The organism is Pseudomonas sp. Fl5BN2, assembly GCF_009908205.1.
Lineage (GTDB): Bacteria > Pseudomonadota > Gammaproteobacteria > Pseudomonadales > Pseudomonadaceae > Aquipseudomonas.
The window spans coordinates 222,680-277,241 of sequence record NZ_JAAARL010000009.1 but is presented as its reverse complement, the minus strand read 5'-3'; the positions used below and the strand labels follow the sequence as shown (position 1 = coordinate 277,241).

The following is a 54,562-nucleotide window of genomic DNA, read 5'->3' as shown; positions in this document are numbered from 1 at the left end:
GACCGTAAGGTAAACGAGCTGGCTACCGAATTTCTTGACGACCATAGAGCGTTGGAACCACCTGATCCCATCCCGAACTCAGTAGTGAAACGATGCATCGCCGATGGTAGTGTGGGGTTTCCCCATGCGAGAGTAGGTCATCGTCAAGATTAAATTCCGAAACCCCAATTGCGAAAGCAGTTGGGGTTTTGTTTTGCCCGAAAGAAAAGCTGCTCTTATCCGAAAACAAATTTGCACAGTTATTTTCAGATTGGAACACTAGAATAGCCGCTACTTTTTCACTTCCAGAGCCTTCTATGCCTGATCCGGTTGAGGCCTTCGGGTTGTCAGAATTACCACTGGACGACCTGGTTGCCTGCCATGAGTGCGATTTTCTGATGCGCAAGCCAACGCTTGCCCATGGCGAAAAAGCCCAGTGCTCGCGCTGTGGTTATGAGCTGTACGCACATCGGCACAATGTCGTCGAGCGCAGCCTGGCTCTCGTAATTGCCGCTTTGCTGCTCTATGTGCCAGCGAACTTTCTACCCATCATGCAGCTCAATTTATTGGGGCAGTCTTCCGAGGATACCGTCTGGAGCGGCGTGCAAAGTCTGTTCGATACCGGCATGGAAAGCGTGGCGCTGGTGGTGTTCCTGTGCAGTATGGGGATTCCACTGCTCAAGTTGATTTGTCAGTTATTGGTGCTGTTGAGCATTCGTTGGGACATTGGCCGTAGCTACGGCCTGCTGCTCTATCGCATTTATCACCATCTACGCGACTGGGGCATGCTCGAGGTCTATTTGATGGGCGTGCTGGTGGCCATCGTCAAGCTGGCCGACATGGCGTCCATTACCGTGGGCCTTGGCCTGGTATGTTTTATCAGTCTGCTGTTGGTGCAGGTCTGGCTGGAAGTGGTGATGTCGCCTCACCAGATCTGGCAGGCATTATCTGGAGAGGACATGCATGCGGGCGATTGATGCAGGTATTCTGATTTGTACTGAATGCCACGAGTTGAACCGGCGGGAAGCCGACAGCGACGAGCAGATCTGCACTCGTTGTGGCGCTCTAGTACACCCACGTCGTCCCAACAGTATCCTGCGCACCTGGGCGCTGCTGCTCACCGCTGCGATTCTCTATATCCCTGCCAATGTGCTGCCGATCATGACCGTCAATTCCCTGGGCCAGGGTGACCCCAGCACCATCATGTCGGGCGTCATCCAGTTGGTGCAGCACGGCATGTTCCCGATCGCCGCGGTGGTGTTTGTCGCCAGTATCCTGGTACCGACCTTCAAACTGGTGGGTATTGCCTTGTTGCTGTTCTCCGTGCAGCGCCACCAGCCGTTGTCCGCAAGACAACGCATCATCATGTACCGCTTTATCGAGTTCATCGGCCGCTGGTCGATGCTGGATATCTTCGTCATTGCCATCCTGGTGGCGGTGGTCAACTTTGGACGACTGGCCAGTATCGAGGCCAATCTCGGTGCGGTCGCCTTTGCCAGCGTGGTGATCCTGACCATGCTCGCTGCAGTAACTTTCGATCCCCGACTGATCTGGGATAACACGGAGTCGGACGACGACCATGAGTGATTTGCCTACTGCCAAAACCCGCCCAGCCTCCAACTGGTCGGCCATCTGGGTACTGCCCCTGATCGCCTTGATCATCGGTGGCTGGCTGGGCTGGCGTGCCTACAGCCAGACCGGTATCGAGATCCAGTTGCGTTTTGAGAGTGGTGAAGGGATTTCTGCCAACAAGACCGAAGTGGTCTACAAAGGCATGTCTGTGGGCAAGGTCAAGGCCCTGGCTCTGGACGACGAAGGCAACTCCAGGGGGGTGATCGCCACGGTCGAGATGAACAAGGACGTCGAACAGTACTTGAGGACCAAAACGCGCTTCTGGCTGGTCAAGCCGAGTGTCAGCCTGGCTGGGATCACCGGCCTGGAAACCTTGGTTTCAGGCAACTACATCGCCGTCAATCCAGGAGAAGGGGAGCCCTCGCGCAAGTTCAAGGCCCTGGCTGAAGAGCCACCCTTGTCGGACGCCAAGCCCGGCCTGCACCTGACCATCAAGGCTGAGCGCCTGGGTTCGTTGAACCGTGGCAGCCCGGTGTTCTACAAGCAGATCCAGGTCGGGCAGATCAAAAGCTACCTGCTCTCGGAAGATCAGAACACTGTCGAGCTCAAGGTCTATATCGAGCCGACCTATGCCAGCCTGGTGCGCAAGCACACGCGTTTCTGGAACGCCAGCGGCATCAGCATCGACGCCAACCTGTCCGGGGTAAAAGTGCGCAGCGAGTCATTGTCCAGCATCGTTGCCGGCGGTATCGCCTTCGCCACTCCGGAGAATCGCAAGGACAGCCCGCCTACCGATCCCAGCTTGCCGTTCCGTCTCTACGAAGACTTCGATGCGGCCCAGGCTGGTATCCGGGTAAAGGTCAAACTTAGCGACTTCGAAGGCCTGCAGGCCGGGCGCACCCCGGTGATGTACAAGGGGATCCAGGTGGGTAGCCTAAAAGCCCTGAAGGTTGATCCTGACCTGTCCAGTGCCACCGCCGAACTGACTCTGGACCCACTGGCCGAAGACTACCTGGTCCAGGGTACTCAGTTCTGGACGGTCAAACCCTCGATCTCCCTGGCCGGCATTACTGGCCTGGAGGCACTGGTCAAAGGTAATTACATCGCCATTCGTCCTGGCGACAAGGGCGCTGCGCCACAGCGTGAGTTCGAGGCGCGAGCCAAGGCGCCACCGTTGGACCTGCGTGCGCCGGGCCTGCACATGGTGCTGTTCACCGACAACCTAGGCTCCCTGGATGTTGGCAGTCCGATTCTCTACAAGCAGGTCAAGGTCGGCTCAGTGCAGAGCTACCAGTTCTCCCACACCCGCAAGCAATTGGTGATCGGCGTTCACATCGAGAAAGAATACGAAGGGTTGGTCAACGGTTCGACGCGTTTCTGGAATGTCAGTGGCATTACCCTGACTGGCGGCCTGACCGGTGGCATCCAGATCAAGAGTGAGTCGCTGCAAAGCCTGATGGCTGGCGGCATCGCTTTTGAGACACTGCAGCCTAATGTGCCGTTGAAAAAACGCATTCCACGCTTCCGTCTGTTCGCCAATCAAGAAGAGGCGGCGCAGCGCGGCACTCTGGTGAATATCAAGGTCGAACGTGCCGATGGCTTGCGTGCCGGTACCCCGGTGCGCTTCAAAGGTCTGGACGTGGGCAAGCTGGAAGAGGTGACCCTGAGCGCCGACATGCAATCGGTGATGCTCAAGGCGCGGATCACTGAAGTACCTGAGCGCATCGCCCGGGTCGGCAGTCAGTTCTGGGTGGTCAAGCCGGAACTGGGGCTGATGAAGACCGCGAACCTGGAAACCCTGGTTACCGGTCAGTACATCGAAGTCCAGCCAGCAGTGAAGAGCCAGGGCGTGCAAACCAGCTTTGTGGCGTTGCCTCAGGCGCCGGAAGCCAACGTTCCAGAGGCGGGCTTGAGCCTGGTGCTGAGCGCTGCCCGCCGTGGTTCGCTGAAGGTCGGTGTACCAGTGACCTACCGCGAAGTGAGCGTGGGCAAGGTCACCGGCTATGAGCTGGGACGAACTGCCGACCGCGTGTTGATCCACATCCTTATCGAGCCCAAGTACGCTCCGCTGATTCGTGGCGGCACGCGCTTCTGGAACAGCAGCGGCTTTGGCGTGGACTTCGGCCTGTTCAAGGGCGCCACGGTGCGCACCGAATCCCTGGAGACCCTGATCCAGGGCGGTATTGCATTCGCCACTCCAGAGGGTGAGCGCATGGGTAATCCCGCACTGCCTGAGCAGACCTTCCCACTGTTCGACAAATTCGAGGATGAATGGCTGACCTGGGCACCGAAGATTTCCCTCGGCAAATAACCCTGTAGAAGCCGGCTGCCGGTGAACTCGGCGCCGGATGTTCGCTAACGCTTTCGCTGGCAAACCGGCGCCTACAAAAAAGGCCGCGCTCTTTCGAGTGCGGCCTTTTTGCTATCGGCGCTGTGGAATCAGACTTCGTCCAGTTCCGCTTCGGCCTCGGCTTCCGGCTCCACGTTCAGGGTAGCTTTGACCTGATCGTGGCGGCGGATGAACTTCCAGTCCGCCTCGTCGATATAGATACCGTTCGGCCCGCTGCCACCCTCCAGGTCGATGGCCACCTGAGCCGAAACCTGCGGCTTCACGCTCGCCAGGATCGGCACAAAGCCCAACTGCAGGCTGGTTTCCAGCAACGCCGCCTGGTTGCGTTCGTCGATGTCTGCCGCCTCGTCGAGGTAGTAAGGCAGGCGAATGCGACCGGCCTGGTCGCGGTCCATCAAGTGCAGCAACAAGTACATGTTGGTCAGCGCCTTGATGGTCATGGTGGTGCCGTTGGACGCCGCGCCATCGATGTCGGTGTGGATCACCGGCTGGCCGTTGACCTTGGTGATCTCGAACGCCAGCTCGAACAGGTCCTTCAAGCCCAACTGGTTGTGGTTGGCCGCCACCAGCCGCGCCAGGTACTCCTTGGCCTCTTCGTTCTTGTTGTCCTGATCGGCACTCTGGCTCAGGTCGAACACCGACAGGGTCTCGCCTTCCTCGTACTGGCCGGCGCTGTGGATGATCTGGTCGATGTGCTTGAGAGCTTCCTTGTTCGGCGCGAGGACGATGCGGAAGCTCTGCAGGTTGGACACCTGGCGCTTGTTGATCTCGCGGTTGAACAGCGCTAGCTGGTGTTCCAGGCTGTCGTAGTCGCTGCGGATATTGCGTAGCGTCCGGGCGATGTCGGTGACCGCTGCGCGGCGAGCCTTGCCCAAGGTCAGGGCTTCATCGGTGCGGTGAGCATAAGCGTTGATCAACAGTTGCAGGCGCCGCTCGACGTCATCCTCGCTGTCGAACTTGGCCACGCCCTTGAGGCGCACTTGTGCGTACAGCGCCTCGATCTGCCCGTCGACCCGCTGCAAGCCCTGCCAGCTGTCCTGATAGTCATTGAGCAGCGGCAGCAGGTTATCCATGGAGTCGTCCACCGGATCCATGCACGGGGTACCGAACGGCAGATCTGCCGGTAGCAACTGACGGCGCCGCAGGGCATCGTCGAGGGTGCGCTGCTTGGCTTCCATGTCGCCAATCTGCCGGCCGACCAGCTGCAGCTTGGCCGACAGCTGCTGGACGCGCTCGGTAAAGGCATCGCTGGAGCGCTTGAGTTCGTCCTGGGCGGCTTCCATCTGGGCCAGCTGTTCCAGTTTCTCGCCTTCCTCGGCGCTCAGGGTCTGGGCGCGGCGGAAATCTTCCAGGGCTTTCTGTGCATCCAGCACCTGCTGGTACAGGGCTTCGGTCTGGGTCTTGCTCGCGGCACGGTCGGCGGCCACGGCGGCTTGAGTCTTGAGCTGCTTGAGTTCTTTTTCCAGGCGCTCTTTCTGATCGCGCAGGGCCGCACGGTCAGCCAGGGCCTGCAAGGCCGGCGGCTCGATGTGCGAGATGTCGATGGACAGCCCTGGCACTTCGAAGCGCTCGCCCTTGAAGCCGTCGAGGATCAGCTCCACGGATTTCACCCAGTCGCCGTTCTCGTCGAGGGCGATGCCGTGTTCGCCCAGGGGCAGGCTGAACAGCGCGCTGTTGAACAGGCGCATCAGGCGCTCCACATCCTGCTGGGAGAACTCTTCTCGCAGGCGTGCGTAGCTGTTGTTGTCTGCATGATCCAGCTGCAGTTTCACCGACTTCAGGCGCTTTTCCAGGTCCCGCAGGCGTTCTTCCAAGTCTTCGGCAGAGAACTGTCGCGACTGGGCCAGGGCACCGGCCAGCTCATCGTGGGCATCCTTGGCCGCCAGCAATTGCTGCTCCAGCACCTTGACGTCGTCCACCAGGGCGAAGCGATGCTTGAGCACCGAGAGTTCGCCGAGCCAGCGCTGGGTGCCGGATATTTCCCGTTCCAGGCGCATCATTTCCTGGGTGCTGCTGCGCTGGTCGTTCTGCAGCGCGTCTTGCTCGTTGCGGTAGTGCTCGGCCTGGATGGTCAGCTCTTCCTTACGCGCTCCGGCGTAGTCCGACCAGGTGCCCAGCAGCGAGTCCAGCAGCGGTGACAGACGATGCAGCTTGCCGCGCAGGCTGTCGCGCTGTTTCACGCCATTGGCCAGGGCTTCCACCAGGGGGCCGGCGGACACCAGCGAGTTGTAGTCCTGTTCCATGCGCCGCACATCGCGGAAGGCTTCGTCGCAGGCGGCGATGTAGTCGACGCTGCCCGAACGCAGGCTGTGCTCGAAGGCATCGAGGAACAGCTGCTTGAGCTTGGCCGCAGTGATCTCGCGCATGTGCAGCAGGTTGATGAACAAGGCGCGGAAGGTCTTCAGGCTCTGCTCGCTGGTGGAACGCAGCGGGATCAGGGTCAGATCGAGGGGGATCGAGGTGTGTCCGCCCACTAGCAGGCGGCGCAGTTCGTCCGGCTTGAGCTCATAGGCTTTCAGGCCCTGGCGCTCAAGGTTGGTGAACAGCTCTTTCTGCCGCAGGCAGGTGTCGTCTTTCTGGTAATGAGCCAGGTCCAGTTGTCCGGCATAGGCGAAGAACTGGTGACCGAAGCCACCGCCGGGGCCACGCCCGACCACACCGATCACGTGCGGACCGTGGGGCAGCGAGACTTCCACCAGGATGTAGCTGGTGTCGGAGGCGAAGTAGAAGCGCCGGGACTGTTCCAGGCTGTACTTGCCGAAGCTCATGTCCGACATGCGCGCCAGAATCGGGAATTGCAGGGCGTTGATCGACGCCGACTTACCCAGGTTGTTGGCCCCGTAGACCGACAGCGGCTCTTCCAGCGGAAACAGCCCGAGGCTATAACCAGCGGTATTCAAGAGGGCAAAGCGGCGGATGCCGTAGCGTTCCTTGCTCATGCGTCGAGCTCCTGTTCTTCGGCAATGGCGCGAGCCATGGCGTCTTCTTCACTTTCTTCGGACTCGTCGAATACGCTCAGGTCCAGCGGGTCATCGGTCTGCAGCAGCTTTTCGTCGCTGTCTTCGTCGATCAGTACCGGGGTCGGCAGCGGCAGCACACTGTGCAGGCTGGCAGCCAGGTCGCGGTCCTGCTGTACCGACAGGCAGACATCGAGGAAGCGGTGCATTGGTGGCAGGAAGCGGTAGATGCCCGGCTCCTCGACGGCGAAGCCCAGTTGGGTCATGCGGCGCATGATTTTTTCTTCCAGCTCTTCCTGGGTCTGCACTTCGGCCTGGATGAACAGGTCGCGGTATTTTTCCAGCAAGGACGGCAGCTCGTCACGGCCCAGGCTACCGCCATCAAGCACGGCAATCGGGTCGCGGCCCTGGTCGGCCAGGTGTTCCACCAGGATGAAGGTGAACAGCGCCAGGCGCTGGGCGGTCTTGTTCACCTGGGCCGCGGCGTTGTCCGGTACGAAGTAGTAGAAACCCCGGGTATCGCAGATCAGCTCGAAGCCCAGGGCCTTGAACAGGGTGCGGTACTGGTCCTGGAAGTTCGACAGTTGCGCGTACAGTTCCGGGTCGCGGCGGCTGACGTGATAGCCCTTGAATAGCTCGCGGAAGATCGGCGCCAGCTGGGACAGTTCGGAAAGATCAAGATGCATTGGCAGTACTCGCAGGATGCTCGGGCTGGTCATCGCGGGCCGAGAGCAGGGCGAAGGAGCGCAGGCTGACCTGGTGCTCCTGGGTGTGGTAGTCGCGGCGTTCGAGGCGCTCGCGCTTGAAGCGCTTTTCCCGCGACAGGCGGGAGAACCAGTACAGCAACTCGTCGGTGGCACCGTCCGGTTCCTGGTTCAGCAGCCAGTTCATCAGGTCCGGCAGCGGCAGGGCGTCTTCGCAGCGCTCGAGCATTTCCCGAACCGTGCGCGGCGCCTTGGGCGCCAGGCCCTTGTGGGTCTTGTGGGCCTTGGGGAAGCGCGCCGGCTTGGGCTCGAAGCGGGCCAGGGCGTAGACATAGGCTTCCACCTGGCCAGAGCTGCCGAGGAAGGTGCTCTGCGGGCGAGTGAACATCGGCATCGCCGCTTGCGGCACGGCGTCGATGCCCTTGCGCCGGATCGCCGCCAGGGCCAGGGCCGCGCCGCGGGTCACGGCGTTGTGCCGGCGGGCTTCTTCACGCAGTGGCAGCAACAGTTCCCGGGCGTGACGCAGGGTCAGCTGGGCGTTGGTCTGCATTTCCAGGATCCGCGCGTGGGTGCGCAGCAGCATATCGTCGTCCACCAGGTGACCCAGGCGCTGCTGCTCGGTGAGCAGGCGCAGCAGCACCAGCTCGACCTTGCGCACGCCTTGCTCGAAGGCGCCGTCGGCGTTCACCAATTGGATCATCGGCTCGACGTATTCATCCCAGGTCGCCAGTACCTCGGCGTAACGCTGGCGCAGGGGAATCTGCCGGTCGCTGGTCTTGGCCCGTTCGGCCACTGCCACCAGGGCTTGTTCGTCGTTGGCGAGCTTCTTCAGTACGTCGCGCACGCGCATGTCCAACAGTCGCAGCTGGCGCGCCAGGTCGTTGCCGTCGCGCACGTCGAAGGCGTCCTGGATGTAACCCGCCAGGCGTTCCAGGTGACGCAGGTAGGCTTCGATCTCCAGGCACAGGCCCAGGCGGTGCTCGCGGCGCAGGTAGGCGAGGAAGTCGTGGATCTGCGCATTCAGCTCGAAACGGTTCGGGCTTTTCGCCACCGGGACCAGGATGTCCAGGCGTATCCATACGTCCAGCAGGCTGGTGATGTCCTGGGGCGTGCTGTCCAACTGTTGGGCGGCCAGCTGTGAACGCAGTTCGGCAAGACTCAGGGTGCCTTGGTCGAAGTGCTCGCACAGTGGCTCCAGAAGTGCCCAGTGTTCGGCGAGGGCGCGCAAGACGCGCTTGGGTTCGATCATCGGAATGGCCGGCTGGTTGGCAATGAAAAGCGGCGATTGTACTGCATCAGGGGGCCGACGATTCACCCCCAGGCTCAGCTATGAGACGGACTGTCACTTTTGCGCGCAATCAACAGCGGGCGATCTTCGGCGAAGGACGGTAGAATCCCCCACCTCAGTTATCCACAAGTGGCCGACCTTTGCTTATCGAGTCCCGTCGTCGCGCTTATCTATCCGCCATGCAGGTGGTCAGTTGGTTGCCGCGCAGCGAATTGCCCTTTGCCGCACCCTCGCGCCCCGAGTTGCTGGCCCTGCCCGAGCCGGTGCTGGAGGCGCTTCCTGCGCCTGTGGCCGAAGTAAAAGCCCCGGCGGCGCCTGCGGCCAGGTCGACCGAACGGCCGAAAATCGAAGTGCCGCGCCCGTCTGCCGCGTCCTCGCGCCTCGCCAGTAAACCCGTGGCCGATGCCGAAGAAGCCCCGGCGCCGGTGGTCAAGGCCCCGGTAGTGCCTCCGCCGCGTTTTTCCCTGCAACTATTGCGGGCCGGTCGTTGCCTGCTGCTGGTGGAGTTACCCACAGGCGAAGCCTTCCAGAGCCGCGACCCGGCCTACCTGCTGCTCAAGGACATGCTGCGCGCCGCCGGCCTGCCAGACAGCCCGCAGATCCTCGCCGAGCCGGTGCGCTGGCCGATGCTGACCCGGGGCAACCTGGACCAGGGCCCCGAAGCGGCCCGGGACTTCGTCCAGGCGTTTGTCGGTGTGCGGATCGAGGACGAGCCTTGTGTCTGCCTGTGGCTGATCGGCCTGCCGGCGGTACGTTTCGCTGGTGAGGCCGATGCTGAATCCTACAACCGTGAACTCCAGGTCGAAGGCCTGGGTTCGGCCTGGGCATTGCCGGGGCTGGAACTATTAATGGAAGAGCCACAGCGTAAGGCTGATGTCTGGCAAGCCATGCGTCGGCTGATGGCGCGCTGGAAAAGCACTGATGAGTAAAAGTACCAATGAGTGACACCTTGACCTTCCGCCTGGCCACCGAGGCGGACCTGGATGCCATCCTTAAAGTCGAATACGCGGCGTTCAGCCATCCCTGGACCCGAGGCATTTTCATCGATGCCTTCAAGTCCTACGAAGTCTGGCTGATGTTCGAGGGCAGCCAGCAAGTCGGCCATGGAGTGATCCAGGTGATCATCGACGAGGCTCATTTGCTGAACATCACCGTCAAGCCGGAAAGCCAGGGCCGAGGCCTGGGCCTGCGGTTGCTGGAAGAGCTGATGAAGCGTGCCTACCAGAAGGATGCACGCGAGTGCTTCCTGGAAGTGCGCTCCAGCAACCAGAGTGCTTATCGGCTGTATGAGCGTTACGGTTTCAACGAAGTCGGGCGCCGCCGCGACTATTATCCAGCGGTGGGCGGTCGTGAAGACGCCCTGGTCATGGCCTGCACCCTGGTTGATTGAACCTTGTAATCGATACTGGCGCTGGCTGCAGGCGCTGGCTTGCCAGCGAAGGTAGCTGCGCAATACCGGCTGGCATGTGCCATCTGGTTCGCCGGCAGACCGGCTCTTGCAGGGTCAGGGTTTGCCGTCCAGCGGATCGCTGCGGGCCAGTTCGGCTTCATCCAGACCAGCGCCGCCACCAATATCCGCGCCATCGACAATACTCAGATCCCAGTCGGCCGGTTTATCGGCTCCGGTTTCACGGGCTGAGCGGGCGCCGTCTTCGCGGATCAGGGTTTCCGGGTCCAGGTCGTCATCACTGAAATCGTCATCGTTCAGTGTGGCGTCGCTCCCGGCGCCGGGTTCATCGTCATCGAAGTGCAGCTCCTCGATGGAGCCCATGCGGTCCTGATCGTCGTCGATGGGTTTGGGTTGGGGAGCTGCGTAGGGACGTCGTGATTCGGTCATGGCGAATGCTCATACTTCAGGGGCTTGAACGGTGGACCCATGGCCGCCCGGAAGATTCCCCGCAAGGGATGGCCGGTATCTGCAGCAACACGCGTGACCCCAACCGACGGTCGTCTGTCAAAGCAGCGCATCATTCTTGAGGCTTCACAGCATGAACGAACTACAAGATCTGATTGATAACAACGAGCGTTGGGCCGAAGCGATCAAGCAGGAAGACCCGGACTTCTTCTCCAAGCTGGCTCGCCAGCAGACGCCGGAATACCTGTGGATCGGCTGCTCGGACGCCCGGGTGCCGGCCAACGAGATCGTCGGCATGTTGCCGGGCGACCTGTTCGTACACCGCAACGTGGCCAACGTGGTGTTGCACACCGACCTCAATTGCCTGTCGGTGATCCAGTACGCCGTGGATGTGCTCAAGGTCAAACACATCCTGGTGACCGGCCACTACGGCTGTGGCGGCGTGCGCGCTTCGATGCAGGATCGCCAGCTGGGCCTGATCGACGGCTGGCTGCGCTCGATCCGCGACCTGTACTACGAGCACCGTGAAGCGCTGGGGCAACTGCCCAGCGAAGAAGAGCGGGTCGACCGTCTCTGCGAGTTGAACGTGATCCAGCAAGTGGCCAACGTCGGCCATACCAGCATCGTGCAGAACGCCTGGCATCGTGGGCAGAGCCTGTCGATCCATGGCTGCATCTACGGGATCAAGGACGGTCGCTGGAAAAGCTTGAACGCCACCATCAGTGGCTTTGAGCAACTGCCGCCGCAGTATCGCCTGCGCCCGGTTGGCGCTGTCTGAAGCGCCGCTGAAACACTGTAGCCACGTTGCGCAGGAGACCCGCTCCTGAGCGCCCGGGAAGGCTCTTCGAGCCTTCGCCCGAATGCGGCCCAAGCCTGCGGTAGCGGCTACAGGTGTTTCAGCGGAGCACTTAGAGGTGTGGCACCTCGGTGCTTGGCGCCGGTGCTGGAGCCTTGAGCTGGTTGAGCTGAGTCTTGACCGGCGTGCTGGTGCATTGGGCCGCGGCCTGTTGCTCGGTCAGCTTGCGCACCGAGGTGTAGAACAGCTCGCAGGTCTGCACTTTTTGCGTTACCTGCCAGGTCTGGGTGCAACTGCTGAGCAGCGTGCTCGGATCGCTTTGCGGCTTGCTGCCCATCCCCGCCTGCCAGCAGGCAGCACTTAAATCCTGGCCCATGACTTTCAGGCCTGCGGCATCGGCCTTGGCTTGATCATTGTCATAGTTTGCCGGGTCAGCCGCGTACCAGATGTAGCTTGGGTGGTTGGAACCCAGTACCGGCACGTTCACTCCTTCGCTCGGGCTGATCTGTGCCAGGCCCAGTACATTCACCGTGACCCCATATTGCTGCTTGAGCCAGCTGCGCACTGGCGCGCCAAAGGCCACCATGGGCAGGGGCGCGCCACTGGCGTTCTGGCTGACTTGTTTGACCATGGTGGTCTGGTAGCTGTTGAAGTAGCTGTAGACACCTTCCAGGTCCTTGCCAGCATTGGATGGCGCGGCAATCGGTGCGATGTCGACAATGGTCTGGTAGGCCGGGGTTTGATCGACGGCGATGCCATTGGCGGTGAGCAAGGTGGCCCAGCGGTCGGTGGTGGCCGATTCCAGGTAATCCTGGGCCTGGGTCAGCGAGTAGTCCGGCGGAAAGTGCAGCAGCTCGATGCTCTTGCGGTTTTCCAGGGCCATGCCCAGGGGCAGGAACAGGTACCAGTTGTAGGCCCATTTGCCATCGGTATTGAGCTGGCTGGCGCCGCTGTAGGCCAGGTCGCCGGCATCCAGCAGTGCGCTCAAGGGCTTGTCGTAGCCATCGGGTACGCCACTGATGGAGGCCACGACCTGGTCACCCGCGGTCTTGACGCTGACCTTGGCGGCACTGTAGCCGTCGCGCTGTACGCTCTGGGTCAGGTAGTGCTCCACGGTCTGTTCCAGGGTCCAGTTGCGAAAGCAGATGACGTTGCAGTTGTTGGGGTAGGCAAACAGCTGGGTGACGCGCTGGGGGCTGCCCAGATTGACCTCGACATCGGCCATGACGGTGGCGCTTAGCGACGCGGCGGCCAGGGCGAGGGTCAGTCCTGCGAATTTGAACATGCTCAGATCCTTTTCAGCGTGAGCCCCGAGGGGCAAGACATTCCGGCTCAGGCCTGCAGTAGGGAACGTGAAAAGGCCCTTGTTGCAGGCGCCAACCGTTCAGGACGGTTTCAGAGTGGTCAGCGGAAAGCCAGGATAGTACAGCTGGCAAAACACCGTGATCGCCAGCATCAGGGGCAGGAAGATGGCCTGCAACGGGCTCCAGTGTGCCCAATGCAGCGCAGTCAGCCATGGATAGCTGGCACTCAACTGCTGGTCTATGCGTCCCAGTCGTTTGTGCTCCAGCAGGTTGAGCAGGACCATCCCCAGGTAGGTCAACATGCCCAGCGCGCCTTGCAGTGCACCGAACATGGCCAGTATCACCAACTGCGGGAGACCGTGGCGCAGGACCAGCCATTTGCCGGTCGGGTCGAGGCGTCGAGGGATCAGGCGTTCACTCAGCCACAGATCCTGGCTGATCACGCGGGTGGCCAGCGGTATCCACTGGCTCATGAGCAGGATTCCAATCCACACCGGAACCCAGCCCAGCAACGACGCGGTGATGATGCTGAAGCCTGGCGAGTAATGATTCTGCTGCAGCAGATTCAGGCCCAATGCCAGTGACGTGCCGGCCCAGAGTCTGACCCAGGATTGCGCGGCGACCGGGCGGCGCAGGTAGCGCAACCAGAAATACAGGTCTCTCTGGGGCAGGCGCTCGATCAGTTGTGGATAGCGCCAGGTCAAGATGTCCGCGAGCTGGTGGCAGGCCTGCCAGTCGCGTTGTCCGGAACCCCGCAGGAGGCTTTGCTGCTGCCGGGCGGTCATAGGCTTGAGCAACAGGTGAGCGGCCAGAATGTCGGGTTCCGAGGTCCGCTTGTCTTCGCTCTTGAGTTGTTGGATCCGATAAAAGTTTTCCTGCTGGCGGCGCTCCATCAGTGCTTCCCAGTCCTGGGTCGGCTCTGGGTGCACGCCGCTTTTGTCGCTCCACTGGAACAGCTGGCATACCTGCTCCAGCAGCAACAGGCTCCATGGGTTGTCCTTGAGCAGTTGCAGCACAATGCGTTGCCACTCCTGGCGGCGGTCGAACTCCTGCAGCCAGGGCTGCTCGGTGCAAGCGCTGAGCTGCTGGATAAACGCCTGTTCCTCTTGTGCCGCCATGAGCTGCTGCAGGGTTTGCTGGTATTGCTGCAGTAGCCTTGCCGCCAGCGCCTCTTGCTGCCAGGGGCTCATCGCCACGTTCTGCCAGGGGGTCAACCACTCCAGGTGTTCCACGGCCCATAGGGTGATGGCCGTGTGTGCCTCCGATCGTTCGAGGCAGTGCAGCAGCAGCCCGGCCTCGAAGCTCTGCGCACAGTCCAGTTGCTGTGCCTGTTGCCAGCGTTGCGGCAGATTGTGCAGGGTCAGGCCAAGCAGCAAGCGGTGCGCCGCAGCGTCGATGTTCGGTCTCGTCGGTTCCTGTGGGTGTATTTCCAGCAACTGCGCCCACTCATGCAGGTTGTCATGCTCGGCGTGCACCAAGGCCGTCACTGAGGTGGGCGTAGCCGACCTGTGGTCGCGGCGTTCTTCAGCGCGGTTATCCAGGCGCTGGCGAGCCAGCTGCAGGGCCTTCTCATAGGCCGCACGGAGCCGCTGGAATCCCTCGGCATCAGCTTCGGGACGGGTGCTTTTCAGCAGTTTTGCGTAGCTGCGCTTGATACTGCGCGCGTCGGCATCCGCAGGCAGCTCCAGCAGGGTCCAGCAATCCATGTTGCGGCTCCTCAGTGCCAGTGGCCATTTTCCAGGCGTTGCAGTTGTTCAGTGAGCTGGCTACGCACCTCGCGGATCTGCCGTTCGTCCTGGGTCTCCAGCACTAGCTGGAATTGCCCGGCCCAATGGCCGACCTGTTCGCGCATCTCCCCCAAGCTCTCCTGATAAAGACGCTCCAGGCGGGCGCTGAGCAGGGTGTTGACCTGCTGGTCCCGAGGGTGAATCTTCAGTTGCTCGAGGGCCTTGAGGCGTTCCTGGATTTCCTCCGGGGTCAGCACCCCGGGGTTGTTCTCGATCACCAGGGAACGGCTTTCGCCAGTCAGGGGAATGTTCACCTGGGCTTCCAGCAGGCCGTTGATGTCGTAGGTGAAGCGTACGTCCAGCGACACTTCGCCGGCCGGGCGCTTGGGTACCTTCATCTCCAGTTGGCCCAGGGCGACGTTGTCGCGCACCAGGCGGCTCTCGCCCTGGAAGATCTTCAGCAGCACCAGTTCCTGATTGTCATGCAGGGTCTGTACGGTCTTGACCCGACTCACCGGCACCACGCTGTTGCGTTCGATGATTGGCAGGTAATGCCCACCTTCAATCTGGTTGCCGTATTGCTGGGAGGTTTCGATTCCCAGGGTGTAGGAGCAGACGTCAGTCAGCACCACTTCTTCCAGAGCCGCGCAGCGTGCCTTGAGGGCGGCCTGGACTGCCGCGCCCTGGGCCACGACCTGGTCGGGGTCGAGGCTGATGGAAGGAAAGCGCCCGAACAGCCCGGCCGCCAGCTTGCGCACCAGGGGCATGCGGGTGGCGCCCCCCACCAGGAGGATTTCATCCAGGTCACTGACGCGGATCCGCGCATCGCGCAGGGCCCGTTCGATGGGAGCCCGCAGGCGCTCCAGCAACGGCGTATAGAGCGTGGCCAGTTGCGCCTGGGTAATGCTCTGGGTCCATTGCCGCCCGTCGACCCGCAGGCTGAATTCGGCGCTGCTGTCCTGGCCCAGGGCGCGCCGCACTCGCTCGGCTTCACGGCGCAGGGCCTGGAGCACGCTGCGGGGTTCGGGAAAGTCCGGGGCCTGGGCCTGCTGTTCAATGAAATACTCCAGCAGCAGGCTGTCGAAATCCTCGCCGCCGAGGAAGTTATCGCCGGCACTGGCGCGAACTTCCATGACCCCGTCGAACAATTCCAGGATCGACACGTCGAAGGTGCCACCGCCCAGGTCGAAGACCAGGAACGAGGTTTCCTTGTCCCGCTGGTGCAGGCCGTAGGCCAGGGCTGCAGCGGTGGGTTCGTTGATCAGCTTTTCCACCTTGAGGCCCGCCAGTTCGCCAGCGATCCGCGTGGCCTTGCGTTGGGCATCGCTGAAGTAGGCCGGCACACTGATGACGGCTTCTTCCACCGGTTCGCCATAGGCGCGTTCAACATCTTCCTTGAGGCTCTTGAGCACCATGGCCGAGAGTTCTTCCGGGCGAAACGAACGGTCCCCCAGGCGCACCTCGGTGGCACTGCCCATGTAGCGCTTGAACAGCGCGGTGGTCAGTTGCGGGTGGGTGTGCAAACGCTCCTTGGCCGCCTGCCCCACCAGGACCCGGCCTTGTTCGTCCAGGCCCACCACGCTGGGAGTGAGGAACTGACCCAGGGCATTGGGCACCAGCTCGCTCGAGGTGTCGCGCCAGACGGCAACCAGGCTGTTGGTGGTCCCCAGGTCGATACCCACGATCATGACAACGAACTCCCTTTCCAATCGGAAAACAGATGAAACAGATAAGTGGGGAGCAGGATATTACCCGGAGGGGGAATGGGTAAAGCGCATGATGTCACATGGCTACTACTGGTGTCGGAGGAGGGCGGCAGGAGGCCGGGGGATGGCCCCCGGCCAGATTGGATCAGGCGTTGAAGTGCAGGGCGTTGGTCAGGTCGCCCATGGGTTTCTGGCCCCGCGCGATCATCGAGGCGTCACGTTCCTTGATGCCGTCCAGGGTCTCCAGTTGGAACACCCGGGTAATCAGCCGCAGGATCGAAGCGGTGTCGTACACGGTGTGATCCACCGTGCCCTTGCGCGCGAACGGCGACACCACCAGCGCTGGAATCCGCGTGCCGGGGCCCCAGCGATCACCCTGGGGCGGCGCCACGTGATCCCACCAGCCGCCGTTCTCGTCGACGGTGACGATCACCACCATGTTTTTCCATTGCGGGCTCTCGCGCAGCACTTTCAGCGCCCGGTCAATGTGCCGGTCACCGGCGGCTATATCGGCGTAGCCGGCGTGCAGGTTGAGGTTGCCCTGGGGTTTGTAGAAGGTCACCGCGGGTAGCTTGCCGGCCTCGGCGTCAGCGAAGAACTTGTTGGTCGCCGCTTCGTCCCCCAGGCCGCCGTCACGCAGGCGCTTGGCACGTTCCGCCGGGTTTTCCGGGCCCTGGCGCACGAAGTAGTTGAACGGTTGGTGGTGGTACTGGAAGTTGGGGATCTTCGGAATGCCACCGGAGTCCTTGAACTGCTCCAGGGTCGCCTGCCAGGCACCGCCGTACCAGGCCCAGTCGACGTTCTTCTTCGACAGCTTGTCGCCGATGTGTTCGTGGGTTTGTGGCACCAGCACGCTGGGCAGGTCGGGCTTGGCGTAGTCCGGGCGCTCCGGGTCGCGGATCCAGGTCGGCCAGTAGGGCGGGGCCATGGTATTGACCGCGTAGCCGTCCGGGGTCAGGGCGCTGGGACCGAACTGCGGTGCCCCGTCCATGGCACTGGCCGGGGATTTTTCCAGAGGCTTGAGGCGCGTGCCCTTGGGGTCGTCGCCTTGCAAGGAGGCGATCTGCGACTTGGCCACCGAGTTGGCGGCATCCGGGTAGAACGGCACCTTGGCGCTGATCAGGTATTGGTGGTTGAGGAACGAGCCACCAAAGGCTCCCTGGAAGAAGTTGTCGCAGAGCACGAACTCCCGGGCCACATCCCACAGGCGCAAGGAATAACGGGTCTGGGCGTAATGGCCCATGGTCAGGGCGCCAGAATCGGCCCAGGCCACGAAACCATCGTTCTTGCCGCCGTTGATCTGCATCTGGTTCTGGTAGAACACGTGCCACAGATCGCGAGTCACCAGGCCCAGAGGCAGGTCTTCGCCGCTGGGGCCCTTGAGGGCGAACGGCGCGTTGGGCAAGTTTTCCTGGAACTGGGTTTCCACCGGGTAGGTGACGCCGTCCAGGGTTTGCGGCCCGACCTGAAGAATACCGCCCCAGATGGGCGGCAGTTTTGGCAGCAGGCTGCCGTCGCGGTCGCGTTGCTGGGACGCTTCGGACGGGAGGGCCGAGAGCGGTTTTTCCACCCCGGGGAAGTTGGCGAAGAGGTTATTGAAGCTGCGGTTCTCGGCGAAAATCACCACAACGTTCTTCACTTGGTCTTGCAGCGCCTTGTCCAGCTCAGTCGGGGACAGCGGACGCTCATCCGGTTTGCCTCCAGGCTCACCGGCCTGGCCACAGGCGCTCAGGGTGGCACCGACCCCCAGAACGGCAACGCCGCCTAGGAAGCGGCGGCGGCTGGTATCGGTGGGCTGGTCGGTGGTGGATTCGGGGGTGTCGCGCAGGTCGGTATCGTCACTCATGGCGGTTCCTTGCTCGTCTCTCTGAGGATTCGTTACAAAGTATTTCGGTCGCACGGTAGCAACCGAATATGACGCAAAGACTACATGAATGCTTCGGGAGTCCACTGCAATGGGCTCGGAAATTTCTGGAAACCTTGTTGGAAATCACTTATCCACAGGCCCGCGCTTGTCTGCTGGAGCGGGCCTGTGGAGCCACCGTCAGGGGATGATCGGGGGCAGGTACGCCAGGGTAGTGCCCAAGGCCCAGAGCAACACCAGCACCAAGGGCGTGTGCACCAGCAACTGGACGAAGGAGAAGCCGATCAGGTCCCGGGCCTTCAAGCCCAGCACCCCTAGCAGCGGCAACATGTAGAAGGGGTTGATCAGGTTCGGCAGGGCCTCGGCAGCGTTGTAGATCTGCACCGCCCAGCCCAGGTGGTATTGCAGGTCATTGGCCACCTGCATCACATAGGGCGCCTCGATGATCCACTTGCCGCCGCCTGATGGAATGAAGAACCCCAGCACCGCCGAGTACAGCCCCATCAGCAGCGCGTAGGTGTCGTGGGAGGCGATCTGCACGAAGAAGGTCGAGATGTGGTGGGCCAGGGTCTGGCCATCCACACCCTTGACCACGGTCATCAGCGCGGCAATCGAGCCATACAGCGGGAACTGGATCAGCACCCCGGTGGTGGTGGGCACCGCCCGGGCCACGGCATCGAGGAAACTGCGCGGGCGCCAGTGCAGCAGGGCACCGGTCATCAGGAACAGGAAGTTGTAGGTGTTGAGCCCGGAGATCGCGGTAATCGCCGGCTTGGTGGCGAACTCGTGATACAGCCAGCCGGCGGCCAGCAGCGCCAGGAGAATGGTCAACAGCGGGCTGTATTCCAACCACTCGCCGGGGCGGGTACGGGGCTGCGGTTTGGGCATGCTGAAACTCGGGTCAACGCCACAGGCTTGTGCATCACGGGCGCTGTTGGGGCCGGGAGCGGTGGCGTAGGCGACGATCAGCGAGACGATGATCAGGGCCAGCAGCAGTACCCCCGATTGCCAGAGAAAGATGGTCTGGGTGAAGGGAATTACCCCGGTGATGGCCAGGATCGACGGCGGCAGGCTGCCGGGGTTGGCTTGCAGCTGTGCGGCAGAAGACGACAGGCCCAACGCCCAGACAGCGCCGAGGCCCAGGTAGGCGGCGGCACCGGCAGCGCGGTAGTCCATGCGCAGCTCGGTGCGCCGTGCCAGGGCTCGAACCAGCAGGCCGCCGAACACCAGCGACAGGCCCCAGTTGAGCAAGGACGCAACCATGGAAATCAGCGCGACCCAGGCCACCGCAGAGCGGCCGTTCTTGGGGATGCGCGCCAGTTTGTCGATCAGCTTCACCGCCGGCGGCGAACTGGCCACCACATACCCGCCGATGACCACGAAGGCCATCTGCATGGTGAAGGGGATCAGGCTCCAGAAACCGTCACCGAAAGCCATCGCGGCCTCGGTGGGCTTGGCGCCCATGGCCAGGGTGGCCAGGGTAACGATGATCACCGCCAGTGCGGCGAACACCCAGGAGTCGGGAAACCAGCGTTCGGCCCAGTTCGAGCAGCGCAGGGCGAAGCGGGCGGAGCGGCTATCTTGAATTTCAGCGGCCACGTAGATACCTCGTCTTTCTTATGTTTATAAGGCGGTCGGCCGCCCCAGGCAGAGGCGGCCGAGAACTGTGCAAGAATGCGGCAATTGCCACGGACTGCAAAGGACTGAACGCACATGTCATTTTCCCCTGATGAACGCGCCGCACTGCTCAAGGTCAAGGGTGTCGGGCCCACGGTGGTGGGGCGCCTGGAACAGCTGGGGATCATTTCCCTGGCGCAACTGGCCGCTGCCGACGCCCTGGACATCGTTACCCAGGCGTCGGCCCTGGTGGGTTCCAGCTGCTGGAAAAACAGCCCCCAGGCCCGCGCCGCGATCCAGGCCGCGATCGCCATGGCCAAGGGCAACTGAAGTCGTGAGCCGCGAGCAGCCCTTTGCCTATCAGGTGGTGTATCGCTACCTGTTGCAGTGGCTCGACAGTGTTGCCAGCGATCAGGAGCAGCGCCTGCCGTCATTGCGTGAGTTGGCGCAGCGCCTGAAGGTTTCCCTGTCCACCACCAAATACGCTTATGCCCTGTTGGAAGATGAGGGGCGCATCTGCTCACGCCCGCGCCAGGGCTATTTCACTCGGGTGAGGGGGCCTGCCCCCTTGACCGAGACCGGCCCTGCGCTGCTCGACAATCTCTATGCCCAGGCCCGCCAACCGGGGCGCCTGGCACTGTGCAGCGACGCGCCGGCGATGCTGCTGTCGCTGGAGCATCCGTTGCTGATGACCGAGCGCGAACTGGCTCGCCAGTACCCGCGCAACCAGGCGCCGCTGTACCAGCCCCTGGGCGAGCAGGAGCTGCGCAGTGAGCTGGCCCGGCGTTACACCCGCTCCACTTGCGACTACTGGCAAGCCGACCAGGTGTACCTGGGGGCCGATCTGCGCAGTGTGCTGGAGGTGTCGCTGCAGGCCCTGGATCTGGCCGGCAACGTGGCGTTGGTGGAGTCCCCCTGTTCCTGGGCGGTCCTGCGCCAGTTGCGGGCGGCGCGCCTGCGGATCATCGAGCTGCCGCTGAATGCCGCTGGACGCTTCGATCTGCAACAGCTGCAGGACCTGCTCAGACAGCAGCCGGTGCGTGTGGCAGTGCTGTCCTCAACGGTGAACATTCCCCACGGCAGCCTGATGCCCGCTGCCGACAAACAACAGCTGTGCCAATGGTTCACCGAGCGTGGGGTCTGGTTGCTGGAGAACGACAGCTATGGCCCATTCAGCTTCGTGCCCGATGCTGCGCGTTATCGGGATTTCGCCGATCCCGAGCGCCTGCTGGTGTTTGCCTGCCTGGACAAGGTCATTGGTGCCGAAGCGCCCTTCAGCTACGTACTGAGCCGCAGCCTGGGACCGCAGCTGCAGCGGCAGTTTCTCGAACGCTCTTTCCGTCTTTCGCCGATCCGCCAGAAAGCCGTGGCCCGCCTGTTCAGTTCCGGACGGATCGACCAGCACCTGCTGAAGCTGCGGGGGATGCTGCAGCAGCGCATGGGCCAGTTGCACCGGCTGCTGGATGAACAGGCGGGGGCACAATTGCATGCCTCGCTCCCGGCGGGTGGCGCAACCTTGTGGGTTGAGGCGCGGCGGCCGGTGGCGATGGCGCGGGTGTATGAGCAACTGCTGGCCCAGGGCATCGTGATTGCCCCGGGAGCGATCTTCAGTCAACAAGGGCTGTGGCAGCACCACCTGCGCCTGAGCTACACCCTGGACTGGAGCAAGGACATTGCTGCCGCCTTGCGCCAGTTGGCCCAGGCAGTGGCTCAGGCGTCCTGAACCACCCCGTAGCAATGCTTCAGCTCTGGGAACACGCCGTCCCGAACCTCCGCCGCAAAGTGCTCGCAGGCCTGGCTGATCAGGGCCCCGGCATCGGCGTACTGTTTGACGAAGCGCGGCACCTGAGGCCCGCCCAGCCCCAGCAGGTCCTCGGTCACCAACACCTGGCCGTCACAAGCTGGGGAGGCACCGATGCCGATGGTGGGCATCGGCGAGAATTCGCTGATCCGGCGCGCGAGGTTTTCCGCGACCCCTTCCAGCACCAGGCTGAAGGCCCCTGCATCGAGGTGGGCGCGGGCATCCTCTTCGATCTTGCGGGCCGCCTCGCCATCGAGTCCCTGGGCCTTGAAACCACCCATCTGGTTGACGTACTGCGGCATCAGGCCGATGTGCGCCATGACCGGAATCCCCCGCTGCACCAGGAATTCCACAGTCGGTGCCAGGGCCTTGCTACCTTCCAGCTTGAGCGCATCACACCCGGTGCGCGCCATGACCTCGGCGCAATTGCGGTAGGCCTGTTGCGGCGATTCCTGGTAACTGCCGAAGGGCATGTCGGCGATCACGCAAGCCAGCCGGCTGCCGGCCACCACGGCACGAGTGTGGGCGATGATTTCGGCAAGGTTCATGTCCAGGGTCGAGGTACGCCCGTAGCCGACCATGGCGGTGGAGTCGCCGATCAGGATGAAGTCGACGAAGGGGTCCATCAGTCGCGCCATATGGCTGGTGTAGGCGGTAAGGGAGACGATTTTCTGCCGGCCCTTCATGGCCACCAGTTGCGGGACGCTCAGGCGGCGGGTGCGGGTATGTATGCTCATGACGACTTTCCTGGTTTTGCAGGGGTTGGAAAGTGCCTGATTATTGGCCTGGCGCCGGGGCATTCAATGCACAGGAAAGCGCAGAAAACCGACCCAGGGCAATGGGTGGGTTGTTCCCCGGAACGTTTGCGTAGACCATGGCGCCTTTGCTTTGTGCCGCCATTGAGTTGCCTTATGACCCCCTCCACTGCAGCGTCGCCGGCGCGGTTTTCCCGCTCCGACTACAAGACCCTGGGCCTGGCCGCCCTGGGCGGAGCCCTGGAAATCTACGACTTCATTATCTTCGTATTTTTCGCCCTGACCCTGAGCCAGCTGTTCTTCCCCCCGGAAATGCCCGAATGGCTGCGCCTGCTGCAAAGCTTCGGGATCTTTGTTACCGGCTACCTGGCCCGGCCTCTGGGCGGGATTCTGATGGCGCACTTCGCCGACCGGCTGGGGCGCAAGAAGGTCTTCAGCCTGAGCATCCTGATGATGGCGCTGCCCTGTCTGCTGATCGGCATCATGCCCACCTACGCCCAGATCGGTTACTTCGCGCCCTTGCTGTTGCTCGTCCTGCGGGTGCTGCAAGGTGCCGCCGTGGGCGGTGAGGTGCCCAGTGCCTGGGTGTTTGTCGCCGAGCATTCGCCACGCGCCCATCGCGGCTACGCCCTAGGCTTTCTCCAGGCCGGGCTGACCTTCGGCTACCTGCTGGGTGCCCTGACCGCGACGTTGCTGGCGCGGGTGTTCAGCCCCGAGGAAATCCTCGATTACGCCTGGCGTTATCCCTTCCTGCTGGGCGGAGTGTTTGGCGTGATCGGGGTCTGGCTGCGCCGCTGGTTGAGCGAAACCCCGGTGTTCGTAGCGCTGCAGAACCAGAGCGATGCGGCGGGCGAGTTGCCCCTGCGCACCGTATTGCGCGAGCACCGGCTGGCGATCCTGCCGGCACTGATCCTCACCTGTGTGCTGACCTCGGCGGTGGTGGTGTTCGTGGTCATCACCCCGACCATGATGCAGAAAAGCTTCGGCATGAGCGCCAGCCACACCTTTGCCCTGAGCAGCCTGGGCATCGTCTTCCTCAACCTCGGCTGCGTGCTGGCGGGTCTGATCGTCGACCGCCTCGGCGCCTGGCGCACAGTGATGCTCTACAGCCTGCTGCTGCCCCTGGGAATCGCCGTGCTCTATGGCTGCCTGATCAGCGGCGGTGACTGGATCGGCCTGGCCTATGCCATTGCCGGCCTGAGTTGCGGCGTGGTGGGGGCGGTGCCTTCAGTGATGGTCAGCCTGTTCCCGGCACGAATTCGAGTCTCCGGGATTTCCTTCACGTACAACATTGCCTATGCCCTCTGGGCCAGTACCACTCCGTTGCTGTTGATTGCCCTGATGCCCTGGAGCCCTTGGATCTGCGTGATCTACTGCGCGGTGATGGGGGCGGTCGGGGTGGCCAGTGCCGCCTACTTTGGCGGGCGCGTGGGCGAGGAGCGGCAAGCCTCGGCGCAAGGAGATTGGTGTCGCTGATTGGCCTGGTGAACTTTTTTCAGCGGCTAGTGATTGAGCCAAACAGCGAGCTAGAGCCTTCGCTACACCACGCCTGAATCCAGGCTGGAATCGGGCTGAAGATTCACCTTCAGCCCCGCGGGTTTTTCCCGCTAATCTCCCGGAATGCGCGGCCTGCGCATGGGTTTCCGGGAGCTGTCTTGATTCGTTCGACGCTGTGTTCCTTGCGAAATTTCTCCACCCTGGCGCCGCTGTTGCAAGTAGCTCTGGTGAGCTTTGTGCTGGGGCTGGCGTTTGCCCTGATCGAGGCCTGGACCTGCAATCTGCAGGACTATGGTCTGGAAGGTGCCAGCCCCGACGGCCTCATGGCCCGTGTGGTGGCAGTGGAGGCGGGGGCGCTGCTGATCGAGGAGATCGACAGTGGTGAACGCCAGCGTTTGCGCCTGAATCGAGATTTCACTCAACTCAAGGTGCCGCTTTCACAGCTCTCCGGACAGGTCCTTGCGCTCAGTCACCTGCGGGGCTATTTGCTCAGTTGCCTGCACGACGACCAGGAGTGGTGTCGTGCCCAGTGTTCCAGAGCCGATCAATGCCAGGAACGCCTGCGCCAGCGCGAGTCCGCCCTGGGCATGTTGTGTTTTGCCTGGTTCACCAGCCTTGCCTGCCTACTGCTCCAGGCCCTGAAGTCGCGCCAGCCGTAGCCGCCCGTGAGTCTTGGCTGGGCGCCGATGATGCCTACGCTGGCAAGCCTGGGCCGGCATGCGCGGTGGGCATGGTTATTGGGCGAGCAGTTGGTCCAGATAGTGGGTGCGCTCATTGCTCAGGCGGGTCACGCAGAGATTGATCAGGGTGACGTGGGCCGGCTTGCCCGGTTCCACTTCAAAGGCCTCCAGCACGCAGGTGCTGTCGCGGTATTTGATCCAGGCGCGTTGGGCGTTCTTCAATTTGCCGAGGTATTCCTGCTCTTGCAGCAGGCTGCTGGGGTAGAGGTTGTGGACCCGCTCCAGCAGCGCCTGATAACGCTGGTTCAGGGCGTCGTCGGCGCGCTCCTTGTCCTGCTGGGCGCAGCGATCAACCTGTTCGCTGACGCTGATCTGGCTGCAGTCCAGCGGTGCCGCCTGGGCCGGCGTCCAGCCTGCGCCGACCCCCAGCAGCAGGGCAACGGCAAGGCCGGATATCCAAGGCTGATGGTGCATGGCGGTCCCTTCGCGCTGAGAATGAAGCGGCATTCTACAGCGCCATCACTCATGCAACAGGGGGGACGCGTTGCGCGCAAGCGTAGTTATTGCAGCCAGTGCCAGAGCAGCAGGGTACCCGCCAGGCCTACCAGCGAGACGATGGTCTGTAGCACCGACCAGACCCACAGCGTCTGCTTGAGCTGCAGGCCGAAATACTCGCGCACCATCCAGAACCCGGCGTCGTTCACATGGCAGAAGAACACCGAGCCGGCACCGATGGCCAGGGCCACCAGGGAGCTTTGGGTGGCCGCCAGTCCAGCCATCATCGGCGCCAGGATGCCCGCGGTCGTGGTGGTGGCAACTGTCGCCGAACCGGTGGCCTGGCGCAGGGCTACGGCGATCAGCCAGGCCAGGAGGATGTACGGCAGGTGCGCACCCTCGGCCACCTTGCTGATGGTCTGGCTGACCCCGGCATCCAGCAGGGTCTGCTTGAGTCCGCCACCAGCGCCGATGGTCAGCAGCAGCACGGCAATCGGCGCCAGGCTTTTACGCAAGGTACTGCCCACCTGGTCCCGGGCCATGCCGTTGGCCCAGCCGAGGCAGATCACCGCGGCAATCACCGCAATGCCCAGGGCAATCAATGGCTCGCCGAGAAACTTCAGGGTCAGGGCCAGGGTGTTTTCCGGGCTCATGGCCACCTTGGCCAAGGTGCTGCCGAGCATCAGCAGCACCGGCAACAGGATGATCAGCAGCGACACGCCGAAGCTCGGCTGGCGCGGGGCCTTGGGCGGGGCGCTGAACAGCGCGCCGAGTTCCGCCGGTTCCTCCACGTGCATGCGTTTGGACAACCAGTTGCCATACAGCGGGCCGGCCAGGATCACCGCCGGCACGGCGATGCAGAAACCCAGCAACATGGTCAGGCCGAGATCGGCGTGCAGGGCACTGACCGCGATCAGCGGGCCCGGGTGTGGCGGCATCAGCGCATGCAGGGTGGTCATCCCGGCCAGGGCCGGAATGGCGATTTTCAGCAGGGGCAAGCCCGAGCGGCGAGCCATCACGAAGATGATCGGCACCATCATTACCAGGCCGACCTCGAAGAACAGCGGCAGGCCGATGACCATCGCCACCAGGGCCATGACCCAAGGCAGGGATTTTCCCTTGCCCAGGCCCAGCAGGGTCGAGGCGATACGGTCGGCGGCGCCGGACTCGGCCATCAGCGCACCGAGCATCGAGCCCAGGGCGATGATGATCCCGGCCTCGCCGAGAATCGCCCCGGCGCCCTTGCTGAAGGCCTTGGCCACGTCCTCCGGCGGCAGGCCGGCGCCGACCCCGGCGATAAAGGTGCCGATCAGGATCGACAGGAACGGCGGCAGTTTGGTGGCGCTGATCAGCACGATGATGGTGGCGATGGCCAGCAGGCAACAGAGAATCAGGCGGGTGTCGTGAATCATCCAGGCGGCAGTCGATACATCCAAGGCGGGACTCCTCAATCGGCTATTTTTGTCTGTAACTTTTTGTTTCACTTTTTCTGGAGGATAGCCGAGATGCCTGCCACAGAGGGGCTTTGCCCGGTTTTGGTGCATTGATTAGCCAGCTAACAATATCGCTGCCATGGATAACCGCCAGATAACCGCACGATGACAATCCGTTCATCCAGCGCAGGTACAACGGGCAATCGAACTATCATCAGGTCGACGCTTGTTGAAGCCACAGGAGGATGTTCCATGGGGGCAGGACACAGTCACGGCCAAGTGCGGGCCGGGCATGAACGCAAGTTGTGGATGGCCCTGGGGCTGACTGGCAGCTTTATGATCGCCGAGGTCATCGGCGCCTTTGTCACCGGCAGCCTGGCGCTGCTGTCAGATGCTGCACACATGATGACCGACACCCTGGCGTTGGCCATTTCCCTGGTGGCGATCCAGATTGCCAAGCGCCCGGCGGATCGCAAGCGCACCTTCGGTTACGCGCGCTTCGAGATCCTCGCTGCCGCGTTCAATGCTCTGCTGCTGTTTGTGGTGGCGTTCTACATCTTGTTCGAGGCTTGGCAACGCTTGCAGGCGCCGGCCGAAATCCAGTCCACGGGCATGCTGGTGATTGCGCTGCTGGGGTTGATCGTCAACCTGATCTCCATGGGCCTGCTGGCTTCAGGCAGCAGCGAAAGCCTCAACGTCAAGGGGGCCTACCTGGAAGTCTGGAGCGACATGCTGGGTTCGGTGGGGGTGATCATCGCCGCGGTGGTGATCATCTATACCGGCTGGGGCTGGGTCGACTCGGTGGCGGCGGCGGCCATTGGTTTCTGGGTGCTGCCACGGACCTGGACCTTGCTCAAGGAGAGCATGAACGTGCTCCTGCAAGGGGTGCCGGACGGAATCGATATCGATCAGGTGGAGCAGGGCATGCGCCAGGTACCTGGGGTCAGCGAGGTGCATGACTTGCATATATGGGCCCTGACCAGCGGCAAGAACGTGCTCAGTGCACACCTGGTGGCCCAGTTGGAGGGACGGGATGAGCAGGCGATCCTGGCGCAGGTCACCGAGTTGCTGCAGGAGCAGTTCGACATCGCCCATGTCACCTTGCAGGTGGAGCAGGCGGGGTTTCATCAACAGCAGCCTGAGCACTGATGATGCTCTGCGGGTTACTTTCTTGATGGGTGCCGGTGCAGGCTCCTGCAACCGCGAATAGGTTGTTGCCGGCTCAGTCGCGCTCTTCGAGTACGTAACCCACGCCGCGCAAGGTGTGGATCAACTTGGTGTCGAAAGGATCGTCGATCTTCGCCCGCAAGCGGCGGATCGAGACTTCCACCACATTGGTGTCGCAGTCGAAATTCATGTCCCAGACAAAGGAGATGATCTGGGTCCGGGACAGCACCACGCCGCTCTGGCGCATCAGCAGGTGCAGCAAGGCGAACTCCTTGGTGGTCAGGTCGATGCGCTGTTTGCCGCGAAAGGCCCGATGCCGGCCCTGGTCCAGCTCCAGGTCGGCAACCCGCAGCACATCCGGTACCGGTGCCTGTTGGCTGCGGCGCATCAAGGTACGGACCCGGGCCAGCAACTCGGGAAACTCGAACGGCTTGACCAGGTAATCATCGGCACCCAGGTCCAGGCCCCTGATCTTGTCCGCCAGCCGCCCCTGGGCGGTGAGCATCATGACCCGGGTGTTGCTGTCCTCGCGGATCTGGCACAACACTCCCCAACCGTCGATGTATGGCAGGTTGACGTCGAGAATCACCAGGTCATACGCGTGCTGGCGGGTCAGGTGCAGGCCGTCCGCACCGGTGTTGGCGCAATCCACCACATAGCCACTTTCAGTCAGTCCCTGATGCAGGTAGTCGGCAGTTTTGAGTTCGTCTTCAATAACCAGGATACGCATGCTGATGAGGTTCTCGGCAGATAAGAGGCAGTGCAAGAAAGTCGCGAATAAGAACTGGATTAATGAGCTGGAAGAACACCTGCCCATGTGCAGTTTCAAATGCTGGAAAGTTAGGCTGCAGCACTTTGAAAGTATCAGCGCGGATATCTTGGAGTGGCCGGATATTAATACAAAACCTTGATCCAGAGCCTTGGCTAACGGATTTGTAATATTTGCGCCACCCTGCTGATAAGGAGTGAAAGTTAAAGTTGGCCGATCTTGAAACGCTCTCTTTCAATGGGCGGAATGTTGCAGTTTCATATCGGCTAAATACTCTTTTGAATACCTGACGATATGTTCCGCTGCCGTTCCGCAGCCACTTTGCCTCTGTAGGGGCCGGAACCTGTCATGTCGAACTTCCCGAGAACACCCGCCCAGGCTGTGCGTTTCTGCTCTGCGGTGCTGCTACTGGCTTTTGCCGCGCAGTCTGTGAGCGCCGCTGAACAACCCGCGTTGAGCCTCGACAGCGCCCTGGCCAAGGCCTTTGCCAACAACCCTGAACTGGCCGCTGCACGCTGGGAGATCGAGATTGCCCAGGGCGCGCGCCAGCAGGCGGGGCTGATACCCAATCCGGTGCTGTCGGTGGATGCCGAAGACACCCGGAGGGATTCGCGCACCACCTCGATCAAGCTCAGCCAGGCGCTGGAGCTGGGGGGCAAGCGCGGGGCCCGGGTGGAGGTGGCCAGTCGCGCTCAGAAATTGGCGGACCTGGAGCTGGAACGTCGACGCAATCAACTGCGTGCCGATGTCCTGGAGGTGTATTACGCCGCCTTGCGGGCCCAGGAGCGCACGCAACTGGCCGGACGTTCCCTGGCCCTGGCCGAGCGTGGCCTCAGCGTGGCCCAGGGCCGGGTCAATGCCGGCAAGGCCTCGCCGGTGGAAGCCACTCGGGCCCAGGTACAACTGGCGGAGATTCGCCTGGAACTCAACCGTGGGCAGATGGAGCAGGACAACGCCTATCGGCAGCTGGCCAGGGTTACAGGCACTGCCACCACGGATTTTGGCGCGGTGCAGGAACAGCCGTTGACGGTGGCCCCGCTGCCAGCTTCGGCGCAGTTGCTGAGTCGTTTGCAGGAGACTGCGGAACTGCGCCTGGCGGAGCAGGAAATCGTCCAGCGCGAGGCGTCCCTGGGCCTGGAAAAAGCCCAGCGCATCCCCGACCTCGACGTCAGCATCGGCAGCCAGTACGACGCCACGGTTCGTGAACGGGTGAACCTGGTGGGGCTGTCGATGCCGTTGCCGCTGTTCAACCGCAACCAGGGCAATGTGCTCTCCGCCGCTCGGCGTGCCGATCAGGCCCGCGACCTGCGTAACGCCACCGAGCTGCGTCTGCGCACTGAAACCCGCCAGGCGCTGGCGCAATGGAGCACGGCAAAGGGCGAAGTGCAGTCCTTCAACCAGACCATTCTGCCCGCCGCCCAGAGCGCGGTGGACAGCGCCACCCGCGGCTTCGAGATGGGCAAGTTCAGTTTCCTCGAAGTCCTGGACGCGCAGCGCACGTTGATCGGTGCTCGCAGCCAGTACCTTGCCGCCGTGGCGCAAACCACCGATGCCTGGGTGCGGATCGAACGCATCTATGGCGACCTCAGCGGTTGGTGAAATCCCGCGGGTTGCGGCTGGCATGCCTCGCCGCGTTGCTGCTCAGCGACTGCAGCGCGATGCCTGCGGCAACCACCGATGAGCTACCCCGGCACTGGTGCATTCACGAATGGCACCGGGCCCTCGGCGAATTTTTCTTTCCATCGACCTCGTAAGGCTGCGCCTGGCGCCGCCGTCCCTCGATTCTTTCAGGAGCACCCATGGACAAAAAACGCAGCCTTGTTGTGGCGATCACGGCGGTGGCCGGCCTGGGGCTGGCAGCCTTGCTGCTGCCGGACCTGTTGGCCAATCCGCAACCTGTCAGCCTCCAGGCCCCTGCTGCGAATGAGCCGGCCGGGCATGCTGAGGAGGAGCCGGAAGGTCACTTGGAACTCAGCGCCGAACAGATCAACAGCGCCGGCATCGAACTGGTCGTGGCCGGTCCGCGCGGGATCAATCGCCTGCTCAGCCTGCCGGGGGAGATTCGTTTCGACGAGGACCGTACTTCCCATATCGTGCCGCGGGCCGCCGGGGTGGTGGAGTCGGTCAAGGCCAACCTCGGCCAGAGCGTGAAGAAGGGGGACTTGCTAGCGGTCATCGCCAGCCAGCAGATCTCTGACCTGCGCAGCGAATTGGCGGGCGCCGGCCGCAGGGTCGAACTGGCCCGTACCACCTTTGCGCGCGAACGCCAGTTGTGGGTCGATCAGATCTCCGCCGAGCAGGATTACCTGCTGGCGCGCCAGACCCTGCAAGAGGCGGAAATCGCCCTCAACAACGCTCGGCAGAAAATGAACGCCCTGAGTGGCAGCGCGCAACTGGTGGGCGGCAATCGCTACGAAATGCGCGCGCCGTTCGACGGCGTGGTGGTGGAAAAACACTTGAGCGTCGGCGAGGTGGTCAGTGAAACCAGCGCGGCCTTCACCCTGTCCGACCTGTCCCAGGTCTGGGTCACGTTCGGGGTATTTCCCAAGGACTTGAACAAGGTCCAGGTCGGCAAGCCCGTCACCGTCCATTCCACAGAGCTGGGCACTCAGGTGCAGGGCCGGGTCGCCTATGTCGGCAGCCTGCTGGGCGAACAGACCCGCACCGCCACGGTGCGGGTCACGGTGCCTAATCCTGACGATGCCTGGCGGCCGGGGTTGTTTGTCTCGGTACAGGTGGCAACCGACAGCTATGAGGCGGGTGTGGTCGTGCCGCAAAGCGCGATTCAGACCGTAGAAGATAAACCCTCGGTATTCGTGCGCAACGCCGAAGGTTTCCAGGCTACGCCGGTGGTGCTGGGCGGCAGCGAAGGCGGCTTCGTCGAAATCAAGCAGGGGCTGGATGCTGGAGTACAGGTGGCCTCCACTGGCAGCTTCATCCTCAAGTCCGAACTGGGCAAAGGCTCGGCTGAACACGGCCATTGATTCGCAGCACCCCCCGAGCGGCTACACATACAGAGTGACTTCCCATGTTTGAACGCATCATTCAATTCGCTATCGAGCAGCGCCTGATCGTGCTGCTGGCAGTGCTGCTGATGGCCGGGGTGGGCATCGCCAGCTACCAGAAACTGCCCATCGACGCGGTACCGGACATCACCAACGTCCAGGTCCAGGTCAACACCTCCATGCCCGGCTACTCGCCTTTGGAAACCGAGCAGCGCATTACCTACCCGGTGGAGGTGGCGATGGCCGGTCTGCCGGGTCTGGAGCAGACGCGGTCGACCTCGCGTTCGGGCCTGTCCCAGGTCACGGTGATCTTCAAGGAGGGCACCGACCTGTACTTCGCCCGCCAGTTGGTCAACGAACGCCTGCAAGTGGCCCGCGAGAAACTGCCCGAGGGTGTGGAGGCGAGCATGGGCCCGATCTCCACCGGCTTGGGCGAGATCTTCTTCTGGACCGTGGAGGCCGAGGAGGGGGCGCTCAAGGAGGATGGCACGCCCTACACGCCGACCGACCTGCGGGTGATCCAGGACTGGGTGATCGCCCCGCAGCTGCGCAACGTGCCGGGTGTGGCCGAGATCAACACCATCGGCGGTTTCGCCAAGGTCTATCAGATCGCCCCGGACCCCAAGCGCCTGGCGGCCTACAACCTGAGCCTGAGCGACCTGATGACCGCGCTGGAGCGCAACAACGCCAACGTCGGTGCCGGCTACATCGAGCGCAACGGCCAGCAGTTGCTGATCCGCGCGCCGGGCCAGGTCAAGTCCATCGAAGACATCGCCAACATCGTGATCAACACTGTGGACGGCACGCCGATTCGCGTCAGCAACGTGGCGACCGTGGACATTGGTCGTGAGTTGCGTACCGGTGCGGCCACCGAAAACGGCCGCGAAGTGGTGCTCGGTACGGTGTTCATGCTGGTGGGTGAAAACAGCCGCACCGTGTCGCAGGTAGTCGGCGCCAAGCTGGCCGAGATCAACCGTTCGCTGCCCAAGGGCGTGACGGCGGTGACCGTGTACGACCGCACCAACCTGGTGGACAAGGCCGTGGCCACGGTGAAGAAAAACCTGCTCGAAGGCGCGTTGCTGGTCATCGCCATTCTGTTCCTGTTCCTGGGTAATATCCGTGCGGCGCTGATCACCGCGATGGTGATCCCGCTAGCGATGCTGTTCACCTTTACCGGGATGTTCACCAACAAGGTCAGTGCCAACCTGATGAGCCTGGGAGCCCTGGACTTCGGGATCATCGTCGATGGCGCGGTGGTGATCGTCGAGAACGCCATTCGCCGCCTGGCCCATGCGCAGAAACATCATGGGCGTTTGCTGACCCGCTCCGAACGCCTGCATGAAGTCTTTGCCGCGGCCAAGGAAGCCCGGCGCGCGCTGATCTACGGACAGCTGATCATCATGGTGGTGTACCTGCCGATCTTTGCCCTGTCCGGGGTGGCCGGGAAGATGTTCCACCCGATGGCCTTCACTGTGGTGATCGCCTTGCTGGGGGCGATGATTCTCTCGGTGACCTTTGTGCCAGCGGCGATTGCGTTGTTTGTCACCGGCAAGGTCAAGGAGGAGGAAAACTTCGTCATGCGCAACGCTCGGCGTGGTTACGAACCGGTGCTCAACTGGGTCATGAACCATCGCTCCCTGGCCTTCGGCCTGGCGTTCCTCACGGTGCTGTTGTCGGGCCTGGTGGCCAGCCGCATGGGCAGCGAGTTTATCCCTAGCCTGAGTGAAGGTGACTTCGCCCAGCAGGCGATGCGCGTGCCGGATGCCAGTCTCACGCAATCGGTGGAAATGCAGAAAGCCCTGGAGAAAGCCCTGGTGGCCCAGGTACCGGAAATCGAGCGCGTGTTCGCCCGTACCGGCACCGCCGAGATCGCTTCCGATGTGATGCCGCCGAACATCTCCGACGCCTACCTGATGCTCAAGCCCAAGGACCAGTGGCCGGACCCGCGCAAGTCGCGCGAGGCAATCATTGCCGATATCGAGCGGGTCAGTAACAGCCAGCCGGGTAACGTCTATGAGCTGTCGCAGCCGATCCAGCTGCGCTTCAACGAGCTGATTTCCGGGGTGCGCAGTGACGTCGCGGTGAAGGTCTTCGGCGACGATATGGACGTATTGAACAAGACCGCCGAGGAAATCTCGCAGACCTTGCAGAAGCTGGAGGGCGCCGCCGAGGTGAAGGTGCAGCAGACCTCCGGTTTGCCGGTGCTGACGGTGAGTGTTGATCGTGACAAGGCCGCGCGTTTTGGCCTCAACGTGGGTGATGTGCAGGACGCAGTGGCGATTGCGGTCGGTGGCCGCAAGGCCGGCATCCTGTATGAAGGCGACCGGCGCTTCGACATGCTGGTGCGCATGTCCGACCCGATGCGCACCGACATCGACGGGCTTTCGCGCTTGCTGATTCCGGTGGCCGCGAGCGCCGGCAGCAGCAATGGCCAACTGGGGTTCATTGCCTTGTCGGAAGTGGCCAATGTCGATCTGGTGCTCGGCCCGGCCCAGGTCAGCCGTGAGAATGGCAAGCGTCTGGTGATTGTCAGCGCCAACGTGCGAGGGCGAGACATGGGGTCGTTTGTCGAGGAGGCCACTGTAGCCATCGGCGACAAGGTGACGATCCCCACAGGTTATTGGATCACCTGGGGGGGGCAGTTCGAGCAGTTGCAGGAGGCCTCCAAGCGCCTGGAAATCGTGGTGCCGGTGGCGCTGCTGTTGGTGTTCGGCTTGCTGTTCATGATGTTCAACAACCTCAAGGATGGGCTGCTGGTGTTCACCGGGATTCCCTTCGCCCTGACGGGCGGGATCATGGCGTTGTGGCTGCGGGATATCCCGCTGTCGATCTCGGCGGGGGTGGGTTTTATCGCCCTGTCCGGGGTGGCCGTGCTCAATGGCCTGGTGATGATCGCTTTCATCCGCAACCTGCGTGAGGAAGGGCGAACGCTTGCGGTGGCGGTCAACGAAGGGGCACTGACCCGGTTGCGGCCGGTGCTGATGACCGCGCTGGTTGCCTCCCTCGGCTTCATCCCCATGGCCCTGGCCACCGGTACCGGTGCCGAAGTGCAGCGGCCGCTGGCCACCGTGGTGATCGGCGGCATTATCTCCTCTACCGCCTTGACCCTGCTGGTCTTGCCTGCGCTGTATTACTGGGCGCATCGCAAGGAGGAGGAGCGGGAGTTGCAGGACATGCTGAGCAACTGACCGCTTGCCTGGCATCACCCAACCCCGCCCCTGTGACCCAGGGGCGGGGTTTTTATTTCCCTGGCGTACTTCCCAATCCTGGGGCCGAACCTGTAGCCGTGTCGCACCTGCATCGTTGCGATCGACCGGTGTAGCCGCTGCCCCAAGGTTGGATGCCGAGGACAAATCGCAGGCAAAAAAAAGCGCCCCAAACGGGACGCTAAAAATTCATCTCTTTCCAAAGGAGCATCAAAAAAAACGCTTCAGAGATGAATGTGCTCTGCAGGCAATTGCCGTCAAATATCTTCTTCGGCCGCCGGCGGCGTTGAAGCATCGGGGGGGCTATTGCCGGTGCCACCGGTGGTGGCAGTTTCCTGGTTGGCTTCGCCGTGAATCTGCTCCTGGCTGGCCAGGAAGGCTTCGCGGACCTGCTGTGGGCGTTCGCTGCCATCAGCAGCCCAGACAGCGGAGCTGGTAGTGGCCAGAAGGCCGATCAACAACAGTTGGGTTGGGTGCATGGACGCTCTCCTGACACGCTGTCCGGCCGTGGGAAAGTACGGCAAGTCCAAGTGTGTCCGGGAGTATATGGAGGCCAACCTAACGAGAAGGTGAGGCTGATATTACAGTTCTGAAAGCCATGAGTCTGTGAAGAAGTTTTAACGCCGGACAGGCCTCAACCTGCCCGGCCAGAGAGGTCAGAGCAGCGCCAGCGGGTACTCGACAATCAGCCGGAACTCTTCCAGGTCGGACTCGAACTGGCTGGAGCGGATGGTTGCCTGGCGGATGCGCAGGGACAGGTCCTTGAGAGTGCCGCCCTGGACCACATACTTGGCCTCGATGTCCCGTTCCCAACGACGTTGGTCGGTCAACGGATCACCTGCCGCATCGCGGCGCATGTACACCGAGTTGGCGTGGCTGTAGTCGGCGCCGCTGCCGCGCGCGTAGCGGGTCATGAAGGACAGTCCGGGAATGCCGAAGGGCTGCATGTCGAGGTCGTAGCGGACCATCCACGAGCGTTCCTTGGGCGAGTTGAAATCGCTGTACTGGATCGAGTTGTCGAGGAAAATCGAGTCCGACTGGCGCAAGTAGTCGAAATCATCGTTGCCGTTGTTGCGCTGGTGCGACAGGGCCAGGGTATGGGCGCCGTAGGTAGCGCCGACTTTGGCGCTCCAGATGTTGTTGTCGAATTCGCCGAGGAGTTTCTTGCCTTCATCCACGGCCTTGTAATAGTTGAAGCCGCTGAACAGCGTCAGGTCGTCGGACACTGGGTAGTTGCCCGTGGCGCCGAAGTAGTACTGATCCCAGGCGTCTTTCAGGCGGCTGCTGTAGAGGCTGAAACCGAGGTTGGGGTTGAGCCGGTAGTCGCCGCCGAAGTAGCCGATCCAGGGCGAGTCCACCTTGCCCGCGTAGAACGTCGCGAAGCCGTCGCGCATGCCGCTGCTGTCGGGTTGGCTCATGGCATGCAGGCGTCCGCCCTGCAGGTCAAGGCCGTCGATGCTGGTGTTCTGCAGGGTCACTCCGCGAAAGCTTTCCGGCAGCAGGCGCGAGTCGCCGTAGTGCACCACCGGGGTCTTGGGGAATACATCGCCGACCTTGACCACGGTATCCAGCGCCCGCAGTTTCACCGCGCCCCCGGCCTTGCCGTAGCCGTCGGCGGGCTCGTTGTCGTGGTTGAGCGCCAGCATGCCGAAGGAACCGCCACCGCCGCTGCGGCCCTTGCCGGAGTCCAGCTTGAGGCCGTACATGGCGAAGGCGTCGATGCCGAAACCGACAGTGCCCTGGGTGAAGCCGGATTCGAACTTGCCGATCAGGCCTTGGGCCCAGGCTTCGGAGTAGCCGTTGCCGGTAGGGCTGGATTGGCCCTTGCGGTCGTCACGGTTGAAGTAGAAGTTGCGCAGCAGCAAGTCGAGGCGGCTGCCTTCGACAAAGCCTTCGGGCCGTTCCTCGGCGGCCACTGCCGCCACAGGACTGAGTCCCAGCACCGCAGCGAGCACGGACAGGGACAAGGGGGGATTGATACGCATTGGGGGTCGCTCCTGAGTGTTGGCAGCTATCAACTTTTGTATCGCCAGAGGCGTTCTTATGGGGTCGACCAACAGGCGTTGAAGCGCCTTGAAAGTCGCTGTCGATAGTTGCAAACAGCAGATAACGGCGGGGTGACCCGGTGATTACAATTGTGCAAGAAAGCCTCGTGCCAAGCCTCGGCCAGAGAGCCTGAAACCTCGATGGGGCGGGCCTCTTGTCGCTGGCTGCCGGGCACCTGGAACCTGCCTTACAGATAAGTAATGTGCCTGCGATCATCCTGACAGGGTTGGCTGTTTATCCTCGCTGGGGTCAACTGGACGAGGAAACTGTCATGAAGTCATTCAACCTGAGTATCGCTGCGCTGTTGCTGTCCCTCTCTTCCCTGGCCTTGGCCGAAGGTGGTGGTGATCGCACCTTTGCCCGGGCCATGGTGGAAAACCAGAAGGCCATGGAGCTCTATGCGGCCAACCAGGGCAAATCGGCCCCAGTGGTGCAGAACTACCGGTATGGCATGAAGCTGGATATCGCCAAGGTGGTCAACGTGACCGCGCCGATCAAGGCCTGCACAGTGGTGCCGTCGCGCATGACCTATGAGGACTCCGCCGGCCAGCTCAAGACCATCGAGTACCAGGTCATGGGCCAGTGCCGTAACAACGGCAGCTGATCCATGGGCTGCCGGAGTGCGGGTGCCGGGCCCGGAGTGGTCGGCCCGGCCAGCACGCTGGCGGTCAGTCGTGCGTCGGTTCGGGGTGCAGGGCGACAATCATGTCGACTTCCACTGAGGCATTTTTCGGCAACTGATAGACCCCTACCGAGGTCCTGGTGTGCACGCCGGCTTCGGCGAAAATCGAATACAGGACTTCCGAGGCACCGTCGGCCACCTCGCTCTGCTGGGTGAAGTCCGCGGCACTCTGGACATAGACGTTAATCCGCAGAATCCGTTTGATCCGCTGCAGGTCGCCAAGCATTTGCTGAAGGATCGCCAAGGCTCGCAACGTACATATCTGCGCCCCGTGGCGGCCCTGCTCCAGGGACGTTTCGGCACCGACCCGGCCCACCACCACCAGCGTATTGTCGATGCGCGGGATCTGTCCGCTGACATACACCTCATCACCGTTGCGCACCGCCGGTACATAGTTGCCGCCAATGCGCATCTCGCCCTCGAAACTGTGCCCGACCCGCGCCGCTGCCTGTTGGAAAAGTGCCTTGCGTGATGCATCCATGGTCCAACTCCGTCGATCAGCGTTGATTTTCCCGAAGCTGACTATACGCGCTCCATGGGGGCGGTAAATCCTCGGCGAAAGCCCCGTATCGAGGGGCTTTGCATGCCGTTGAATTATTTTTGTCAGACAAGTCCTAATGACTATTAAGAAAACTCTTTCAGGGCCGATGTTAGGCCCAAAGCAGACTATTTTTTCAGTCCCCGGTGCATCCCCATGTTCAATAAACGCTTGAAGCAAGAGCTGTCGACTCTTCGTGAAGAACTTTCGAGCCTTCAGCAAGTGAAGGAAAGTCTTGAAAGCGAGATGCTCGTGATCAATTTGAGCGCCGATGGACGGATTCAATCGGTCAATCACAATTTCGCCCAGGAAATGCTCTACAAGAGCGGCGATCTGGTGGGCCGGGCCCTGGAGGATATTGTCCCGGCCCACGTCAAGCACGACGAATTTCATCAGCGCTTCAAGGCGACCCTGACCCGGGGCGAGCACTTTGCCGGAGCGGTGCGACTGCTGCGCGGCAATGGTGAGGAAGCTTGGCTGCGTTCGATCTCCCAGCCGATTCGTGATTCCGAGGGGCAGATCAAGTCCTTCGCGATTTTCTCCAGCGACCTGACGCGTACCATCGAGGCCTCCCGGGAGCACGAGAACCTGATCGGCGCCCTGGTGCGCTCCACGGCGGTGATCGAGTTCGACCTCAATGGCAACGTGCTGAATGCCAATGCGCGGTTCCTGTCGGGCATGGGCTACAGCCTGGCGCAGATCAAGGGCAAGCATCACCGGATGTTCTGTGAGCCGGAGGAGTACAACAGCGCGGGTTACCAGGCGTTCTGGAAACGCCTGAATGCCGGGGAGTTCATTGCTGAACGCTTCAAGCGCATCGATGCCCATGGCCGTGTGGTCTGGCTGGAGGCGTCCTACAACCCGGTGCTGGACGCCAACAACAAGCTCTACAAGGTGGTCAAGTTTGCCACCGTGATCACCGAGCAGGTGAACCAGGAACTGGCGGTGGCCGAAGCGGCGAACATTGCCTACAGCACTTCCTTGCAGACCGACAGCAGTGCCCAGCGCGGCACCACCGTGGTCACCGAGGCGGTGGCAGTGATGCGTGACCTGGCCAAGCACATGCAGGACGCCGGCGACGGCATCGGCGCTCTGAATGAGCAGTCCCAGGTGATCGGCAGCATCGTCAAGACCATCAGCGGGATTGCCGAACAGACCAACTTGCTGGCCCTCAACGCCGCGATCGAGGCGGCCCGGGCCGGTGAGCAGGGCCGGGGGTTTGCGGTGGTGGCCGATGAGGTCCGGCAACTGGCCTCACGCACCAGCAAGGCCACCGAGGAAATCGTCGTGGTGGTGCGGCAGAACCAGGACATGGCCCGCGAAGCCGTGGAATTGATGGCCGAAGGCAAGCAGCAAGCCGAACAAGGCTTGGCCCTGGCGGCGGAAGCCGGCACGGTGATCGTCGAGATCCAGGACGGTGCGCAGAAAGTGGTGAGCGCGGTTGGGCAGTTCGCCAATCAGTTGTCGTCCTGAGTAGCGGGTGCCCCGGCGCTGGGGCACTGCTGATTCTCCAGGGGAGCGTCTGTGGTTCACCGAAGGTAGTTAGGAAGTTTCTGAGCGGGGCATAAGAAATTTCTGAAAGGCTGGGCAAGGCTTGGAGAAAGGTCACCGGGGGCCGATGGCAAGAGGGATCGCTGTATCCACTCTTAGTCTGTCGGTGTATCCATGTTCAACAAACGTTTGAAGCAACAGCTTGCCACCTTGAGCGACGAGCTGAATGCTCTGCAGCAATTCAAGGCCTGTCTGCAAACCCAGGTGCTGAGCATCGAACTGGATGGCGATGGGGCGATCCGCCAGGTCAACCAGAACTTCACTCAAACCCTTGGCCTCGATGCTCAGCAACTCTGTGGGCATTCCCTGGAACACCTCGTCTCGCGTCATCCCCAGGCGCTGGAGCTGTATCGCGCCTTCAAGGCGGCCTTGGGCCGCAACGAAACCTATAGCGGCCAACTGCGCCTGCAGCGCGGCGACGGGCGCGATGCCTGGTTGCACACCTGCGTCCAGCCGATCCGCGATGGCGCCGGGCGGCTCGATCATTACTCGTTGATCTGCACTGACCAGACGGCCTCGGTGGAAAGCGCTTGCGAGCATGAAAACCTGATGGCGGCGTTGTTGCGTTCCACCGCGGTCATCGAGTTCGACCTGCAGGGCCGGGTGCTCACTGCCAACCCGCGGTTCCTGGCCTGCATGGGCTATCGCCTGGATGAGGTCCAGGGCCAGAACCACCGTTTGTTTTGCGAACCCCAGGAGTATGAAAGCCCGTCGTACCAGGAGTTCTGGAGGCGCTTGAACAGCGGCGAATATGTTGCCCACCGCTTCAAGCGTATCGACAGCCAGGGGCGCGTGGTGTGGCTCGATGCCTCTTACAACCCGGTGCTGGACGCCAACGGCCAGCTCTACAAAGTGGTGAAGTTCGCCACGCTGATCACCGATCAGGTGAACCAGGAACGTTCGGTCGCTGAGGCTGCGGACATTGCCTACAGCATTTCCCGGCAGACCGACACCAGCGCCCAGCGTGGCTCCGCCGTGGTCACCGAGACCCTGGACGTGATGCGTGACCTGGCCAAATGCATGGAGGAGGCCGGTGATGGTATCGAAGCCTTGAACGAGCAATCGCTGGTGATCGCCAGCATCGTCAAGACCATCAGCGGGATTGCCGAGCAGACCAACCTGCTGGCGCTCAATGCCGCTATCGAAGCGGCCCGGGCCGGTGAACAGGGGCGGGGTTTCGCCGTGGTGGCCGACGAGGTCCGGCAACTGGCTTCGCGCACCAGCAACGCCACCGACGAGATCGTCGGCGTGGTGCGGCAGAACCAGGACATGGCCCGTTCTGCGGTGGAGTTGATGGCCGAAGGACGGCAGCAGGCCGAACAAGGCCTGGTCCTGGCGGCAGAGGCCGGCACGGTGATTGTCGAGATTCAGGACGGCGCGCAGAAGGTCGTGGGCGCAGTGGGGCAGTTCGCCAGTCAACTGGCGGTCTGACACGCGCGGGTGCAATCAAGCCTCAAGGTGAGGCTTGATCAGCTCGGCGAACCACTCGATGAACACGTTGAGCCGCCGTGAGCGATGGCGGCGGTCAGGGTACAGCGCGCAGATATCCATGGGTGCCACCGGCAGTTCATGGAGCACTTGCAGCAACTCTCCACGCTCCAGCAGGTGCTGTACATCGAAGCGCGGTACCTGGATCAGCCCCAACCCCTGGCGGCAGCAGGCGATGTAGTTCTCGACGTTGTTGACGATCACCCGGCTGGGTAAACCCAGCAGGTGTTCGCGACCTTCCAGCAGGTATTCCCAGGGCTGTTCGCGGCCCGTATCCGGCGAGGCGTAGCCGACCATCCATTGGCCATTCTGCAGGTCCTGGGCGCTGTGGGGTTCGCCGTGTTCGGCGAGGTAGGCCGGGCTGGCACAGTTGATCAGCGCCAGTTGCCCCAGGGGGCGGGCGACCAGGCTGCTGTCCGCCAGGCTGCCGACGCGGATCGCGCAGTCGATGCCTTCCTGGACCAGGTCGATGCTGCGGTCGCTGGCGCCCAGGGCCAGTTGCAAGCCGGGATATTGTCCCAGCCACTGGGGCAGGGCCGGGACGATGAGGCGCCGGGCGATGCGACTGGGCACGTCGATATTCAAGCGTCCGCTGACATCCACCTGGCGATGATGGAACAGCTGGTTGAGCTCCGCTGCGTCGGCCAGCAGGCGCCGCGCACGCTCCAGCAGAATGGCGCCGTCGGCGGTCAACTGCACATGCCGGGTGGTGCGGTGCAACAGCCGGGTGCCGAGGCCGGTTTCCAGTTGCTGCACGGCGGAGGAGACGGTAGCCCTTGGCAGCTCCAGGACATGGGCGGCCTTGATGAAGCTGCCCATGTCGGCTACCTGGATGAACACGCGATACTGTTCAAGCTTATCCATCGTAGGAACGATCCTGGTTTGGGGGACGCCTGACGGCAGTGGATCGCGGCATGGTTCAAGGTGAACCAGACCGCGGCTCGACAGGCCAATTTACCCCTTGGGCTCCAGGATTACTTGGTGGTGTAGCCGCCGTTGATCAGTAAGGTCTGCCCGGTGATCCACCAACCCTCGGTCACCAGATGGCGAATGAAGGGCACCACGTCCTCGATATCAGTGAGCCCGGTCTTGCTGGACGGTGAAAGGGCCGCGGCGCTCTTGTGATAGGCCACGGCATCGGCGCCTTCGGCGGGGTAGAAGAATGGCGTGTCCATGGGCCCTGGACCTACGGCGGTCACCGAGATACCGCGGGCGCCGAACTCCTTGGCGGCGGCCCGGGTGAAGTGTTCCACCGGAGCCTTGGAGCCGCCGTAAGCGGCGTAAAACGGCGTGAAGGCACCCAGCAGCGAAGTCACCAGGGTCACCAGCTTGCCGTTGTCCTCCAGGTGCTTGCCTGCTTCCTTGATGAAGAAGAACGCACTCTTGGCGTTGACCGCGAACATCTGGTCGTACTCGTCTTCGGTAATCTCGATGATGGGTTTTTTCAGCACCTTGCCCACGGTGTTGATGGCAATGTCGATTTTGCCGAAGCGCGCCTTGGCCTCGTTGAACAGACGCTCTACGGCGCCAGCGCGAGTCAGGTCGGCTTGCCAGGCGTGGGCATCGACCCCCAGTGCCTTGAGTGCTGCCACGGTGTTGTCGGCATCGGCTTGGCTGGCGTTGCTGTTGTAGTGCACCGCGACCGCCTTGGCGCCGTGGCTGGCGAGGTCACGGGCAATCAGGCCCCCGAGGTTTTTCACCCCTCCGGCAATCAGCACGACTTTGTTGTTCAGGGAATGATCAGCCATGGCGCAAGTCCTTCAACAGTAGGGGAGGGATGAGTCTAGTGTCTGCTGTGGCCTGGATAAGCCACTGCCGGCTGGACGCTTTATCCAGGAAGTCCGCCTAATCAAGGCGTATTCAGGCGCCTCGGAAGGACTACAATCGGATTTTTTTCAGGAGCCAGCCATGCCCGCATTTCGTCGTCCGGTTCCTCTGGACAAGGCTTACCGTTTGCTCAATCACGGCCCTACGGTGCTGGTCAGCGCCGCCCATGGCGGGCAGCGCAACATCATGGCCGCCGCCTGGGCCATGCCTCTGGATTTCCTGCCGCCGAAAGTCGCCGTGGTGCTCGACAAGTCCACCTGGACCCGGCAACTGCTGGAGGCTTCGGGCACCTTCGTGCTCAACGTGCCCTGCGCCGCCCAGGCCGATATCGTGCAGAGCGTGGGCAACAGTTCCGGGCTGGAGCTGAGCCAGGCCGGCCGCGACAAATTCGCCGCCTACGGTCTTGCCAGCTTTGCCGGCGAGGCGCTTCAAGCACCATTGCTGGAAGGCTGCGTGGCGTGGCTGGAATGCCGGCTGCTGCCCGAGCCGCACAACCACCAGCAGTACGACCTGTTCCTCGGCGAAGTGATTGCCGCCCAGGCCGATACCCGGGTGTTCAGCGAGGGCCGCTGGCACTTCGACGGGCAGGACCCGCTGCGCACCTTGCACCATGTGGCAGGCGGGCATTTCCTGATCATCGGCGGCGCCGTGGACGGTCGCCAGCTACCCCAGGACGGCGCGTCCTGAATCAGGGAATCAGCCGGTAGTCGCGCAGGCGCTGCAACTGCTCGAGGACGCTCTGGTGGCTGTCGATGCAGCCGCTAAAGCCGGCCTGGCGGATCTTGATGGTGCTCTGCACCATGTCGTAGCCGGCGTTGAGCCAGCCGTCGACGAAGGGCCAGGCGGCGATCTGTTCCAAGGGTGTTTGACGCAGGTCGTGAGCGTCGACAATCGCGGCCCACAGCGGCGCCTTGTCCGCCATCTGTACCCCGAGGTTCATCGGCTGTGGCGCGGCGCTGTCCAGGCCGAAGAAACCGGCGATCTGCGGCCACAACTGCTGCCAGCGAAAATGATCGCCGTTGGTGACGTTGAACACCTGTTGCCGGGCATTCGCTGTCGTCAGGGCCCACAACACCGCTTCGGCCAACACCCTGGAATCGGTGGCCTGGTGCAAGGCCGTCCAGGCCTCCAGGCTGCCGGGAAAACGCAGCGGCAGGCGCAGGGCCTGGCTGATGGCGGCGAAGCTGGCGATACCGGTGAGGATGTTCATCGGTGAGTTGAGGCTGGGCCCCATGACTCCGTCCGGGCGCAGCACGGTCCAGGCAAAACCTTCACGCTCGGCTGTGCGCCACAGCAAGTCCTCCTGGTCGTTGTAGAAGATCGGTCCCATGAAGCGCGGGTCGCTTTCCTTGGCCGGGGTCTTATAGGGACCCAGGTGTTCGCCATAGGATTTGCCGCCGCCGATCAGCACCACCTGCTGCAGCTTCGCTCCGGCCTGACCCAGGGCCTTGAGGCTGTGATCGAGCATTGCCAGGTTCGGCGCGACGCTGGCGGCCATGCTTTCACGCTCACTGTAGGCGCAGAACACCAGGTCGGTGACGCTGGCCAGATCGGCAAAGGCCTGTTGGGTGCTGGCGGCATCCAGCAGATCGACGCGGATGTGCGCCGGGGCCGGGCTGCCGTCCAGCAGGCTTGCTGGCGGGCTGCGCCGGGCGGCGGTGGTCAGTTGCCAGCCTGGGGTCTTGGTCATCAGGTCGACCACTGCGGTGCCGACCACGCCATAGCCGCCAATGACCAGCAAGTGACGGGCCGGGGAGAGTGAAACGCTCATGGGAGATACCTCGAATGAAAGGATCGCCAGCATAGAGTCGTGCCCATGAGTGAAATAGACTGCCTGCCGGAACAGCATCTGTGAGTTGAATTCATATGGCGGGCAGCGAGACCAACCGGTTTGCCGAGATGGAAACCTTCGTCAACGTGGTGGAGTGCGGGGGCCTGTCGGCGGCTGCGCGGCTGCGGCGCGTGACCCCTTCCTCGGTCAGCAAGCTGTTGGCCCGCCTCGAAGCGCGCCTGGGCGTGCGCTTGCTCAATCGCTCCACCCGCCAGTTGCAACTGACCCCCGAGGGCCGGGGCTTCTACGAGAACAGCGTGCGCCTGCTGGCCGACTTGCGTGAGGTGGAAGGCGAGGCCAGCAGTGGCCGGGAGCCCATCGGCCGAGTGCGGGTCAACACCAGCGCGTCCTTCGGCCTGCATGTACTGGCGCCCTTGGTGGCGGAGTTCCTTCAACGGTACCCGGCGGTATCTTTGGACATGGTCCACAGCGACGCGCTGGTGGACCTCCTGAGTGAACAGACTGACGTGGCGATTCGTACCGGGCCGCTGTTGGACTCGCAACTGATTGCCCGCAGGCTAGGGGAAACCCGCGGCATCATCGTCGGCTCCCCGGTTTATCTGGCCGCTCGCGGTACGCCGCAGACCCCGGACGATCTGTCCCGGCACACGTTGCTCGGCTTCGACTATGCCCGGGCGTTGCCGGGCTGGCGCTTGGGCGTCGATGGCCAGCACACCCTGGTGCAACCCCTTGGCCGGGTGCAGGCCAGCGACGGCGAAGCGCTGCGCCACCTGGCGCTGCACGGTGTCGGGTTGGCACAACTGGCGGCCTTCACCATCGTCGACGACCTGGCTGCGGGGCGCCTGGTGCCGGTCCTGGAAGCGTTCAACCAGTCCCCGGTGGAAAGCTTCTACGCACTCTATGTGGGGCAGGGCGGTCATGTGCCGTCCCGGGTGCGGGTGTTCATCGATTTTCTGGTGCAGCGGGTGCGGCTGTAGTTTCTCCCGAATGCTGCTGCTCAGTTGCCCGGTTCCGTCTGTTGAGTGTGCCCCAGGCTCTGCAAGCCGAAAGCGCCCAGCCCGCCTGAGGGTTGTTTACCAGCTCATCTGCCCCAGGGCGTCGGCGAAGGCGGTCAGTTTCGGTGAGCACTGGCGCGACGGCGGATAGACCAGCGACAGCTCCCGGCAGCGCCCGTCATGGGCTTGGAGAACCGGGACCAAATGGCCGTCGTCGAGGGCCTCGCGCACCGCGAACTCCATCAACTGGGCGATGCCGAAACCGCCGAGTACGGCGTCCACCAGAGCATCGCCGATGTCGAAGATCAGGCGCCCCTGGACGGCCAGGTCCAGGGGCTTGCCCTGGTCCATGAACTGCCAGTCCACCAGCCGGCCGCTGCGCAGGTTACGCACCGTCAGGCAGTTGTGCCGCTGCAGATCGGCCAGCCGCTGCGGCGTGCCATGGCGTTCCAGGTAGGCCGGTGCCGCCACTGTGACCCAGCGCAACGGCGCCAGGGCTCGGGCAATCAGGCGCTGGTCCTGGATCACTCCAGTGCGCACTACCGCATCGAAGCCTTCGTCAACGATGTCCACCACCCGGTCGGTCATCACCGCCTCGATGCTCAGCGCAGGGTACAGGTCCATCAGTTGACCTATCACTGGCATCACCACCTTGCGCCCGAACAGCGACGGTGTGCTGATCTTCAGCACACCGCTGGGGGAGTCGCGGCGGTCCCGCAACAGGTTTTCGGTGTGGGCCAGTTCCGCCAGCAGCGGCCCGGCACGGTCCACCAGCACCTGGCCGTCCGGGGTCAGGCTGACGCTGCGGGTATTGCGTTGCAGCAGGCGTACGCCGAGCTGCTGTTCCAGGCGGGAAATGGCCCGGGACAGTCCGGACTGGGTCAACCCCAGGTCCCCGGCGGCCCGAGTGAAACTGCGGGTTTCGGCCACGCGTACCAGTAGGCGAAGGGCGTTCAGATCCATGATTAAAGTCATTACTGAAAGAGTGAATGGCGTGTTTATCATTTAAACAGCATGGATGAAACTGGCGACCGGTTATTTTCCAGACAAGGATTTTCGCGATGTCCGCGACCCCATTAGCCAAGCCGTCGGGCTGGATGCTGTTACTGCTGGCCACCGCGCAATTGATCATCGCCCTGGACGCCACCATCGTCTTTGTCGCGTTGCCGGAAATCGGCAACCGCCTGGGTTTTTCCGCCCAGCAACTGCAGTGGGTGGTCAGCGCCTACAGCGTGGCCTTCGGCGGTTTCCTGCTGCTGGGTGGGCGCGCGGCAGACCTGCTGGGCAAGCGCCGTTTCTACATCGTTGGCCAGTCGCTGTATGCCCTGGCATCGCTGGCTGGAGGCTTGGGCGGTAGCGCGCTGTTGCTGGTGCTGGCGCGTGCGGTGCAGGGCGTTGGCGGAGCGATGCTCTTCCCGGCGACCCTGGCCCTGATCAACACCTGGTACGCCGAAGGCCCGGCACGTAATCGCGCCTTTGCGGTGTGGAGCGCGGCCTCGGCAGCGGGGCTGGCTCTGGGCGCCTTGCTGGGCGGCGTGCTGACCCAGTACTGGGGCTGGGAAGCGGTGTTCCTGGTCAACGTGCCGCTGGCCGGTGCTTGTGCGCTGTTGGCTCGGCGCTGGATTCCCGCCGACCCGCTGCGCCAGCGTGGACGCCAGTTCGACCTGCGAGGTGCATTGACCGTGACCCTGGGTGGCACGCTGTTGGTGTTTTCCATTGTCCAGGGCCCGGAGTGGGGCTGGAGCGCGCCGGCGACCCTGGCTTGCCTGGGATTGTCCCTGGCGTTGCTCGGGCTGTTTGTCCTGCTGGAGCAGCGCAGCCGCGATCCACTGATGCCATTGCGTCTGCTGAGTTATCCACAGCTGCGCATGGCCATGGTGATTACCGCGCTGTTTATGAGCAGTTTCGGCGTGCAGTACTACTTCCTCAGTCTGTATTTCCAGCATGTTTACCAGTTCAGTGTGTTGCAGAGCGGCTTGGCGTTCCTGCCCTCGACCCTGCTCTGCACGCTGGGCATCTGGGTGGCGGAACGGGCGCTGCTGCGTTTTGGCCTGCGGGTGACCCTGGTCAGCGGTTTGCTGGCCGGTGCCCTGGGGATCGGCATGATGTACCTGGCGCTGCCCGGCAGTAGCGGATTTGTCGGCCTGCTGCCGGGTATCGTGATCATGAGCATCGGCCAGGGCATGACCTGGACCGCGATGTGGGTTTCGGCCGGGCAGGGCATTGCCGCTGCCGAGCAAGGGGTGGCGGCGGGCGTGGCGTCCACCAGCCAGCAGATCGGCGGAGCCTTGGGGCTGGCGCTGTTGGTGTCCCTGGCCAACACCTTGAGCCCCACTGGCAACCAGGCTTATGGCATCGAGATCGCTACCGCCGCCAGTGCCCTGCTGGCCTTGCTTGGGGCCCTGCTGGCGCTGCGCTTGCCCCGCGGTTCAGCGGCGTTGCCGGTCTGTTCCGCGGTCCAAGGCTGAAGTGCCTAGCAATGGGGCTGCGGCAGGTGGCGACGCACGGCCCACAGGACCCCGGCCAGCAACAGCAGCGCGGCGGTGCTTTGCAGCAGGCTGGGCAGATGCTGCAGGCAGATGAAGCCGTAGAGCAGGGCGAACAGGGTCTCGAACACGATCAACTGGCCGCTCAGGGTCAGCGGCAGGCGCCGGGTCGAGGCATTCCACATGCGATTGCCGAACCACGAGCCAAGCACCGCGCTGGACAGGCTCAGGCCCCAGAACAGCATCCAGCGCTGATCGCTGGCCTCGACCTGGGTGCCCGGCAGTGCAAAGCCCTTGGCCAGCAGCCAGACCAGAGCGCTCATCAGGCCGGTGGTGATGCCCCACAGGGTTGACCACTGGCTGCTGTTGAAGCGGCTGCTCTTCAGGTAGCGGGCGTTGTCGGTGGCGAACCAGGTCCAGCACAGCAGGGCGCCGAAGGCACAGAGCAGGCCCAGCGCGCGCTGGCCAAGTTCCGTCGAGTCACTTTGCGCGATAAGCAGAGTGTCGAGATTGATGCAGCAGATCCCGCTGAACACCAGCAGCAACGGCCAGCGCAGCCGACGCAACGGCACGGCGTCGGCATCACCGCGTCCGGCCAGGGTGATGGTCAGCGGCAACAGGCCGACGATCAGCGCGGTGCTGGCCACGCCGGCCCATTGGATGGCACTGGCCAGGAGCATGAAATAGATCAGGTTGCCGGTCAGTGCCAGCTTCATCAGCAGTGCGGCGTCGCCCCAGGTCAGGCGTTGCAGCAGCTCTCGGGCCTGAGGTGCAGCCAGGAGCAGGGAGAATGCACCGTACAGGGTGAAGCGGGCACAACTGAGCATCAGCGGACTGAACTCCGGCAGCAGGCTGGGCACCACAATGGCCAGGCCCCAGACCGCACCGGCCAGGGCGGCATAAGCAACTCCGCGTTTCATGCACACACACTCACAGCGATTCATCAAGGTGCGCAGGCTAGCCATTGCTGAGCGGGTGGACAAAGGATATATAGGCAACTACCTATTCTCCAGGGGAATACCTGATGAGTCGCTTCGCTCGCCATCTACCGCCGCTGGAAACCCTGGTGACCTTTGAGGCGGTTGGCCGCAACGCCAGCTTCACCCGCGCCGCCACCGAGCTGTGCTTGACCCAGAGCGCGGTGAGCAAGCAGATCCGTGCCCTGGAACTGTCGCTGAAAACCGAACTGTTCGAGCGTCAGGCCCGAGGAGTGAAACTCACGGCCAGCGGCGCCTCGCTGTTTGCCGAGGTCAGCACTCAGTTGGAGGCCTTGCTGCGCAGCGTCAGCCGTCTGCGGGCCGGGCGCGACGCCAATACCATTACTGTGCAGTGCACCCACGCGGTGGCGCAGTTCTGGCTGTTCCCGCGGTTGCTGGCGTTCAACAAGCAGCACCCAGACATCACCGTGAGCATTCACGCCAACAACGACATGGACGAGTCCAGCGTGGCCGAGCATGACTTCGCCATTCTCTATGGCGCCGGGCACTGGTCGTCCCTGGCGGCGACGCCATTGTTCGCCGAGATCGTCTACCCCATCGTCAGTCGGCACCTGGCACTGCCCGCTGTCAGCGAGCTGGCACAGTTGACCGAGCTGCCACTGATCCAGCTGGATGCCTCGGCATGGAATTGCATTGACTGGCGGGACTGGTTCCGCCATTTCGGCCTGGACTACAGCGCAGCGCCGGGTGCCCTGGGCTTCAACCAACTGACCCTGATGTTCAGCGCGGTGCAGCAGGGCATGGGGGTCGGCCTGGGCTGGGATTTCATGGCCAATCAGTTGGTTGCCCAGGGCGAGTTGCAGCGAGTGGGCGCGTGGGCGTTCCGCACCGGCCAGGCAGATTTCCTGGTGCACGTGCGGCACAAGCGACTGTCCGCCAGTGGCCAGCTGTTTCATGACTGGCTGGTGGCGCAATGTGCTGAGTGAGTGGCCCGGGACGTTGTGGCGAGTCCCGGGGTTTTGGCTCAGCAGCGGGCGCGGGGCACGCTGAAGCGGAACGCGCTGCCTGTGCCTGCTTCACTCAATGCCTGGATCTTGTCGCCGTGGCTTCGACGATGCCTCGGCTGATGTACAGGCCCAGGCCAGTGCCGTTGGGGTTGCTTTCCTTGAGGGGCCAGTCGCGATCGAAAACAGGCGGCAGTTGGTCTTCGGCAATACCTTCTGCGCAATCGCACAGAAAGATCAGAAGCTCACTTGGTCGGGCTTTTTGCACCGCCATATGGTTATCAGAGGGGCTGACATCGCCAGCGAGGCAGAAACTCCTTTTTCCGCCTGACAGGTTCAGGCCTGGGGATCAGATCCAGACATCGTTCTGCGCCGTGCGCTCGCCACCCAGGTCGCCGGTATTGAGCACGCCCTTGGGTTCGATCAGCAGCAGCTTGACCTCCTGCTCGGACCAGGGCTTGTGCTCGATCCCCTTGGGCACCACGAACATCTCACCGCTGCCGATGGACACCCGGCCGTCACGAAAATCGATGTGCAACTGGCCGTCGAGGACGATGAAGGTTTCGTCGGTGTCGGCGTGGCAGTGCCAGACGAACTCCCCTTGCAGCTTGGAGATCTTGAACTGGTAGTTGTTCATCTCGGCAATCACCTTGGGCGTCCAGTGTTCGCTGAACAGGCCGAGTTTCTGGGCGAAGTTGATGCTCTTGTAGGTGCGTTGCGCAGTAGGGGCAGCGGGGCTGTGCATGGGTGGCTCCACATCAGTGATGAATGAGCCGTGAGGGTAAACAGCCAGCGGTGGTGGATTCTTGAACGATTGTGCGTGACTCAGCGGCCGAGCATCTTCAACCAGCGTGCCGGCGGCAGACCGAAGGCCTGGCGAAATTGTCGGGTCATGTGGCTCTGGTCGGCAAAGCCTGCCATCAGCGCCGCGCTGGCCAGGGGTTGGCCCTGTACCAGCAGGGCACGCACCAGGTCCAGGCGACGCATGCTCAGGTAGCGATAGGGGCTGGTGCCGAACAGCAGGCGAAAATCCCGGGACAGGCTCCAGCGATCGCGTTCGCTGTGGGCGGCCAGTTCGTCCAGGGTGATGGTGCGATCCAGGGCACTGTGGATGTATTCCCTGGCGCGCTCGGCCGCCACATAGTCGAAGCGCTGCCGGGGCACGGTGACGCCACCGACGCGCCTCAGGGCGTGGCTCAGATCGAACAGGGCGTCCTCCTGTTCCAGCGGGTCAAGGGGGTTGTCGAGGCTGCGCAACAAGGCCTCGGTGGCGGCGAACAGTCGCGGATCATCGGACAGGCCGCCGGCAATGAATGGCAACGGCTGGCCGCCGAGGATCTGCTGGATCAGTGCCGGCTCGACGTACAGCATGCGGTAGTGAAAACCGTCGCCGGTGCCGGCTTCGCCATCGTGGGCCTCATCGGGGTGCAGGACCATGGTTGCGCCCGGCAGGCTGTGGCGCCAGCCGCCGCGGTACTGGAAACTCTGCACCCCGCGCAGGGTGCGGCCGATGGCGTAGGTATCGTGGCGGTGCATGTCATAGCCATGGCCGGCGAAATACGCCTCGATGCGCTCCAGGCCCCGGGCGGGCGGCGCGCGGTGAACCCAGTCGGTGACAGCTGCGGGTTTGGCCATGGAACGGTCCTGATGGATGAAACCAAGGGCCGTACGTTAACTCAGGGGCGCGCTGGCTGTCTTGCTCCAGGGCTCACGCAGCATCGGGCCCGGTGCCCGGGGCCTGTTTGCCCAGGTGGCCGAGCTCGATGGGCGCCTTGATGTAGAACAGCGAAAAGTCTTCGCCCTGCAAGCGCTCGAACAGCTGCTGCGATTCCGCTTCGCTGATGGCCAGGCGAATCTCCAGGGGCTGGTCGGCCAGCTCGAAGAAATGCGCCGAGTGCAGGTGCCCGGAGTGACCGAAGCCTTCGATGGCGGTGGACAGCGTAGCGCCGCGCAGGCCCATCTGCCGGGCCAGGTCGACCACCCAGTCGCCGAGCATCTTGCCGTGGTAGCGACGGTTCTGCTGAGTGAAGAAAATCACCAGATAGCCTTTCATGATTGCTCTCCTGCAACGTTGCTGCCGGTTCCTTGAGCATAGTTGCGGGCCCCATCGGCGGTTGCCTGAGCGGGCGCGAGTGGAGTAGCGTCAGCCCCCAGCCCCTCTTCACGGTCACCTGCACTCATGCACGCCTCACACTTGGTTTATCTTGCCCCGCTGTTGTCGCTGGCCCTGCTCTGGAGCGTGGCGGTGATCACCCCCGGACCGAACTTTTTCACCACCGCACAACTGGCGGCGGGCTGTTCGCGGCGCCATGGCCTGTTCGCGGCCCTGGGGGTGGCCAGCGGCACCGTGCTCTGGGGGCTGGCGGGAGGCTTGGGCATCAAGTCGCTGTTCAGCGCGGCGCCGGCGCTGTTCGTGTTGTTCAAGGTCGCCGGTGGCTGTTACCTGATCTACCTGGGGCTCAAGCAGTTCAAGCGCAAGCCGGCCCTGGACACCCCAACCGCCGATGGCGTGGCCCATGCTTCGCGCAGCCTGTTCTCGGCCTACCGGCTGGGCTTTCTCGGCAACATGACCAACCCCAAGTCGGCGCTGTTCGTGGCCACGATCTTTGCCACTTCGATGCCGGCCTCCCCACCGCCGCTGTTGCTGGGGCTGGCGGTGCTGACCATGGCCGGCCTGTCGCTGTCCTGGTACTGCTGCGTGGCGCTGTTTTTCGCCAGCAGCCGGGTGGCCGGGTTCTATGCCCGGGCCCGTCGATGGCTGGACCGCCTGGCCGGTGGCTGTTATGTGCTGTTTGGCGGGCATCTGCTGGCCAACCGTTGAATGGCCAGCGCCTTGCGCTGGCCAGGATCTAAACCCCAACAAGGACGACCCGTCCCCGTATCAGGAGACTGAACATGGCTGTTACTTTTCGCCCGGTGGCAGATGCCGACATTCCGCGGATCTGCAATTTCGTGGGCACTCCCCAGGAGTTGTATTTCTTCTTTCCCGCCGCCACCTGGCCGCTGACCCCCGAGCAGTTGCGCGACTCCATCGCCCAGCGCAGCGACTCGACGGTGATCGAGCGTGACGGGCAGGTAGTGGGTTTTGCCAACTTCTACCACTGGGCCAACGGCGGCACTTGCACCATCGGCAATGTCATCGTCGACCCAGAGGTGCGCGGTGCAGGCCTGGCGGCGCAACTGATCGGGCAGATGATCCACATCGCCTGCAGCAAGCACCAGGCCAGCGAGGTGACCCTGTCCTGCTTCAACAGCAACGTGGCGGGGTTGCTGCTCTATCCGAAGCTGGGCTTTGTGCCGTTCGCTATCGAAGAGCGCAAGAACAAGGAACAGCAGCGGGTGGCGCTGATCCATCTGCGCTACAGCCCTCGCTGAAACCTAGCGTCATCAGCGATCATTTTTCAAACGGGAACCAGTCATGAGCAAGTTGCGGGTCGGGATTATTTTTGGTGGCCGTTCGGCCGAGCACGAAGTGTCGCTGCAGTCGGCGCGCAATATCGTCGATGCCCTGGATCGCTCGCGCTTCGAGCCGGTGCTGATCGGCATCGACAAGCAGGGGCACTGGCACCTCAACGACACTTCGAACTTTTTGCTCAATCAGGACAATCCGGCGTTGATCGCCCTCAACCAGTCCAACCGCGAACTGGCGGTGGTGCCGGGCAAGGCCAGTCAGCAACTGGTGGAGACCTCCAGCCAGGAGATGCTCGGGCACGTCGATGTGATCTTTCCGATCGTCCACGGCACCCTCGGCGAAGATGGCTGCCTGCAGGGCCTGCTGCGCATGGCCGACCTGCCATTCGTGGGCTCTGATGTGCTGGGTTCGGCGGTGTGCATGGACAAGGACATCAGCAAGCGCCTGCTGCGTGATGCCGGGCTGGCGGTGACCCCGTTCATCACCCTGACCCGGGCCACGGCGGCGCGTACGAATTTTGCCCAAGCGGTGGAAAAGCTCGGCCTGCCGCTGTTCATCAAGCCGGCCAATCAGGGATCGTCGGTGGGTGTGAGCAAGGCCGACAACGAAGTCGATTACCTGGCAGCGGTGAAGCTGGCTCTGGACTACGACCACAAGGTGCTGGTGGAGTCGGCCATCAACGGCCGGGAGATCGAGTGTGCGGTGTTGGGTAACGATCAGCCGACAGCCAGCGGCTGCGGCGAAATCGTGCTTGGCAACGGCTTCTATTCCTACGACAGCAAGTACATCGATGAACAGGCGGCGCAGGTGGTGGTGCCGGCGCACATCAGTGTTGAGCACAGCGAGCGGATCCGCGCCCTGGCCATCGAAGCTTTCCAGGTACTGGGTTGTTCCGGTCTGGCCCGGGTCGATGTGTTCCTCACCGACAGTGGCGAAGTCCTGATCAACGAAATCAACTCGTTGCCAGGGTTCACTCGGATCAGCATGTACCCCAAACTCTGGCAGGCCGCTGGCATGACCTATAGCGAGCTGGTCAGCCGTCTGATCGAACTGGCGTTGGAGCGTCATGCCGAGCGGCAGGCTTTGAAAATCAACCGCTGAAGCGGATCACCATGGTTCAGGATGTGACGAATGAGTGTGGCAACCGAAGCAACGATTTATCTTTTTTCCTACGGCACCCTGCAGGACAAGGCAGTCCAGATTGCCAACTTCGGCCGTGAGTTGAGCGGCAGTGCCGACGCCATGCTCGGCTATGACCAGCACTGGGTCGAGATCA

General features: G+C 62.8%; 49 protein-coding genes, 1 rRNA gene and 3 pseudogenes (1 of these 53 only partly in view). 28 read left to right on the top strand and 25 right to left on the bottom strand.

The genetic code is table 11. From position 1 onward, the window contains the following. Positions 1-33: 33 nt before the first annotated feature. The 4 genes from rrf to GV819_RS15330 all read left to right on the top strand — a co-directional run bounded on the left by rrf (position 34) and on the right by GV819_RS15330 (position 3,862). A 5S ribosomal RNA gene (gene rrf / locus GV819_RS15345) occupies positions 34-149 on the top strand. A 147-nt stretch (positions 150-296) separates the two neighbouring features. Continuing rightward, a complete protein-coding gene (locus GV819_RS15340; protein ID WP_161756894.1) occupies positions 297-956 on the top strand; it encodes a paraquat-inducible protein A in 660 nt (219 codons plus the stop codon). After that, positions 943-1,566: a paraquat-inducible protein A gene (locus tag GV819_RS15335; protein WP_161756893.1), complete on the top strand. Its 624-nt coding sequence runs from the start codon at positions 943-945 to the stop codon at positions 1,564-1,566. Before GV819_RS15340 ends, GV819_RS15335 begins: the two co-directional genes overlap by 14 nt. Next, positions 1,559-3,862: a PqiB family protein gene (locus tag GV819_RS15330; RefSeq protein WP_161756892.1), complete on the top strand. Its 2,304-nt coding sequence runs from the start codon at positions 1,559-1,561 to the stop codon at positions 3,860-3,862. The genes GV819_RS15335 and GV819_RS15330 overlap by 8 nt, the downstream gene beginning before the upstream one ends. A gap of 128 nt (positions 3,863-3,990) precedes the next feature. Here GV819_RS15330 and mksF read toward each other — a convergent pair whose 3' ends face one another. The 3 genes from mksF to mksB are packed head-to-tail and all read right to left on the bottom strand — an operon-like array spanning position 3,991 to position 8,811. Further along, complete coding sequence (gene mksF, locus GV819_RS15325; protein ID WP_161756891.1) at positions 3,991-6,840, bottom strand: Mks condensin complex protein MksF; 2,850 nt, start codon at positions 6,838-6,840, stop codon at positions 3,991-3,993. Further along, positions 6,837-7,544 (bottom strand): Mks condensin complex protein MksE, encoded by a 708-nt coding sequence (mksE, locus tag GV819_RS15320; RefSeq protein WP_161756890.1) that lies wholly within the window; start codon positions 7,542-7,544, stop codon positions 6,837-6,839. The genes mksF and mksE overlap by 4 nt, the downstream gene beginning before the upstream one ends. Beyond that, positions 7,534-8,811, bottom strand: coding sequence for an Mks condensin complex protein MksB (gene mksB / locus GV819_RS15315; RefSeq protein ID WP_178126003.1), 1,278 nt, complete (start codon positions 8,809-8,811; stop codon positions 7,534-7,536). Before mksB ends, mksE begins: the two co-directional genes overlap by 11 nt. Positions 8,812-8,990: 179 nt before the next feature. Here mksB and GV819_RS15310 point away from each other — a divergent pair, with 179 nt between their 5' ends. Both GV819_RS15310 and rimI read left to right on the top strand, forming a co-directional pair. After that, positions 8,991-9,779: an energy transducer TonB gene (locus GV819_RS15310; RefSeq protein WP_161756888.1), complete on the top strand. Its 789-nt coding sequence runs from the start codon at positions 8,991-8,993 to the stop codon at positions 9,777-9,779. Between the two features lie 8 nt (positions 9,780-9,787). Continuing rightward, positions 9,788-10,240, top strand: coding sequence for a ribosomal protein S18-alanine N-acetyltransferase (gene rimI / locus GV819_RS15305; protein ID WP_161756887.1), 453 nt, complete (start codon positions 9,788-9,790; stop codon positions 10,238-10,240). A 114-nt stretch (positions 10,241-10,354) separates the two neighbouring features. Here rimI and GV819_RS15300 read toward each other — a convergent pair whose 3' ends face one another. Next, on the bottom strand, positions 10,355-10,687 hold the full coding sequence (locus GV819_RS15300) for a serine kinase/phosphatase (protein WP_161756886.1): 333 nt from the start codon (positions 10,685-10,687) through the stop codon (positions 10,355-10,357). A 151-nt stretch (positions 10,688-10,838) separates the two neighbouring features. Here GV819_RS15300 and can point away from each other — a divergent pair, with 151 nt between their 5' ends. Then, positions 10,839-11,483, top strand: coding sequence for a carbonate dehydratase (gene can, locus GV819_RS15295; RefSeq protein WP_161756885.1), 645 nt, complete (start codon positions 10,839-10,841; stop codon positions 11,481-11,483). A gap of 130 nt (positions 11,484-11,613) precedes the next feature. On the opposite strand, the gene GV819_RS15290 is transcribed toward can, so the two are convergent. From GV819_RS15290 to GV819_RS15270, 5 genes are all read right to left on the bottom strand, one after another. Then, positions 11,614-12,786, bottom strand: a complete 1,173-nt coding sequence (locus tag GV819_RS15290; RefSeq protein WP_161756884.1) for a hypothetical protein — start codon at positions 12,784-12,786, stop codon at positions 11,614-11,616. A 99-nt stretch (positions 12,787-12,885) separates the two neighbouring features. After that, positions 12,886-14,511, bottom strand: a complete 1,626-nt coding sequence (locus GV819_RS15285; RefSeq protein ID WP_161756883.1) for a J domain-containing protein — start codon at positions 14,509-14,511, stop codon at positions 12,886-12,888. 11 nt (positions 14,512-14,522) lie between these two features. After that, positions 14,523-16,220, bottom strand: a complete 1,698-nt coding sequence (locus tag GV819_RS15280) for a molecular chaperone HscC (RefSeq protein ID WP_161756882.1) — start codon at positions 16,218-16,220, stop codon at positions 14,523-14,525. A 163-nt stretch (positions 16,221-16,383) separates the two neighbouring features. Then, positions 16,384-18,084, bottom strand: coding sequence for an acid phosphatase (locus GV819_RS15275; RefSeq protein WP_161756881.1), 1,701 nt, complete (start codon positions 18,082-18,084; stop codon positions 16,384-16,386). A gap of 198 nt (positions 18,085-18,282) precedes the next feature. Further along, positions 18,283-19,701 (bottom strand): short-chain fatty acid transporter, encoded by a 1,419-nt coding sequence (locus GV819_RS15270; RefSeq protein ID WP_161756880.1) that lies wholly within the window; start codon positions 19,699-19,701, stop codon positions 18,283-18,285. A gap of 114 nt (positions 19,702-19,815) precedes the next feature. Here GV819_RS15270 and GV819_RS33220 point away from each other — a divergent pair, with 114 nt between their 5' ends. Further along, positions 19,816-20,049 carry a helix-hairpin-helix domain-containing protein gene (locus tag GV819_RS33220; RefSeq protein WP_161756879.1) on the top strand — a complete coding sequence of 78 codons (234 nt, stop codon included), beginning with the start codon at positions 19,816-19,818 and terminating at the stop codon, positions 20,047-20,049. 4 nt (positions 20,050-20,053) lie between these two features. After that, positions 20,054-21,442, top strand: coding sequence for a PLP-dependent aminotransferase family protein (locus GV819_RS15260; protein WP_161756878.1), 1,389 nt, complete (start codon positions 20,054-20,056; stop codon positions 21,440-21,442). On the opposite strand, the gene panB is transcribed toward GV819_RS15260, so the two are convergent. Next, positions 21,430-22,257 (bottom strand): 3-methyl-2-oxobutanoate hydroxymethyltransferase, encoded by an 828-nt coding sequence (gene panB / locus GV819_RS15255; RefSeq protein ID WP_161756877.1) that lies wholly within the window; start codon positions 22,255-22,257, stop codon positions 21,430-21,432. The two genes, GV819_RS15260 and panB, sit on opposite strands and share 13 nt — an antisense overlap. Before the next feature lie 174 nt (positions 22,258-22,431). Between panB and GV819_RS15250 the strand changes: the two genes are divergently transcribed. Together GV819_RS15250 and GV819_RS15245 are read left to right on the top strand one after the other, a co-directional pair. Beyond that, positions 22,432-23,751 (top strand): MFS transporter, encoded by a 1,320-nt coding sequence (locus GV819_RS15250; RefSeq protein ID WP_161756876.1) that lies wholly within the window; start codon positions 22,432-22,434, stop codon positions 23,749-23,751. A gap of 179 nt (positions 23,752-23,930) precedes the next feature. Next, a complete protein-coding gene (locus GV819_RS15245; RefSeq protein WP_161756875.1) occupies positions 23,931-24,431 on the top strand; it encodes a hypothetical protein in 501 nt (166 codons plus the stop codon). Between the two features lie 75 nt (positions 24,432-24,506). Here the strand turns inward: GV819_RS15245 and GV819_RS15240 are convergent, their stop codons facing one another. Beyond that, positions 24,507-24,926: a lysozyme inhibitor LprI family protein gene (locus GV819_RS15240; RefSeq protein WP_161756874.1), complete on the bottom strand. Its 420-nt coding sequence runs from the start codon at positions 24,924-24,926 to the stop codon at positions 24,507-24,509. 86 nt (positions 24,927-25,012) lie between these two features. Beyond that, positions 25,013-26,383: a gluconate:H+ symporter gene (locus GV819_RS15235; protein WP_161756873.1), complete on the bottom strand. Its 1,371-nt coding sequence runs from the start codon at positions 26,381-26,383 to the stop codon at positions 25,013-25,015. 249 nt (positions 26,384-26,632) lie between these two features. On the opposite strand from GV819_RS15235, the gene GV819_RS15230 reads away from it, so the two are divergent. Next, positions 26,633-27,529, top strand: coding sequence for a cation diffusion facilitator family transporter (locus GV819_RS15230; protein ID WP_161756872.1), 897 nt, complete (start codon positions 26,633-26,635; stop codon positions 27,527-27,529). 73 nt (positions 27,530-27,602) lie between these two features. Here GV819_RS15230 and GV819_RS15225 read toward each other — a convergent pair whose 3' ends face one another. Beyond that, complete coding sequence (locus tag GV819_RS15225) at positions 27,603-28,277, bottom strand: heavy metal response regulator transcription factor (protein ID WP_161756871.1); 675 nt, start codon at positions 28,275-28,277, stop codon at positions 27,603-27,605. Positions 28,278-28,664: 387 nt separating this feature from the next. Here GV819_RS15225 and GV819_RS15220 point away from each other — a divergent pair, with 387 nt between their 5' ends. The 3 genes from GV819_RS15220 to GV819_RS15210 all read left to right on the top strand — a co-directional run bounded on the left by GV819_RS15220 (position 28,665) and on the right by GV819_RS15210 (position 34,509). Beyond that, positions 28,665-29,915 (top strand): TolC family protein, encoded by a 1,251-nt coding sequence (locus GV819_RS15220; RefSeq protein WP_161756870.1) that lies wholly within the window; start codon positions 28,665-28,667, stop codon positions 29,913-29,915. 200 nt (positions 29,916-30,115) lie between these two features. Beyond that, entirely contained in the window at positions 30,116-31,300 is a 1,185-nt protein-coding gene (locus tag GV819_RS15215) for an efflux RND transporter periplasmic adaptor subunit (protein ID WP_161756869.1), read from the top strand. Positions 31,301-31,344: 44 nt separating this feature from the next. Further along, positions 31,345-34,509, top strand: a complete 3,165-nt coding sequence (locus tag GV819_RS15210) for an efflux RND transporter permease subunit (RefSeq protein ID WP_161756868.1) — start codon at positions 31,345-31,347, stop codon at positions 34,507-34,509. A 275-nt stretch (positions 34,510-34,784) separates the two neighbouring features. Here GV819_RS15210 and GV819_RS15205 read toward each other — a convergent pair whose 3' ends face one another. Further along, the gene (locus tag GV819_RS15205) at positions 34,785-35,006 is read right to left on the bottom strand and encodes a hypothetical protein (protein ID WP_161756867.1); all 222 of its coding nucleotides are present in this window, start codon (positions 35,004-35,006) and stop codon (positions 34,785-34,787) included. A gap of 177 nt (positions 35,007-35,183) precedes the next feature. Then, complete coding sequence (locus GV819_RS15200; protein WP_161756866.1) at positions 35,184-36,512, bottom strand: OprD family porin; 1,329 nt, start codon at positions 36,510-36,512, stop codon at positions 35,184-35,186. Between the two features lie 332 nt (positions 36,513-36,844). Between GV819_RS15200 and GV819_RS15195 the strand changes: the two genes are divergently transcribed. Continuing rightward, complete coding sequence (locus GV819_RS15195; RefSeq protein ID WP_161756865.1) at positions 36,845-37,177, top strand: DUF2790 domain-containing protein; 333 nt, start codon at positions 36,845-36,847, stop codon at positions 37,175-37,177. Between the two features lie 64 nt (positions 37,178-37,241). Here GV819_RS15195 and GV819_RS15190 read toward each other — a convergent pair whose 3' ends face one another. Further along, on the bottom strand, positions 37,242-37,736 hold the full coding sequence (locus GV819_RS15190) for a RidA family protein (protein WP_161756864.1): 495 nt from the start codon (positions 37,734-37,736) through the stop codon (positions 37,242-37,244). Positions 37,737-37,949: 213 nt separating this feature from the next. Between GV819_RS15190 and GV819_RS33780 the strand changes: the two are divergent. From GV819_RS33780 to GV819_RS33765, 4 genes and pseudogenes are all read left to right on the top strand, one after another. Further along, a pseudogene (locus GV819_RS33780) lies at positions 37,950-38,720 on the top strand (PAS domain-containing protein); the annotation flags it as partial. A 114-nt stretch (positions 38,721-38,834) separates the two neighbouring features. Then, positions 38,835-39,266, top strand: coding sequence for a methyl-accepting chemotaxis protein (locus tag GV819_RS33775; RefSeq protein WP_434738432.1), 432 nt, complete (start codon positions 38,835-38,837; stop codon positions 39,264-39,266). 192 nt (positions 39,267-39,458) lie between these two features. Then, positions 39,459-40,184 (top strand): annotated as a pseudogene (locus GV819_RS33770) (PAS domain-containing protein); the annotation flags it as partial. After that, complete coding sequence (locus GV819_RS33765) at positions 40,167-40,775, top strand: methyl-accepting chemotaxis protein (RefSeq protein WP_434738431.1); 609 nt, start codon at positions 40,167-40,169, stop codon at positions 40,773-40,775. The pseudogene GV819_RS33770 and the gene GV819_RS33765, both read left to right, overlap by 18 nt. Before the next feature lie 15 nt (positions 40,776-40,790). On the opposite strand, the gene GV819_RS15175 is transcribed toward GV819_RS33765, so the two are convergent. Beyond that, the gene (locus GV819_RS15175) at positions 40,791-41,696 is read right to left on the bottom strand and encodes a LysR family transcriptional regulator (RefSeq protein WP_161756861.1); all 906 of its coding nucleotides are present in this window, start codon (positions 41,694-41,696) and stop codon (positions 40,791-40,793) included. 110 nt (positions 41,697-41,806) lie between these two features. Further along, a complete protein-coding gene (locus GV819_RS15170; protein WP_161756860.1) occupies positions 41,807-42,580 on the bottom strand; it encodes an SDR family oxidoreductase in 774 nt (257 codons plus the stop codon). A 160-nt stretch (positions 42,581-42,740) separates the two neighbouring features. Between GV819_RS15170 and GV819_RS15165 the strand changes: the two genes are divergently transcribed. After that, positions 42,741-43,346, top strand: coding sequence for a flavin reductase family protein (locus GV819_RS15165; RefSeq protein WP_161756859.1), 606 nt, complete (start codon positions 42,741-42,743; stop codon positions 43,344-43,346). A gap of 1 nt (position 43,347) precedes the next feature. On the opposite strand, the gene GV819_RS15160 is transcribed toward GV819_RS15165, so the two are convergent. Next, complete coding sequence (locus GV819_RS15160) at positions 43,348-44,430, bottom strand: SDR family oxidoreductase (protein ID WP_256667498.1); 1,083 nt, start codon at positions 44,428-44,430, stop codon at positions 43,348-43,350. Positions 44,431-44,525: 95 nt separating this feature from the next. Here GV819_RS15160 and GV819_RS15155 point away from each other — a divergent pair, with 95 nt between their 5' ends. After that, a complete protein-coding gene (locus tag GV819_RS15155; RefSeq protein ID WP_161756858.1) occupies positions 44,526-45,428 on the top strand; it encodes a LysR family transcriptional regulator in 903 nt (300 codons plus the stop codon). A 96-nt stretch (positions 45,429-45,524) separates the two neighbouring features. Here GV819_RS15155 and GV819_RS15150 read toward each other — a convergent pair whose 3' ends face one another. Continuing rightward, positions 45,525-46,409, bottom strand: coding sequence for a LysR family transcriptional regulator (locus tag GV819_RS15150; RefSeq protein ID WP_161756857.1), 885 nt, complete (start codon positions 46,407-46,409; stop codon positions 45,525-45,527). Positions 46,410-46,507: 98 nt separating this feature from the next. Between GV819_RS15150 and GV819_RS15145 the strand changes: the two genes are divergently transcribed. Beyond that, positions 46,508-47,914 carry an MFS transporter gene (locus tag GV819_RS15145; protein ID WP_161756856.1) on the top strand — a complete coding sequence of 469 codons (1,407 nt, stop codon included), beginning with the start codon at positions 46,508-46,510 and terminating at the stop codon, positions 47,912-47,914. Between the two features lie 5 nt (positions 47,915-47,919). On the opposite strand, the gene GV819_RS15140 is transcribed toward GV819_RS15145, so the two are convergent. Then, on the bottom strand, positions 47,920-48,852 hold the full coding sequence (locus GV819_RS15140) for a DMT family transporter (protein WP_161756855.1): 933 nt from the start codon (positions 48,850-48,852) through the stop codon (positions 47,920-47,922). A 104-nt stretch (positions 48,853-48,956) separates the two neighbouring features. Here GV819_RS15140 and GV819_RS15135 point away from each other — a divergent pair, with 104 nt between their 5' ends. Then, positions 48,957-49,856 (top strand): LysR substrate-binding domain-containing protein, encoded by a 900-nt coding sequence (locus GV819_RS15135; RefSeq protein WP_161756854.1) that lies wholly within the window; start codon positions 48,957-48,959, stop codon positions 49,854-49,856. Between the two features lie 38 nt (positions 49,857-49,894). Here GV819_RS15135 and GV819_RS33760 read toward each other — a convergent pair. The 4 genes and pseudogenes from GV819_RS33760 to GV819_RS15120 form a co-directional block, all read right to left on the bottom strand. Further along, positions 49,895-50,100, bottom strand: a pseudogene (locus tag GV819_RS33760) (sensor histidine kinase); the annotation flags it as partial. A 123-nt stretch (positions 50,101-50,223) separates the two neighbouring features. Continuing rightward, entirely contained in the window at positions 50,224-50,619 is a 396-nt protein-coding gene (locus GV819_RS15130; protein WP_161756853.1) for a cupin domain-containing protein, read from the bottom strand. An 80-nt stretch (positions 50,620-50,699) separates the two neighbouring features. Next, entirely contained in the window at positions 50,700-51,509 is an 810-nt protein-coding gene (locus GV819_RS15125) for an AraC family transcriptional regulator (RefSeq protein ID WP_161756852.1), read from the bottom strand. A 73-nt stretch (positions 51,510-51,582) separates the two neighbouring features. Then, entirely contained in the window at positions 51,583-51,927 is a 345-nt protein-coding gene (locus GV819_RS15120) for a DUF190 domain-containing protein (RefSeq protein WP_161756851.1), read from the bottom strand. 126 nt (positions 51,928-52,053) lie between these two features. Between GV819_RS15120 and GV819_RS15115 the strand changes: the two genes are divergently transcribed. The 4 genes from GV819_RS15115 to GV819_RS15100 form a co-directional block, all read left to right on the top strand. Beyond that, positions 52,054-52,695, top strand: coding sequence for a LysE family translocator (locus GV819_RS15115; protein ID WP_161756850.1), 642 nt, complete (start codon positions 52,054-52,056; stop codon positions 52,693-52,695). Between the two features lie 74 nt (positions 52,696-52,769). Further along, complete coding sequence (locus GV819_RS15110) at positions 52,770-53,249, top strand: GNAT family N-acetyltransferase (protein WP_161756849.1); 480 nt, start codon at positions 52,770-52,772, stop codon at positions 53,247-53,249. Positions 53,250-53,292: 43 nt separating this feature from the next. After that, positions 53,293-54,387, top strand: coding sequence for a D-alanine--D-alanine ligase (gene ddlA, locus GV819_RS15105; RefSeq protein WP_161756848.1), 1,095 nt, complete (start codon positions 53,293-53,295; stop codon positions 54,385-54,387). Between the two features lie 30 nt (positions 54,388-54,417). Further along, a protein-coding gene (locus GV819_RS15100) for a gamma-glutamylcyclotransferase family protein (RefSeq protein ID WP_161756847.1) crosses the window boundary here: on the top strand, positions 54,418-54,562 show its 5' end (the start). Its footprint extends 209 nt past the window's final position; 145 of the gene's 354 nt are visible here — the first part of the coding sequence; the start codon lies at positions 54,418-54,420; its stop codon lies beyond the right edge, outside the window.

What these genes read in the sequence shown, in the direction of transcription:
- GV819_RS15340 (WP_161756894.1), top strand. Translation starts at nt 297, where the DNA reads ATGCCTGATCCGGTTGAGGCCTTCGGGTTGTCAGAATTACCACTGGAC.
- GV819_RS15335 (WP_161756893.1), top strand. Translation starts at nt 943, where the DNA reads ATGCGGGCGATTGATGCAGGTATTCTGATTTGTACTGAATGCCACGAG.
- GV819_RS15330 (WP_161756892.1), top strand. Translation starts at nt 1,559, where the DNA reads ATGAGTGATTTGCCTACTGCCAAAACCCGCCCAGCCTCCAACTGGTCG.
- mksF (WP_161756891.1), bottom strand. Translation starts at nt 6,840, where the DNA reads ATGAGCAAGGAACGCTACGGCATCCGCCGCTTTGCCCTCTTGAATACC.
- mksE (WP_161756890.1), bottom strand. Translation starts at nt 7,544, where the DNA reads ATGCATCTTGATCTTTCCGAACTGTCCCAGCTGGCGCCGATCTTCCGC.
- mksB (WP_178126003.1), bottom strand. Translation starts at nt 8,811, where the DNA reads ATGATCGAACCCAAGCGCGTCTTGCGCGCCCTCGCCGAACACTGGGCA.
- rimI (WP_161756887.1), top strand. Translation starts at nt 9,788, where the DNA reads ATGAGTGACACCTTGACCTTCCGCCTGGCCACCGAGGCGGACCTGGAT.
- GV819_RS15300 (WP_161756886.1), bottom strand. Translation starts at nt 10,687, where the DNA reads ATGACCGAATCACGACGTCCCTACGCAGCTCCCCAACCCAAACCCATC.
- can (WP_161756885.1), top strand. Translation starts at nt 10,839, where the DNA reads ATGAACGAACTACAAGATCTGATTGATAACAACGAGCGTTGGGCCGAA.
- GV819_RS15290 (WP_161756884.1), bottom strand. Translation starts at nt 12,786, where the DNA reads ATGTTCAAATTCGCAGGACTGACCCTCGCCCTGGCCGCCGCGTCGCTA.
- GV819_RS15285 (WP_161756883.1), bottom strand. Translation starts at nt 14,511, where the DNA reads ATGGATTGCTGGACCCTGCTGGAGCTGCCTGCGGATGCCGACGCGCGC.
- GV819_RS15280 (WP_161756882.1), bottom strand. Translation starts at nt 16,220, where the DNA reads ATGATCGTGGGTATCGACCTGGGGACCACCAACAGCCTGGTTGCCGTC.
- GV819_RS15275 (WP_161756881.1), bottom strand. Translation starts at nt 18,084, where the DNA reads ATGAGTGACGATACCGACCTGCGCGACACCCCCGAATCCACCACCGAC.
- GV819_RS33220 (WP_161756879.1), top strand. Translation starts at nt 19,816, where the DNA reads ATGTCATTTTCCCCTGATGAACGCGCCGCACTGCTCAAGGTCAAGGGT.
- panB (WP_161756877.1), bottom strand. Translation starts at nt 22,257, where the DNA reads ATGAGCATACATACCCGCACCCGCCGCCTGAGCGTCCCGCAACTGGTG.
- GV819_RS15250 (WP_161756876.1), top strand. Translation starts at nt 22,432, where the DNA reads ATGACCCCCTCCACTGCAGCGTCGCCGGCGCGGTTTTCCCGCTCCGAC.
- GV819_RS15240 (WP_161756874.1), bottom strand. Translation starts at nt 24,926, where the DNA reads ATGCACCATCAGCCTTGGATATCCGGCCTTGCCGTTGCCCTGCTGCTG.
- GV819_RS15230 (WP_161756872.1), top strand. Translation starts at nt 26,633, where the DNA reads ATGGGGGCAGGACACAGTCACGGCCAAGTGCGGGCCGGGCATGAACGC.
- GV819_RS15225 (WP_161756871.1), bottom strand. Translation starts at nt 28,277, where the DNA reads ATGCGTATCCTGGTTATTGAAGACGAACTCAAAACTGCCGACTACCTG.
- GV819_RS15220 (WP_161756870.1), top strand. Translation starts at nt 28,665, where the DNA reads ATGTCGAACTTCCCGAGAACACCCGCCCAGGCTGTGCGTTTCTGCTCT.
- GV819_RS15215 (WP_161756869.1), top strand. Translation starts at nt 30,116, where the DNA reads ATGGACAAAAAACGCAGCCTTGTTGTGGCGATCACGGCGGTGGCCGGC.
- GV819_RS15210 (WP_161756868.1), top strand. Translation starts at nt 31,345, where the DNA reads ATGTTTGAACGCATCATTCAATTCGCTATCGAGCAGCGCCTGATCGTG.
- GV819_RS15205 (WP_161756867.1), bottom strand. Translation starts at nt 35,006, where the DNA reads ATGCACCCAACCCAACTGTTGTTGATCGGCCTTCTGGCCACTACCAGC.
- GV819_RS15200 (WP_161756866.1), bottom strand. Translation starts at nt 36,512, where the DNA reads ATGCGTATCAATCCCCCCTTGTCCCTGTCCGTGCTCGCTGCGGTGCTG.
- GV819_RS15195 (WP_161756865.1), top strand. Translation starts at nt 36,845, where the DNA reads ATGAAGTCATTCAACCTGAGTATCGCTGCGCTGTTGCTGTCCCTCTCT.
- GV819_RS15190 (WP_161756864.1), bottom strand. Translation starts at nt 37,736, where the DNA reads ATGGATGCATCACGCAAGGCACTTTTCCAACAGGCAGCGGCGCGGGTC.
- GV819_RS33775 (WP_434738432.1), top strand. Translation starts at nt 38,835, where the DNA reads ATGCGTGACCTGGCCAAGCACATGCAGGACGCCGGCGACGGCATCGGC.
- GV819_RS15175 (WP_161756861.1), bottom strand. Translation starts at nt 41,696, where the DNA reads ATGGATAAGCTTGAACAGTATCGCGTGTTCATCCAGGTAGCCGACATG.
- GV819_RS15170 (WP_161756860.1), bottom strand. Translation starts at nt 42,580, where the DNA reads ATGGCTGATCATTCCCTGAACAACAAAGTCGTGCTGATTGCCGGAGGG.
- GV819_RS15165 (WP_161756859.1), top strand. Translation starts at nt 42,741, where the DNA reads ATGCCCGCATTTCGTCGTCCGGTTCCTCTGGACAAGGCTTACCGTTTG.
- GV819_RS15160 (WP_256667498.1), bottom strand. Translation starts at nt 44,430, where the DNA reads ATGAGCGTTTCACTCTCCCCGGCCCGTCACTTGCTGGTCATTGGCGGC.
- GV819_RS15155 (WP_161756858.1), top strand. Translation starts at nt 44,526, where the DNA reads ATGGCGGGCAGCGAGACCAACCGGTTTGCCGAGATGGAAACCTTCGTC.
- GV819_RS15150 (WP_161756857.1), bottom strand. Translation starts at nt 46,409, where the DNA reads ATGGATCTGAACGCCCTTCGCCTACTGGTACGCGTGGCCGAAACCCGC.
- GV819_RS15145 (WP_161756856.1), top strand. Translation starts at nt 46,508, where the DNA reads ATGTCCGCGACCCCATTAGCCAAGCCGTCGGGCTGGATGCTGTTACTG.
- GV819_RS15140 (WP_161756855.1), bottom strand. Translation starts at nt 48,852, where the DNA reads ATGAAACGCGGAGTTGCTTATGCCGCCCTGGCCGGTGCGGTCTGGGGC.
- GV819_RS15135 (WP_161756854.1), top strand. Translation starts at nt 48,957, where the DNA reads ATGAGTCGCTTCGCTCGCCATCTACCGCCGCTGGAAACCCTGGTGACC.
- GV819_RS15130 (WP_161756853.1), bottom strand. Translation starts at nt 50,619, where the DNA reads ATGCACAGCCCCGCTGCCCCTACTGCGCAACGCACCTACAAGAGCATC.
- GV819_RS15125 (WP_161756852.1), bottom strand. Translation starts at nt 51,509, where the DNA reads ATGGCCAAACCCGCAGCTGTCACCGACTGGGTTCACCGCGCGCCGCCC.
- GV819_RS15120 (WP_161756851.1), bottom strand. Translation starts at nt 51,927, where the DNA reads ATGAAAGGCTATCTGGTGATTTTCTTCACTCAGCAGAACCGTCGCTAC.
- GV819_RS15115 (WP_161756850.1), top strand. Translation starts at nt 52,054, where the DNA reads ATGCACGCCTCACACTTGGTTTATCTTGCCCCGCTGTTGTCGCTGGCC.
- GV819_RS15110 (WP_161756849.1), top strand. Translation starts at nt 52,770, where the DNA reads ATGGCTGTTACTTTTCGCCCGGTGGCAGATGCCGACATTCCGCGGATC.
- ddlA (WP_161756848.1), top strand. Translation starts at nt 53,293, where the DNA reads ATGAGCAAGTTGCGGGTCGGGATTATTTTTGGTGGCCGTTCGGCCGAG.